At 68.1% G+C, this 57342-nt stretch carries 47 protein-coding genes, 1 tRNA gene and 1 riboswitch (2 of these 49 cut by a window edge); of the genes, 19 read left to right on the top strand and 29 right to left on the bottom strand.

The features are described from left to right. The 4 genes from CBR61_RS05120 to CBR61_RS05105 all read right to left on the bottom strand — a co-directional run. Nucleotides 1-433, bottom strand: partial view of a Dps family protein gene (locus CBR61_RS05120; RefSeq protein WP_088913387.1) — the 5' portion only. 29 nt of this gene lie to the left of the window's left edge; 433 of the gene's 462 nt are visible here — the first part of the coding sequence; it begins with the start codon at nt 431-433; its stop codon lies off the left edge, out of view. A gap of 124 nt (nt 434-557) precedes the next feature. Next, nucleotides 558-1121, bottom strand: a complete 564-nt coding sequence (locus CBR61_RS05115; RefSeq protein WP_088913386.1) for a hypothetical protein — start codon at nt 1119-1121, stop codon at nt 558-560. Nucleotides 1122-1131: 10 nt separating this feature from the next. Beyond that, nucleotides 1132-2490, bottom strand: coding sequence for an alkaline phosphatase PhoX (locus CBR61_RS05110; protein ID WP_088913385.1), 1359 nt, complete (start codon nt 2488-2490; stop codon nt 1132-1134). Between the two features lie 10 nt (nt 2491-2500). Next, entirely contained in the window at nt 2501-3541 is a 1041-nt protein-coding gene (locus CBR61_RS05105; protein ID WP_088913384.1) for a phytase, read from the bottom strand. Nucleotides 3542-3706: 165 nt separating this feature from the next. Here CBR61_RS05105 and CBR61_RS05100 point away from each other — a divergent pair, with 165 nt between their 5' ends. From CBR61_RS05100 to CBR61_RS05060, 9 genes are all read left to right on the top strand, one after another. Then, nucleotides 3707-4501: an SDR family oxidoreductase gene (locus CBR61_RS05100; protein ID WP_088915468.1), complete on the top strand. Its 795-nt coding sequence runs from the start codon at nt 3707-3709 to the stop codon at nt 4499-4501. Nucleotides 4502-4633: 132 nt separating this feature from the next. Beyond that, entirely contained in the window at nt 4634-5704 is a 1071-nt protein-coding gene (locus tag CBR61_RS05095; protein ID WP_088913383.1) for an NAD(P)-dependent alcohol dehydrogenase, read from the top strand. Between the two features lie 262 nt (nt 5705-5966). Further along, on the top strand, nt 5967-6959 hold the full coding sequence (locus CBR61_RS05090) for a DUF6733 family protein (RefSeq protein ID WP_088913382.1): 993 nt from the start codon (nt 5967-5969) through the stop codon (nt 6957-6959). 492 nt (nt 6960-7451) lie between these two features. Next, nucleotides 7452-8213, top strand: a complete 762-nt coding sequence (locus tag CBR61_RS05085; protein WP_233996936.1) for a TorF family putative porin — start codon at nt 7452-7454, stop codon at nt 8211-8213. Nucleotides 8214-8333: 120 nt separating this feature from the next. Continuing rightward, nucleotides 8334-10610 (top strand): penicillin acylase family protein, encoded by a 2277-nt coding sequence (locus tag CBR61_RS05080; RefSeq protein WP_088913380.1) that lies wholly within the window; start codon nt 8334-8336, stop codon nt 10608-10610. 200 nt (nt 10611-10810) lie between these two features. Continuing rightward, nucleotides 10811-11428, top strand: a complete 618-nt coding sequence (locus tag CBR61_RS17040; protein ID WP_088913379.1) for a hypothetical protein — start codon at nt 10811-10813, stop codon at nt 11426-11428. A 38-nt stretch (nt 11429-11466) separates the two neighbouring features. Continuing rightward, the gene (locus CBR61_RS05070; RefSeq protein ID WP_088913378.1) at nt 11467-11991 is read left to right on the top strand and encodes a hypothetical protein; all 525 of its coding nucleotides are present in this window, start codon (nt 11467-11469) and stop codon (nt 11989-11991) included. Nucleotides 11992-12102: 111 nt separating this feature from the next. Then, a complete protein-coding gene (gene gtdA / locus CBR61_RS05065) occupies nt 12103-13083 on the top strand; it encodes a gentisate 1,2-dioxygenase (protein WP_088913377.1) in 981 nt (326 codons plus the stop codon). Further along, nucleotides 13080-13775, top strand: coding sequence for a fumarylacetoacetate hydrolase family protein (locus CBR61_RS05060; RefSeq protein ID WP_088913376.1), 696 nt, complete (start codon nt 13080-13082; stop codon nt 13773-13775). Before gtdA ends, CBR61_RS05060 begins: the two co-directional genes overlap by 4 nt. Nucleotides 13776-14116: 341 nt before the next feature. On the opposite strand, the gene CBR61_RS05055 is transcribed toward CBR61_RS05060, so the two are convergent. The 3 genes from CBR61_RS05055 to CBR61_RS05045 form a co-directional block, all read right to left on the bottom strand. After that, a tRNA-Gly gene (locus tag CBR61_RS05055) sits at nt 14117-14190 on the bottom strand. Nucleotides 14191-14303: 113 nt separating this feature from the next. Further along, the gene (locus CBR61_RS05050; RefSeq protein ID WP_088913375.1) at nt 14304-14693 is read right to left on the bottom strand and encodes a response regulator; all 390 of its coding nucleotides are present in this window, start codon (nt 14691-14693) and stop codon (nt 14304-14306) included. Between the two features lie 37 nt (nt 14694-14730). Beyond that, nucleotides 14731-15885 (bottom strand): HWE histidine kinase domain-containing protein, encoded by a 1155-nt coding sequence (locus CBR61_RS05045; protein WP_088913374.1) that lies wholly within the window; start codon nt 15883-15885, stop codon nt 14731-14733. A 326-nt stretch (nt 15886-16211) separates the two neighbouring features. Between CBR61_RS05045 and CBR61_RS05040 the strand changes: the two genes are divergently transcribed. Next, entirely contained in the window at nt 16212-18428 is a 2217-nt protein-coding gene (locus CBR61_RS05040) for a PAS domain-containing protein (protein WP_157696504.1), read from the top strand. 21 nt (nt 18429-18449) lie between these two features. Here CBR61_RS05040 and CBR61_RS05035 read toward each other — a convergent pair whose 3' ends face one another. The 8 genes from CBR61_RS05035 to CBR61_RS05000 form a co-directional block, all read right to left on the bottom strand. Beyond that, on the bottom strand, nt 18450-19421 hold the full coding sequence (locus CBR61_RS05035; RefSeq protein WP_172835920.1) for a zinc transporter ZntB: 972 nt from the start codon (nt 19419-19421) through the stop codon (nt 18450-18452). 60 nt (nt 19422-19481) lie between these two features. Then, nucleotides 19482-20609: a cobalamin-independent methionine synthase II family protein gene (locus CBR61_RS05030; RefSeq protein ID WP_088913372.1), complete on the bottom strand. Its 1128-nt coding sequence runs from the start codon at nt 20607-20609 to the stop codon at nt 19482-19484. After that, complete coding sequence (locus CBR61_RS05025) at nt 20606-21421, bottom strand: alpha/beta fold hydrolase (RefSeq protein WP_088913371.1); 816 nt, start codon at nt 21419-21421, stop codon at nt 20606-20608. Before CBR61_RS05025 ends, CBR61_RS05030 begins: the two co-directional genes overlap by 4 nt. Nucleotides 21422-21445: 24 nt before the next feature. Next, on the bottom strand, nt 21446-21991 hold the full coding sequence (locus CBR61_RS05020; protein WP_088913370.1) for a VOC family protein: 546 nt from the start codon (nt 21989-21991) through the stop codon (nt 21446-21448). A gap of 21 nt (nt 21992-22012) precedes the next feature. Next, entirely contained in the window at nt 22013-22615 is a 603-nt protein-coding gene (wrbA, locus tag CBR61_RS05015) for an NAD(P)H:quinone oxidoreductase (RefSeq protein ID WP_088913369.1), read from the bottom strand. 17 nt (nt 22616-22632) lie between these two features. Next, complete coding sequence (locus CBR61_RS05010; RefSeq protein WP_233996867.1) at nt 22633-24828, bottom strand: TonB-dependent receptor; 2196 nt, start codon at nt 24826-24828, stop codon at nt 22633-22635. 248 nt (nt 24829-25076) lie between these two features. Next, on the bottom strand, nt 25077-25892 hold the full coding sequence (locus CBR61_RS05005; RefSeq protein ID WP_088913367.1) for an IclR family transcriptional regulator domain-containing protein: 816 nt from the start codon (nt 25890-25892) through the stop codon (nt 25077-25079). Continuing rightward, nucleotides 25873-27033, bottom strand: a complete 1161-nt coding sequence (locus CBR61_RS05000; protein ID WP_088913366.1) for a CaiB/BaiF CoA transferase family protein — start codon at nt 27031-27033, stop codon at nt 25873-25875. Before CBR61_RS05000 ends, CBR61_RS05005 begins: the two co-directional genes overlap by 20 nt. Before the next feature lie 92 nt (nt 27034-27125). On the opposite strand from CBR61_RS05000, the gene CBR61_RS04995 reads away from it, so the two are divergent. Continuing rightward, a complete protein-coding gene (locus tag CBR61_RS04995) occupies nt 27126-27899 on the top strand; it encodes a citryl-CoA lyase (RefSeq protein ID WP_088913365.1) in 774 nt (257 codons plus the stop codon). A gap of 55 nt (nt 27900-27954) precedes the next feature. Further along, nucleotides 27955-29307: a M24 family metallopeptidase gene (locus CBR61_RS04990; protein WP_088915466.1), complete on the top strand. Its 1353-nt coding sequence runs from the start codon at nt 27955-27957 to the stop codon at nt 29305-29307. Here CBR61_RS04990 and CBR61_RS04985 read toward each other — a convergent pair. Further along, entirely contained in the window at nt 29304-30209 is a 906-nt protein-coding gene (locus tag CBR61_RS04985) for an SMP-30/gluconolactonase/LRE family protein (RefSeq protein WP_157696503.1), read from the bottom strand. The genes CBR61_RS04990 and CBR61_RS04985 overlap by 4 nt on opposite strands. Nucleotides 30210-30365: 156 nt before the next feature. On the opposite strand from CBR61_RS04985, the gene CBR61_RS04980 reads away from it, so the two are divergent. The 3 genes from CBR61_RS04980 (at nt 30366) to CBR61_RS04970 (ending at nt 34146) form a co-directional block, all read left to right on the top strand. Beyond that, nucleotides 30366-31859 (top strand): CoA-acylating methylmalonate-semialdehyde dehydrogenase, encoded by a 1494-nt coding sequence (locus CBR61_RS04980; protein ID WP_088913363.1) that lies wholly within the window; start codon nt 30366-30368, stop codon nt 31857-31859. 117 nt (nt 31860-31976) lie between these two features. Further along, nucleotides 31977-32810 (top strand): NTP transferase domain-containing protein, encoded by an 834-nt coding sequence (locus CBR61_RS04975; protein WP_088913362.1) that lies wholly within the window; start codon nt 31977-31979, stop codon nt 32808-32810. Nucleotides 32811-32835: 25 nt separating this feature from the next. Then, nucleotides 32836-34146: a lipopolysaccharide biosynthesis protein gene (locus CBR61_RS04970; protein ID WP_088913361.1), complete on the top strand. Its 1311-nt coding sequence runs from the start codon at nt 32836-32838 to the stop codon at nt 34144-34146. Nucleotides 34147-34260: 114 nt separating this feature from the next. On the opposite strand, the gene gcvPB is transcribed toward CBR61_RS04970, so the two are convergent. From gcvPB to gcvT, 4 genes are read right to left on the bottom strand one after another with little or no spacing between them, the layout of a single operon-like run. After that, nucleotides 34261-35817 (bottom strand): aminomethyl-transferring glycine dehydrogenase subunit GcvPB, encoded by a 1557-nt coding sequence (gene gcvPB / locus CBR61_RS04965; protein WP_088913360.1) that lies wholly within the window; start codon nt 35815-35817, stop codon nt 34261-34263. After that, the gene (gcvPA, locus tag CBR61_RS04960; RefSeq protein WP_088913359.1) at nt 35817-37190 is read right to left on the bottom strand and encodes an aminomethyl-transferring glycine dehydrogenase subunit GcvPA; all 1374 of its coding nucleotides are present in this window, start codon (nt 37188-37190) and stop codon (nt 35817-35819) included. Before gcvPA ends, gcvPB begins: the two co-directional genes overlap by 1 nt. A gap of 38 nt (nt 37191-37228) precedes the next feature. Then, complete coding sequence (gene gcvH, locus CBR61_RS04955; protein ID WP_088913358.1) at nt 37229-37600, bottom strand: glycine cleavage system protein GcvH; 372 nt, start codon at nt 37598-37600, stop codon at nt 37229-37231. A 3-nt stretch (nt 37601-37603) separates the two neighbouring features. Further along, nucleotides 37604-38737: a glycine cleavage system aminomethyltransferase GcvT gene (gene gcvT, locus CBR61_RS04950; RefSeq protein ID WP_088913357.1), complete on the bottom strand. Its 1134-nt coding sequence runs from the start codon at nt 38735-38737 to the stop codon at nt 37604-37606. A 162-nt stretch (nt 38738-38899) separates the two neighbouring features. Further along, nucleotides 38900-39000, bottom strand: a riboswitch (glycine riboswitch). Between the two features lie 140 nt (nt 39001-39140). On the opposite strand from gcvT, the gene CBR61_RS04945 reads away from it, so the two are divergent. Then, the gene (locus tag CBR61_RS04945) at nt 39141-40340 is read left to right on the top strand and encodes a cation:proton antiporter (protein WP_088913356.1); all 1200 of its coding nucleotides are present in this window, start codon (nt 39141-39143) and stop codon (nt 40338-40340) included. 82 nt (nt 40341-40422) lie between these two features. On the opposite strand, the gene CBR61_RS04940 is transcribed toward CBR61_RS04945, so the two are convergent. From CBR61_RS04940 to CBR61_RS04905, 8 genes are all read right to left on the bottom strand, one after another. Continuing rightward, nucleotides 40423-41613, bottom strand: a complete 1191-nt coding sequence (locus CBR61_RS04940; protein ID WP_157696502.1) for a serine hydrolase domain-containing protein — start codon at nt 41611-41613, stop codon at nt 40423-40425. A 31-nt stretch (nt 41614-41644) separates the two neighbouring features. Beyond that, nucleotides 41645-44257, bottom strand: a complete 2613-nt coding sequence (metH, locus tag CBR61_RS04935) for a methionine synthase (protein ID WP_088913354.1) — start codon at nt 44255-44257, stop codon at nt 41645-41647. A 91-nt stretch (nt 44258-44348) separates the two neighbouring features. Then, nucleotides 44349-45392: a homocysteine S-methyltransferase family protein gene (locus tag CBR61_RS04930; protein WP_088913353.1), complete on the bottom strand. Its 1044-nt coding sequence runs from the start codon at nt 45390-45392 to the stop codon at nt 44349-44351. Next, a complete protein-coding gene (gene metF, locus CBR61_RS04925) occupies nt 45389-46318 on the bottom strand; it encodes a methylenetetrahydrofolate reductase [NAD(P)H] (protein ID WP_088913352.1) in 930 nt (309 codons plus the stop codon). The genes CBR61_RS04930 and metF overlap by 4 nt, the downstream gene beginning before the upstream one ends. Beyond that, the gene (locus tag CBR61_RS04920; RefSeq protein WP_088915465.1) at nt 46315-47295 is read right to left on the bottom strand and encodes an ArsR/SmtB family transcription factor; all 981 of its coding nucleotides are present in this window, start codon (nt 47293-47295) and stop codon (nt 46315-46317) included. The genes metF and CBR61_RS04920 overlap by 4 nt, the downstream gene beginning before the upstream one ends. Before the next feature lie 97 nt (nt 47296-47392). Continuing rightward, nucleotides 47393-48577: a galactokinase gene (gene galK, locus CBR61_RS04915; RefSeq protein WP_088913351.1), complete on the bottom strand. Its 1185-nt coding sequence runs from the start codon at nt 48575-48577 to the stop codon at nt 47393-47395. A 16-nt stretch (nt 48578-48593) separates the two neighbouring features. Beyond that, nucleotides 48594-49619 (bottom strand): UDP-glucose--hexose-1-phosphate uridylyltransferase, encoded by a 1026-nt coding sequence (locus CBR61_RS04910; protein ID WP_088913350.1) that lies wholly within the window; start codon nt 49617-49619, stop codon nt 48594-48596. Further along, nucleotides 49616-51100, bottom strand: a complete 1485-nt coding sequence (locus tag CBR61_RS04905; protein WP_233996865.1) for a sodium:solute symporter family transporter — start codon at nt 51098-51100, stop codon at nt 49616-49618. The genes CBR61_RS04910 and CBR61_RS04905 overlap by 4 nt, the downstream gene beginning before the upstream one ends. Nucleotides 51101-51209: 109 nt before the next feature. On the opposite strand from CBR61_RS04905, the gene CBR61_RS16735 reads away from it, so the two are divergent. Continuing rightward, nucleotides 51210-53309 (top strand): alpha-galactosidase, encoded by a 2100-nt coding sequence (locus CBR61_RS16735; protein ID WP_172835919.1) that lies wholly within the window; start codon nt 51210-51212, stop codon nt 53307-53309. Then, the gene (locus CBR61_RS04890; protein ID WP_088913349.1) at nt 53306-55219 is read left to right on the top strand and encodes a beta-galactosidase; all 1914 of its coding nucleotides are present in this window, start codon (nt 53306-53308) and stop codon (nt 55217-55219) included. Before CBR61_RS16735 ends, CBR61_RS04890 begins: the two co-directional genes overlap by 4 nt. Before the next feature lie 51 nt (nt 55220-55270). On the opposite strand, the gene CBR61_RS04885 is transcribed toward CBR61_RS04890, so the two are convergent. Further along, a complete protein-coding gene (locus tag CBR61_RS04885; RefSeq protein WP_088913348.1) occupies nt 55271-56158 on the bottom strand; it encodes an NAD(P)H-binding protein in 888 nt (295 codons plus the stop codon). Nucleotides 56159-56271: 113 nt separating this feature from the next. Between CBR61_RS04885 and CBR61_RS04880 the strand changes: the two genes are divergently transcribed. Next, a protein-coding gene (locus CBR61_RS04880) for an N-acyl-D-amino-acid deacylase family protein (protein WP_088913347.1) crosses the window boundary here: on the top strand, nt 56272-57342 show its 5' portion. Its footprint extends 654 nt past the window's final position; only the first 1071 of its 1725 coding nucleotides appear in the window; its start codon is at nt 56272-56274; the stop codon falls past the right edge of the window.

The following is a 57342-nucleotide window of genomic DNA, read 5'->3' as shown; positions in this document are numbered from 1 at the left end:
CGCGTTCCTCGGCCATGTCGGTCCAGTCGTCGAGCAGGCCGTCGGTCGCGTTGTCGCCCGCTTCCTCGGCGAGTTCCTTCATCCGCTTCAGGCGCTCGACGACCTTGCGGTTGTCGTCGCGCAGCTCGGCGATCATCTCCTCGGCGCTCAGGGTGGCGCTGTCCTGGTCCTTGATCTGGGTGTTCTTCGCGACCGAGCCGACCGAGGTCAGCGTGGTGGCTTCCTGCTTGCGCACCCGTTCGCCGATGACATCGATCTGGTCGCGGATCGCCAGCGCCTGTTCGTCGAACAAGAGGTGAAGGTCGCGGAAGCGCGGGCCGCGCACGTGCCAGTGAAAATTCTTGGTCTTGATGAAGAGGGCGAAGTGATCGGCCAGCAGGCCGTTGAGTTCATCGATGAGAGCGGCTTTCGAATTGGCTTTGGCGTCGGCCATTGCATTTTCTCCGTCTTGTGGTTCGCGGGTGACTTAGGGGTGTCGCCCATGTGGTCATTATCCCAATGCAGGAAAATGGATTGGGTTTCGGGAAAGTTGTCTTCTCGGTGATCGACAAAAGCGATCAGAATGCGGCGAAACGGGCGTCGAGACCGATGAAGAGCGCCGCGAGGGCGAGGGCCACGGCCAGCGCGATCCGCACCGCCCGCAAGGGAAGCCGCGCCAACGCCTCGGGCCCGGCCGTCCAGCCCAGCCCCACCGCCACGGCGCCGCCCAGTGCCCCGCCGAGGCCGGCGGTGAACGGCAAGGCGGTCCAGGCCGCGAGGGCGAAGACGGCGAAGCGGGCGGCATCGCCGATCTGGCGGGCGAGCAGCACCACGAGGATCGCGCCGAGCGAGCGGGTCGGCTCGTCCGGCACCTTCGGGCGGACCGGCAGGGCAAGTTCGGCGGCGGCCATGGCGAGCGCGAAAGCGACCAGCATCTGTCCCGCGCGGCGCGGGAGCAGGCTCGCGAACTCGGCCCCGATCCAGGCCATCGCGGCCGCGGCGAGGCAGGACGAGACCACCGCCACCGCCAGCAGCTGCCCGCTCTGCCCCAGCGCCCCGGCCCAGCGCGCCACCATCCACTGGTCGCGCCCACCCGCGGCGAGTGCGGCGACCAGCAGCAGCGACAGGAGAAAGCCGTCCACCGCGTCCCGGTCAGGCGGCCCAGGGGCCGGTGATCGCCAGCGTCGCTGCGGGGGAATAGACGTTGACGAACAGCCACTTGCCGTCGGGCGAGAAGCAGCCGCCGGCCAGCTCTGTCTGCGCCCGCAGCCGCGCGATCGAATAGGCCTCGCCGGCCGGGGTGATGCCGCGGATGTGGTTGTCGACCACGTCGGTGTACTGGTCCTCGCACACGATCAGGTGTCCGCTCGGAGCGACGGTGAGGTTGTCGCCGTAATCGAACTGGGCCTTGCTGCGGCTTTCGAAGAACAACTCGACCGTGTCCGGTGCGCCCGCGAGACCGGGGGTCAGCTTGAGGATCTGCCCGAGCTGCGCCGCCCCGCCGCTGGTGCAGCAGGCGAAAACGGCGTTCTCGCCCATGTGCAGCCCCTCGCCCCGCGCGACCAGCGCCGCGCCGCGCGCCGCCGCCCTCTGGCGCAGGTCGTCCTTCGGGGCTTCCACATCATCGAGATCGATCCACGAGACGCGGTAGGGCTTGCCCACCTCCATCGCCGTGCCGTTCCAGTTGCGCGTGTCGCGCAGCCCTTCGACGACCATCGCCTGGAGCCGCCCGCCTTCGGCGAGGCGGCCGGGGGTCTTGGGGAGGAAGCGGTAGAGCACCGAATCGTCGCGGTCCTCGGTCTGGTAGACGATGCCCGTCGCCGGATCGACGACGGCGGCCTCGTGGTTGAAGCGGCCCAGCGCCTTCAGCGGCACGGCATCGACAAGGCCGCGGGCCGAGGCGGGTACCTCGAACACCCAGCCGTGATCCTGCTCCAGCCCTTCGCCATAGGGCTGGCCGGGGCCGGTCGGGGCCTCCTCGCAGGTCAGCCAGCTGCCCCACGGGGTCACCCCGCCCGAACAGTTGCGGATCGTGCCGCCGAGGCTGCGGAACTGGCGCTTGACCGCGAGTGTCGCCGCATCGAGCACGATGGTGGTCGTCCCCCCGGGGACGAAGGCGCCATTGCGCTTGCCGTAGCCCTTGGCGATCGGCCCGCCCGCATCGTGACGCGGCTGGAGTTCGTGGTTGCGCACCAGCGCGATCTCGCCGTTGCCGAGGTCGAAGCACCCCATCCCGTCGGCGCGGTCGGGCACGGTGCCGCCGTCGTCCATCGCCATGCCGAGGCGGGAGATGACGCGGTAGGAGAAGCCTTCGGGCAGGTCGAGGAAGCCCTCGGGGTCGGGCGTCAGGGGACCGTAGGGCGCGGCGCTGCCGCCGGTGCCGGTCGCGCCCGCCGATCCTGCGTTGCCCCGCGCCATGCAGCCGCTGGCGACGAGCGCCGCGAAGGCGGTGGCGGTGGCGGCCGTGCCGAGGAAGCGGCGGCGATCGGGAGCGATGGGCGTGGTCGTCATGGTCGGGGGGTCACTGTCCTGTCTGGAGCGCGGCGAGAATATCGTCCCACCGCACGAATTTGAAGTTCTGGGCCTTGGGCGCGTTCATGCCGTCCTGTGCCATGAAGATGCCGCCGGGGAAATCGGGTCCGAAATCGCGGTTGTCCAGCTCGATCCCGTCGGTCTCCTGAACGCTGCCGAAAGCCCCCGCCGCGATGCGGAACCGGCCCACCGGCGTCACATCAGGCAGGCGGAAGACGGCATAGGCGTTGTCGCCCTGCGAGGAGGCGACGAGATAGCCCCCGTTCGCCCCTTCGGGCGCGATGGCGAGGCCCTCGACATCGGCGACCAGCATCCTGTTGTCGACGGCGGCGACCATGCGCTCGGCGCCGGTGGTCATGTCGATCGCCCAGATCCCGGCATCTTCCTCGCCGATGTAGAGCGTGTTCGTGCGCGGATCGGCGATGCAGCCCTCGGTCTGGGTCGGCACCTGCGCGAGCGTGGTGGTGGTGCCGCTGAAGGTGCCGTCCGGCCCTTGCGTGATGAGCGTGCGGTAGATCGTGCCCTGCTTGGGCGCGCTGAAGGCGATCACGCCCTCGCGTCCGGCGGGCTTGACCATGCAGATGCCGTAGCCCTCGCCCGGGCCGACCGCGATCCTGCCCGCCGGCGCGAGCTGGCCCGTCGCGGTGTCGAGCAGGGTGAGGAACAGCTGCACCGTGGCAAGGTCGCTGCGGTCGCTCGCCACCACCAGCACGCGGCCGGCGGACAGTTCTATCAGGTCGACATTGTTGAGGCCGGGGCCGGCGAGGAAGCTCTTCTGGGCACCCTTCAGGTCGTAGACGTAAAGGCCGCCCTTCTTGTCGGTGCCGACGATCAGGCTCGCGGCCGGATTGGCCGGGTTGCGCCAGATCGCGGCATCGTCGGCCGCATCCTCGCGCGCCGTGCCGACCGGCGGGGTCTCGGCCCGCGCGGTGACGGTGACCGCCGGATCGCCGGTGATCGCCGGAACCGTCGCGCAGGCGCCTGCGATGCCGAGCGCGAGCAGCGCAAAGCCGTGGAAAGGTCTGATCATGCCGAGCCACCCCGTTTTCGTCCCGAATGGCCCGCCCCTAGGCCGCAAGCATGACAGTTAGGCGACCGTTCGCGCATGGCGCCGCTCCCGCAATTTGAAGAGCTAGCGCCATCGCCGCGAAAGGCCTAGCCACGGGCAAAACAGATTGTGGGAGAAATGGAAGTCATGAAATTCGAAAGCGGCATGGCCGTGGTTGTCACCGGCGGGGCGAGCGGGCTGGGCAAGGCGAGCGCGCAGGCCTTTGCGGATGCGGGCTGCAGGGTCGCGATCTTCGACATCAACGAGGAGGCGGGTGAGGCCCACGCGAAGGCGATTGGCGGCACCTTCCACCATGTCGACATCATGGACGAGGCGAGCGTCGAGGCGGGCTTTGCCGCCGCCCGCGCGGCCCACGGGCAGGAGCGCGTGACGCTCCACTGCGCGATGGCGAGCAGGCGCGGCAAGACGCTCGGCTGGGACAAGGAGGCCGGGGCCTACAAGCGCCTGTCCACCGAGGATTACGCCTTCGGTGCCGAGGGCATCCTCGTCGCCAGCTACCGTGTTGCCAGCATCTCGGCGCTGGGCATGGCCAATGCCGAGCCGTTGAACGAGGACGGGGAGCGCGGCTGCATCATCCTCACCGCCAGCGTCGCCGCGCAGGACGGGCAGATCGGGCAGGTGATCTACGGGAGCTGCAAGGCCGGGGTGAACGGCCTCGTCCTGCCGATGGCGCGCGACCTGATGGACCTCGGCATCCGGGTCAATTCGGTCATGCCCGGGATCTTCGCCACGCCCCTCATGCTGGGGATGAAGGACCGGAACCCGCCGATGTGGGCGCAGCTCAATGCCAGCGTGCCCTTCCCCAAGCGCCTCGGCGAGCCGGAGGAATTCGCGTCGCTGGTGCTCGAGATCGCGCGCAACAGCTACATCAACGGGCACCAGTTCCGGCTCGATGGTGCCATCAGGATGCCGCCGAAGTAGAGGTTTCTCACCACCGTCGTCATTGCGAGGAGCCGCAGGCGACGTGGCAATCCATGGACAGCCGTGGCGGGGTGCAGAACTGCCAGTCCGTGGGTTGCTTCGCTCCGCTCGCAATGACGAGGTGAAACGAAGATGGCCACCGCCACCAACGAATATCCGACCAAGGCCTTTGGCGCGACCGCGCCCGACAGCGGGGTCGGACCGATGTCGATCACCCGCCGGGGCCTGCGCCACGACGACGTGCTGATCGAGATCACACATTGCGGCATCTGCCACTCCGATCTCCACACCGTCCGCAACGACTGGGGGCGCACGACCTATCCGGTGGTGCCGGGGCACGAGATCGTCGGCATCGTTGCCGCGGTCGGCGAGAGCGTCACCCGCCACAAGGTGGGCGACCGGGTGGCGATCGGGTGCATGGTCGATTCCTGCATGGAATGCGCCCATTGCGAGGCGGACCTCGAACAATACTGCCTCGATGGCGGGATGACCGGGACCTACAACGGCACCGACCGGCGCGACGGTTCGCCGACCCACGGCGGCTATTCCGAGCGGATCGTGGCGCGCGAGGAATTCGTGCTCAAGGTGCCCGACAGCCTGCCGATGGCCGAGGCCGCGCCGCTGCTGTGCGCGGGGATCACCTCCTACTCGCCGCTTCGCACCTGGAAAGTCGGGCCCGGCAGCAAGGTCGCGGTCGCCGGGCTTGGCGGGCTGGGGCACATGGGGGTGAAGCTGGCGGCGGCGATGGGGGCCGAGGTGACCGTGCTGTCGCGCAGCGAGGGCAAGCGCGCCGACGCCGAGAAGCTGGGCGCCCATGCCTTCCTCAACACTTCCGACAAGGCGGCGATGAAGGCCGCACGCGGGCGGTTCGACATGGTGCTGAACACCATTCCGGTGCGCCACGACGTCACGCCCTATCTCCACCTGCTGCGGATCGACGGGGTGCAGGTGCTGGTCGGGATGATCGACATGATGCCCGAGTTGCACACCGGCGTGCTCCTGGGGCGCAAGGTGCTGACCGGAAGCGGCATCGGCGGCCTCGCCGAAACGCAGGAGATGCTCGATTTCTGCGCCGCGCACGGCATCCTGCCCGATATCGAGGTGATCCGGATGCAGGACATCCAGAGCGCCTACGACCGGATGGAGGCAAGCGACATCAAGTACCGCTTCGTCATCGACATGGAGAGCCTGCGCACCGCCTGAACACACATCTGCATGTTCTGCTATCTTCGATGATAATTCTATTCGAATACTCTAATAAATATAGAATGAGTATTTGGAATTTGTTTCATCACAGCAACAGTACCCGGACAATATGACAAATCGCGGCACATAACGAATTGTGCGGCGCGAGGCGGGCGTTATTTGGCTTTCTTGCTGCGAACGGAACCCGTTCGAAACAAAAGAAGGTCAAGACGCAGCACGCAGGCGGAACGGTCCCACCTCTCTTTCAGGAGCGTTCCATATGAAACTTCGTTTTGCTTGTGCCGCCTCGGCGCTGACCCTGGGCTGCGCCCTGTCGGCCCCGGCCTTCGCGCAAGGGCCGGACGCCGCCGCGATCGATGCCGCGGCCGCCACCATCGTCGTCACCAACGCCGCCAAGCCCTCCGATGACGAGGCCGCGGGCTTCGACCTCGCCGTGGGCGCCGCCCCGGCCGGGAACGCGATTCCCGTGGGCCTCGGCACCGGCGAGACCGCCGTCTCGAGCGCGGTCATGGTCGCCGCCGCCGCTGCCGCGCAGGATGGCTCGGGCGGGCGCGGGGAACGTTTCTCCGTCGTGCTCAACCAGGATGCCTTCTTCGGCTTCTACCCCACCTTCAACGGCCTCATCCCGGTCGGCGAGAAGGTCGACCTGAGCTTCTACGGCATCCTGTGGACCACCTCGGACTTCTCGAGCGCCACCGGCCTCGGCTCCGACCTGTGGACCGAATTCGGCATCGGCGCCAACTTCATCGCCGCAGACGGCAAGCTGGCGATCAAGCCGCAGATCGGCATCACGAACGGCGCGCTGCTGTCGCGCGGCAACCTCGGGCGCGGACCCCGCAACACCACCACCACCCTCAATGGCGGCAACGTGTTCGACGGCATCGTGCCGAGCCTCACCATCAACTACAGCGACGACAAGTTCGAAGGCGAGTTCTACGGCGGCTACTACGCCGCGCTGCGCAACCGCAGCGACAATGTCGGCGCGCTCGACTTCCTGCACACCTGGATCAACGCCGGCTACAAGTTCAGCAGCAACTTCTCGGCTGGCGCCCATATCGAGTTCCTCGCCAACACCCGCGCCGATCTGCCCGGCGGCAGTGCCTCGAACGTCTATGAATGGTATGGCCCCTACGTGCAGTTCTCGCTGAGCAAGGGCTTCTTCGCCCGCTTCACCGGCGGCATCGAGGAAGGCGGCGGCGCGGGCGGCAACCGCGGCGACTTCTACAAGCTCGCGGTCGGTATGTCGTTCTGATCGCCCGACCCCGAGCCCGCCAGGGGCGCTGCTGCCGGCGACGGCGGCAGCGCCCTTCGTGCTTCCGGAGAAGGCGCTGCGCGATCTTCCGGTCTTCTAACCTTCAAACTGTTGCAGGAATGACACGCAAGAAGATAATAAGAATCCCGCCCTCCACATAAGCTTTGTGCGCAAACGGCCCTTGCAAGATGATGACCGTGACGTGACGGGGGCCCGATTCTTCGGAGAATAAACCCTGCACGCCGCGCAGGTGGAACGATCCAACCTCTTCATGGAGCGTTCCTTATGTCCATCCGTTTCGCAGCAGCCATCTCGGCTGTCGCACTCGCCGCCAGCCTTGCCACTCCCGCCTTCGCCGCGGAGTCGCAGGAAACCATCACCAGCCCCGCGGCCGGCACCGGAGCCGAAGCAGACACCGCCATCGTCATCACCGGAGCCGAGGGCGCGTCCCTCGCCCTGCCCGCGATCGCCCCGCTCGATCCGGCGCGGACCATGGGCCAGGAAGACGACACCCCGGCCATCACCATCTCGGGCGCCGCGACGCTGACCAGCGACTACCGCTTCCGCGGCGTATCGCAGAGCGACGAGGGAATGGCGGTGCAGGGCGGCATCACGATCAGCCACGAAAGCGGCTTCTATGTCGGCGCCTGGGGATCGAACCTTGCGGGCTGGGGCACCTTCGGCGGGGCCAACATGGAGCTCGACCTGATTGCCGGGTTCAAGTTCCCGGTCGGCGAAGGCACGCTCGATACCGGCGTGACGTGGTTCATGTATCCGAGCGGCGCCGACACCACCGATTTCGCCGAGCTCTACGCAAGGCTTTCGGGCGCGGTCGGCCCGGTCTCGCTGACCGGGACCGTCGCCTATGCGCCCTCGCAGGAGGCGCTCGGGAATGTCTTCCCGGTGGGCGGCGGCTTCAATCCCGGCGACAAGGAGGACAACCTCTACCTCGCGGGCGATGCGGCCTATGCCGTGGATGGCGCGCCGATCACGCTCAAGGCGCACCTCGGCTATTCCGACGGCAACCCCGGCCTCGGCCCCAACGGCACCAGCATCGCGCCCACGGGCACCTATTTCGACTGGCTGATCGGCGCGGACATCGTGCCGATCTCGGGCCTGACCTTGTCGGTCGCCTATGTCGACACCGACATCTCCGAAGCCGAAGCGAACCGCATCCGCCCGAACTTCGCCACGCTCGCGGGCAATTCGATCTCGGATGCGACCGTGGTGTTCTCGATCACCGCCTCGTTCTGAGCGGATCGTGACGCAGGAGGGGGCGCCCCGCCGGACAGACCGGCGGGGCGCCCTTTTCTTTTGCGCAGGCTGCCGATAGTTTCCGCCCCGCCCCTCTCATAGGGCGGCGGGAGAGAGACAATGATGCGCAATTTCGTCGGAGCAGCGGCTGCCGCCGCTGTGGTGTTCGTGGCCCAGGCTGGGGCGGCCGAGGCGGCCGGGCGTACGTCCGCGACCATCACCCGCACCACCTACGGCATCCCCCATATCGAGGCGCGCGACTGGCGCGGCGTGGGCTTCGGGGTCGCCTATGCCTACGCCGAGGACAATCTGTGCCTGCTGGCCGAGGAATTCGCCACCGTCGCGGGCGAACGCTCGAAGCATTTCGGCCCAGAGGCCAAGGCGGTGCTCGGTTTCGAGGAGGTCGACAACCTCTCCTCCGACGTGTTCTTCCGCGCGGTGATCGACCTGCCCGCCCTGCGCGAGGGCGCGAAGTCGCTCTCCCCCCGCGCCCGCGACCTGATGGCGGGCTATGTCGCGGGCTACAACCGCTTCCTCAAGAACGCGGGCGCCGACGGCATCCCCGCCGCATGCCGCGGCAAGGCCTGGGTGCGGCCCATCACCGACGACGACATGCTGCGCCTCAACGAGAAGCAGATGCTGCTCGCCAGCTCGCTGAACCTCGCGCCCGCGATCGCCAATGCCGTCCCGCCGGGCAGCCCCGCGCCGAAGGTCGCGATCCATATGCCCGACCCGAAGGAGCTCGGCATGGGCAGCAACGGCTGGGCCTTCGGCGGCGATGTCACCGCCAACGGGCGCGGCATGGTGATCGGCAACCCGCACTTCCCGTGGAAGGGCCCCAACCGCTTCTGGCAGATGCACGTCAAGGGCCCCAAGGGCTACGAGGTGATGGGCGTGGGCCTCGCGGGCACGCCGATGCCGACGCTCGGCTTCAACAGGGATGTCGCCTGGACGCATACCGTCACCGAGGCGCGGCACTTCACGCTCTACCAGCTGGCGCTCGATCCCGCCGATCCGACCCGCTACATGGTCGACGGCAAGAGCGAGGCGATGACGGCGCAAACCGTCACCGTGCCCATGCCCGAAGGCACGCCCGCCGTGACCCGCACCTTGTATTCGACCCGCTTCGGCCCGGTCTTCGTCATCCCCGCGCGCGGCATTGGCTGGACCGCGCAGAGCGCCTTCGCACTCAAGGATGCCAACCGCGGCAACCAGCGCGGGATCGAGACCTGGCTGCGCATCGGCGAGGCGAAGAACGTGGGCGAGGTGCGCGCCGCGGTCAGCGAGACGCTCGGCATTCCGTGGGTCAACACCATCGCGGCCGACCGCCACGGCGACGCGCTCCATGCCGATGTCACCGCCGTGCCCAACGTCTCCGCCGCCAAGGCCAAGGCCTGCGCGACGCCGATCTCGGGCCTTTTCGCGGAACTCGCGATCCTGCTCGACGGCAGCAAGTCGTCCTGCGACTGGGACGCCGCCCCCGGCACCCCCGCCCCCGGCCTGATGCCCGCAGGCGATCAGGCCGCGACGACCGTGAAGACCTGGCTCACCAATTCCAACGACAGCTACTGGATCAGCAACCCCGCGATCCCGCACCGCGAGCTGTCGCCGATCCTCGGCCAATACGCGACCGCGCGCAGCCTGCGGACGCGGTCGAACTTCATCGAGACCGCAGCGATTCTGGACTCGGGCAAGGTCGATCACGCCCGCGCGCAGGCGCTCGCCTTCGGCAATGCCAGCCTTGCGGCCGATCTGGTCGTCCCCGAACTGCTGACGCTCTGCCCCGCCGCCGAGGGTGCCGCCGCGCGCGGCTGCGCGGCGCTCGCCAAGTGGGACCGCCGCTTCGATGCCGACAGCCGCGGCGCGCGCCTGTTCCGCACACTCTGGCCGAAGATCGGCTCGATCAAGGGCCTGTGGGCGGTGCCCTTCGATCCGGCCGATCCGGTCAATACGCCGCGCGACCTTGCGACCGAAGGCGAAAGCGGCGCCAACCTGCTTGCCGCCCTCGCCTCGGTCGTCACGACGATGGAGGAACAGGGCCTGGCGCTGGATTCGCGCTGGGGTGACGAACAGCTGGTGATGGCGGGCAATGATGCGATCCCGATCCACGGCGGATCGGGTTGGCTCGGCGTCCTCAACATGCAGGAAGCCGACCGCGCCGCGAACGGCAAACTGATCCCGCGCCACGGGACGAGCTACATCCAGATCGTCGGTTTCGACGCCAAGGGCCCGGTGGCGGACGCGATCCTCAGCTATTCGCAATCGACCGACCCGGCCTCGCCCCACGCTTACGACCAGACCCGCGCCTATGCGGAGAAGCGCTGGCACCGCCTGCCCTTCCACCGCGCCGACATCCGCGCCGCCGCGATAGGCAAGCCGCGCCGCATAAGCGAGTGACATCCGCAAGCTCCGGCGCAAGATTATGACTGGCAGAATAGCCAACATTTGTTAATCTTGCGCCGGGGCAGGGGATTGGGGATCTCGCACCGGAACGGGCCGCGCATTGCGGCCGGCGCTCTATCCGCGTGCATCGTCTGACATCGCTGGCCCTGCGTCCCGGTTGCGGGGCGTTGTCATCCATTGCGCAAGGACGGATCATGAAACGGACCGCAATCACCGCCGGCACGCTCGCACTGCTCGCCAGCGCCCTCACGCCGCTGCCCGCCATCGCCCAGGACGAGAAGCGCAACGACGAGGACAAGAAGGACAACACCGCCGCGATCGTCGCCGGGATCGCCGCGCTCGGGATCGGCATCGCAATCGCGACCTCGGGCAAGGACAAGGACAAGAACCAGTGGGACGGCGACCGCTACGGCGATCCCTTCAGCCCCGCGCGTTATGTCGAATGCTTCCCGCGCCAGCGCACCTGCTACGAACGCGGGCACTATTCCTACAGCTGGACGCAGCGGATCTTCGGTTCGGGTTCGGGCTGGGGCGGTTCGGGCGGCAGTTGGGGCGGCTCTGGCGGCGGCGGCTGGGGCGGCTCTGGCGGTAGCTGGGGCAACGGCGATCTCGACCGTGCGCGCCGGGTCTGCGTCGACCGCGCCGAGGATCGCGGCCTCAGGAACATCAACGTGGAATCGAGCCAGCCACACGATTCCAAGCGCGCGCGGGTCTATCTCCAGGCGCGCCGCAGCCCGGCCACGGTGAACTACGAGCGCTGGCGCTGCGAATACACCTACAGCTCCGGCCGGACCGACTTCAAGAAAGTGTGACCGCCCGCCACGAAACGCCATTTCAAGGATCGCTCATCATGCATCGCAAGCTTACCCTGATCCCGGCGCTGGTGGCGCTGGGGCTCGCCTGTCCCGCCATCGCCCAGCCGGCCGATGCCCCCGCACCCGCCGGCAAGAAGATCAGCCGCGCCGAGACCACGCTCTCGACCCGCATCGCTGTCGCCGTCAACGGGCACGTGCTCGAGGACCTCAAGCCGGTCATCACCGACGAGGCTAAGCTCGGCCCACTGTTCCTGCGCATGGTGCTGGTCGCCAAGCAGGAGGCGGTCGGCGCGAGCTGTGTCGACTATTCGGTCGACAAGAAGCGGCAGGTGGCGGTCATGCTCGGCAGCCTCGCCCCCGCTCTCGAAGGTCTCGAGAAGGACAAGGCCCAGCCTGTGGTCAACCAGATCCTGCGGCACTACCACACGATGCTTGCCGGGGCGCTGGCGCAACACGCCGCCGACCCGGACGGCTTCTGCGCGGCGGGCAAGGACCTCTACGAGAGACTCTCCGCCGATGCCGACGGCGACAAGGTCCTGATCCTCACCCCGGCGACCTGACCGGCCCGCCCCCTGCCGGCCGGGCCGCGTGCCCGGCCGCATCGCCGGCTTCAAGGGGCGTGCAATTCGCCGCGTGGGGCAAGCGAATGAGATAGATGAACGCCCCACAGTCTGCTGACGCTGTGGGAACAGCCGCATGCTCTGGTCCTGCCTGAGCCTTGTTCGCCGGCCCGGCCGTGGCGCTGGAGCTATGGCCCGGCGCGCGAATACCTGATGCGTGCCGGCGACCTGATCTCCGCCGAACAGGCAGAGCGGCGGGTGCTGATCATGGAAAACCCCGGGCTGCCGGGCCAGGCGGCGATCACGCCGAGCCTCTATGCCGGCCTGCAACTGGTCCTGCCGGGCGAGGTGGCGCCGTGCCATCGCCATACGCAGAACGCCCTGCGCTTCGTGATGGAGGGGAGCGGCGCCTACACCGCTCTCGACGGCGAGAAGGCGGTGATGGAGCCCTTCGATCTGGTGCTCACGCCGGCCGGGCAATGGCACGACCATGGCAACGAGACCGCCCAGCCGATGATCTGGCTCGACGGGCTCGACATTCCGACCGTGCGGCTGTTCGATGCTCAGTTCTCGGAGAGGCTCGACCAGCCGACCCATCCGGTGACCGCTCCGCCCGGCGACACGCTGGCGCGCTACGGCCGCAACCTGCGCCCGATGCGCGGCCATGTTGCCGACCGAAGGCCGACCGGGCGTCCGCTGTTCCATTACCGCTTTGCCGACTGGCGCCCTGCCCTCGCCGCCATGGCCCGTTCCGCGGAGATCGACCCGCACCTCGGCCATGCGCTGGAGTTCCTGAACCCGGCCGACGGCGGGCAGGTGCTCGCGACGATGTCCGCCCATGTCAGGCTGTTGCCCGCGGGCTTCGAGACCCGCCCGCGCCAGAGCACGGACGGAACGGTTTTCGTTGTCGTCGAGGGCGAAGGTGAGGCAGAACTGAACGGCGAGGTCGTGCCGCTGCACGAGCGTGACGTGGTGGTCGTTCCCTCGTGGACACGGCTGGTCCTGCGCTCGTCGCGCGAGCTCGTCCTGTTCGCCTATTCCGACAAGGCTTCGCAGGAGAAGCTGGAACTCTACCGGGAGCGCAATCTTTGACCCTGTTGTTCGACCCCCAGCCGCCCGTGCTGGCCCCCACAAGCGATGGCCGTTTCTTCCCGGTGCGGCGCATCTTCTGCATCGGCCGCAACTACGAGGAACATGCCCGCGAGATGGGCGACAAGGCGGATCCCGAAGCGCCGTTCTTCTTCACCAAGTGGGCCGAAACCGTGGTCGGCGACGGTGCGACGATTGCCTATCCGCAGGGCACATCGAACTTCCACTACGAGGCCGAGTTGGTCGTCGCGATCCACCGGCCCGGGCGCAACATCCCGCGCGAACGGGCGCTCGATCACGTCTGGGGCTATGCCGCCGGACTGGACATGACGCGCCGCGACCTTCAGTCGGAAGCGCGCGCCAAGCAGCGGCCATGGGACGCCGGCAAGAACGTCGAGCAGTCCTCGCCCCTCGGCCTGATCCACCCCGCATCCGCACTGGGCGATGCCACCAAGGGGGCGCTCACGCTGACGGTGAACGGCGTCGAGAGACAGCGCGGCGACCTGTCGCAGATGATCACCCCTGTCGATCGCCTGATCGCGTTTCTCTCCGGCCTCTACCGGCTGGAAGCGGGGGACCTGATCTACACCGGCACACCCGCCGGCGTCGGTGCCGTCGTGCCTGGTGACGTGATTGTCGTTGCTGTCCAGGGACTGACATCGCTGACCATTACGGTGGGGCAGCATGATCAATGATTTTCTTGCCGCTGGTCGCTTGCGGGAACGGCACCTTCATAAGCGAAATCAGGTACCCGCTGCAGGCAGCGGTGCTGGCGGCCCAAGCATTCCGGCCATCACGCTTCCGCTTATCGGTGCGAAGCCTTTCTCGCGGCCGTCCAACCGGTACGCGAAACGCCGGAGCCTTCCGCCGGAAGGCTAACAGACCGAAGGCGTCACCCATCCTGTAAGGCTCGCCCGTGGCTTGGCAGTTCTGATCGCCACGCCTGCAAAAGGCGTCGTTCACGGACGACCGAGGGATCAAATCCCTCGACTCGAAAGATTTATCGACCTTCTGGGGCTGTTCGGGAAGCGAGGGCTGGAGCGGGTGAAGGGAATCGAACCCTCGTCGTAAGCTTGGGAAGCTTCTGCTCTACCATTGAGCTACACCCGCATCGCGATGGCGGGGCCTGTGGCCCGGCTGCCTGATGCGCGAGCCCCTTGCCACGAGGGGGCGGCGCTGGTCAACACCCCTTCGCGGGGACCGGCAAGCGGGGCGGCGCGGGGCTATGTGCCGCGGGGCCCGTCCCCGGCGTCCAGCCGCCGCGCGAGAGTGTCGACCAGGGCTGCGGTGTCGGCGGGCTTGGCGATCAGGGGAATATCGGCCAGATCGGCTGGCACGACGCCCGCGTCGTAGCCGGTCAGGAAGATGACCGGGATCGCGCGCGCCCGCAGCGCCCGCGCGAGATCGAACGAGCGCACCGGCCCGAGGTGGATGTCCAGCAGCGCGATATCGACCTGCGTTTCGGCCAGCAGCGCGTCGAGATCGGGCGGCGTGCCCCGGCAGGCGGCGATCACCGCCCCGGCCCGGGCAAGGCTGTCGCGGCTGTCCTCGGCCTGGTAGAAATTGTCCTCGACGATGAGGATGTGGCGGCCCGAAAGCCTGCTCTCCGACATGCAAAAGTTCCCTCGTTCGTCGCCCTTGCGGTCGAACCTATTCGTTGCTGAAGCTGGCCGCGATGATCCGGCTGGCGAGGTCCGCCTCCTCGTCGGGGGACAGCCGGTCGCGGATCGCGGCCAGCGGCGCGACCAGCCTGTAGGTCATCCCGTCCGCGTCGAAGCTGCGCTCGGCTCTGCCCCGCAGCGTTGCCGGGACGATGCTCATGAGCAACGTGCTGCCGAAGCCTTCGACCGGCTGCTCCGCCGCCGCGGCAGGCGATGCCGCCGCGCCGCCTTGCTCGCGCCAGAGCAGCGTGAAATCCTCGCCGGCGGTCGACCATGTGACACTCACCCGCAGCCCGTCCGAGACGCCGAGCCCGTACTTGTGGGTGTTGGTGGCGAGCTCGTGCAGCGCAAGGCTCAATTGCTGGGCGGCGATCTGGCCGATCTCGATCGGCGGTCCGGAATAGGCGATGCGGTCGCCATAGGTTGCACGCGGCACCGCCAGCGCCGCCTCCACCACCGCCGAAAGCCGCGCCCGCGCGTCTCCGTCCGCGCCCATCGATCGCGTCGCATCGGCGAGCGCCCGCACCCGGCCGAGGAAGGGATCGAGAAAATCGGCAAGGCTCCGGCTGCCCTTGGCCGATTGCATCGCCAGTGTGTGCACCACCGACAGCAGGTTGCTGCTGCGATGCACGGCCTCGCGCGCCTGCACCGCGAGCGCGGTCGTCGCGCGTTCGAGATCGGCGGTGCGCTCGCGCACCTGCAGGTCGAGCGAGGCAAGCGTCGCCTTGTGCGCGGCGATCTCCTCGTGGAGGCCGCGATTGACCGTCTCGAGCGCCGCCGGCGAGGGCAGCCGGACGATGTCGGGGATCAGCCGGAACAGCATCACCGCAGTGGCGATGGAGACGAGACCCGTGGCCAGCTTGAGCCAGCCCACGAAGGGATAGATCGGCACCCACAGCGTCACGATCATGAAAAGATGGGTGATGCCGCACAGCAGGATGAAGGCGGCGAACAGCACCACCAGCGCGGGCTGCGGCACCTCTGCGCGCCGGCGCAGCACCATGAACAGCGCGACCGGAATGGCGGTGTAGGACAGGAAGATCAGCAGGTCGGAACCGGCCCACAGCAGGACCAGCCAGGGCTGCCACAACAGGCACATGCCGTGCGGCATGTATTCGCCATAGTCGATGACATGGTGTTCCATGCGGTGATCCTCGCGTCCATCTCGGGGCCGGCACCTGCGTGTCGCGCCGGCTCCGTCGACGGGATGCAGGGAGCCTGAAACTGTCCACACCAGACAGATTTCACCCCGTCAAGCGGCAATCGCTGTCCTGAAAAGGAACGTAGGTCAATAAACCCAAAAACCAACCGGAGGCGGTGCGATAAAGATCATGGTTGATTAGTCATCAAACCTAACATGGATTAAAGAACACCCGGGCTTTATCTCAAAGGACATGGTCCGCCGGAAGCGTCATTACATTTGATACGCGGCGATTCGCAAAGAATGCGGGATCCGGCCGAGGGCGAAAATTGGTTGAGAGTGCAAAGAGCGTCGGCGTCCAAACGCCAGCGGACGACACCCGGCATTACACCGGGGTGGCCGAAAGGCCCGGTTTCCTGAGCCGAAGGCCGTGGTGGTTCATCTATGGCTTCGCTCTGGCACTGACGGTCATGGCCGTGGTGCTGCGACGCTCGCTCGACGTGCTGGGCGAAGGCATCGTGCCCTTTGCCCTGTTCTACCCGGTGGTGCTGGCCTGCACGCTGGTGGGCGGGCTCGGACCGGGGCTCTTGTCGCTGGCCATTTCCGCGGTTGCGGTCACGCTGTTCTGGCTGGAGCCGACGGGGCCCCTCTCGCTGTCGCCGACCGGCCTCGTGAACATGATCCTGTTCGCGCTTTCCAACGGCGCCCTGATCGCGGTCGCGCATCTCCTGCGCACCTCCTACCGCAACCTGCGCCAGAGCGAGGCGCGGCTCAGCCTGTCGCAGGAGGTCGGCAAGATCGGCATCTGGGATCTCGATCTCAAGACCGGCGGTCTGTGGTGGTCGCCCTCCTTCTACCAGCTGGCCGGCTTCGACCGCGACGAGACGCCGAGCGTGAAGGCCGTGCTCGACCGCATCCACCCGGACGATCGCCCGCGTGCCATCGCTGCCTTCGAAGCCGCAAGGGACGGGCGCGACCGGCTCGATCTCGAGTTCCGCTACAACCGCGACGACGGTGCGACCGTCTGGATGGCGGGCCGTGCGGAGCTGTTCCGCGACGCGAAAGGCCGGCCAGCACGCCTGCTCGGCATCAACTTCGATGCCACCCCGATGCGCACCATCGAGAGCGAGCGGGACCGGGCCGACACCCTGCTGCGGACCCTGTTCGACAGCCTCCCGGGCGCGGCCTATGTCAAGGACACCGAAGGCCGCATCCTGCTCGGCAACCGGGGCATGGCCGAAGCGGTCGGCTGCCCGCCGGAGGAATTCATCGGCCGGACCGACGTCGAGATCATGGGCAACGAGGAGTCGGCCCGCGCGATCATGGCGCATGACCGGATGGTGCTCGACGAAGGCGTCTCGAGACAGCTCGAGGAGGACCTCGTCCTGCCCGACGGGCGGATGAGCCACTGGCTTTCGGTCAAGACCCCGTTCCGCGATGCCGACGGGCAGGTGAAGGGGATCGTCGGCATCTCCCTCGACATGACCGAACGGCACCGGGCCGAGCGGCGCCTGCGCTTCCTGGCCGACGAGGTCGATCACCGGGCCAAGAACCTGCTGGGCGTCGTGCAGTCGATCGTGCGCCTGACGCGGGTCGAGGACGTGACGGGGTTCAAGGCGGTGCTGGCCGGGCGGATCCAGGCTCTTGGCCGTGCCCACAGCCTGCTGGCTAGCAACCGCTGGGATGGCGTCGAGATCTCCGCACTGGTGCGCGAGGAACTGGCGCCGTTCGGACGCGGGACGGAGCAGATCCGGATCGCGGGGCCATCGCTGCTGATCGCCCCCAATGCCTCGCAGGCGCTCGCGATGGTGCTGCACGAGCTTGCCATCAATGCTGCGCGTTATGGGGCGCTGTCGGTCGAGGGCGGGCAGTTGAGCGTCGTGTGGCGGCTGACGGATCGCGATGGCGAGGCACGTCTTGAACTGGGCTGGCAGGAAGCCTGCGGCCCCGCGGTGGTGATGCCGGCCAACCCGGGCTTCGGCTTCACCGCGGTGCGCGGCGCGATCGAGCACCAGCTCGGCGGGCAGGTCGCGATCGAATGGGCGCCGGAGGGGGTGCGGTGCCGCATCACCTTCCCCGCAGCCGGCAACGTGGTCGAGGATCGCTCCGGCCGCGCCCCGGCGGGAAGGGCACGCGAGGAAGACCGGCCAGGCGCGCCGGGCGAGACCGACCTCGCCGGGCTGCGCGTGCTGGTGCTCGAGGACGAAGCGCTGATCGCGCTCACGCTCAGGGATCTGGTCGAGGACCTCGGCTGCATCGTCGTCGGCCCGGCACATTCGGTGGAGGCCGGCATGGCGCTGATCCGCGAGCAGGCGCCCGATCTGGCGATCCTCGACATCAATCTCGCGTCGCGGAGCAATGCGCCGGTCGCGCGGGCGCTGCAGGCGCTGGATGTGCCCTTCGTCTACTGCACCGGCTATGCCGAACCCGAAGGGCAGATCGCGCCCGATCTGGCGGCGGAGACGATCACCAAGCCGGTCGATCCGCACCTGCTTGCCGCGGCGCTGAAGCGGGCGGCGGGTCGGCGCGTGGCGGGGGTCCGCTAGAGCCGCGCGGCGCGGCGTGGATCAGTCTTCGAACCAGTGGCGCCAGGCGAACCACGCCATCACCGCCGCCGCAATGACGAGGCAGAAGACCACAACCCCCCAGAACGCCCAGGGCTCGGCGGCATAGGGGATGCCCTCGACATTCATGCCCAGGAGGCCGGTGACGAAGGTCAGCGGCAGGAAGATGAAAGCCGTCACCGCGATGGCGAGGCTGCGCTGGTCGATCTTCTCGGCGCGCAGATCGGTGAGCTGTTCATGGAGCAGCGCCGCGCGCTCGCGCACCGCCTCCAGTTCCTCGGCCATGCGGGCGAAGCGGTCGGCCGCCTCGCGCAGGTGCATCCGGTCGTCCTTGCTGATCCAGTCGAATTCGAGCTGCGCCATCGCCGCCAGCGCATCGCGGTCCGGCGCGACGAAGCGCCGCAGCACGATCGCCTGCGAGCGGATATGGGCGATCTTGCGCCTGAGCGCATAGATGTCCCCGCCGTCGAGCATCCCCTCGCAATCGTCGAGACTGTCGCCGAGGTCGGCGACCTGCGGATCGAGCTCGGTCGAGATCGCCTGCGCCAGCGCGGCGACGAAATCGCCCCCGTCGGTCAGCCGCCCGGCGCGCATCGCCGCCTCGACCTTTGCGAGCGCGGCGAGGCGGTGACGGCTGACCGAGGTGACGCGGGCACCTTCCACCCAGACGCGGATCGACACAAGGCCGTCCGAATCCTGCATCGTGTCGAGGCCCGTGCCGCGCAGGTTGATCAGCGCGCCGTCATCCACATCGTCGCAGCGCGGGCGGGTTTCGTGGGCGACGAGGGCATTGGCGGCCATCGGCGGGACGTAGCCCGGCAGGTCCATGCTCTCCCCGTGCCCGATGTTCTCGACATGGAGCCAGACGAAGCCCGAGCCGTCGAAGGTGGCGACATCGAGCGGGCCGATTTCGCTCACGGTGCCGCCCTGCACCTTCAGGGCCTGCACGTGGATCGGGCGGGTTGTGGCGTCCATCGCCCGCGACGTTAGCCCTGCCGCCCCGCCTCCGGCAAGCCGGGGGCGGAGCGCGGCTTGTCAGAAATACTTCTCGCTCGCGATCGCAGCCCCTTCCGCGAGTGCGGCGAGCTTGGCCCAGACGATCTCCGGATCGAGCGCATTGCTGCCCGCATGGACCGAAAAGCCGCAATCGACGCCCGCCATCACGCGCTCGGCCCCCAGCAGATCGGCATAGCGGCCGATGCGCTGGGCGATGAGTTCGGGGTGCTCGATATAGGGCGACTGCGGCTCGACCATGCCGGGGCACAGGATCTTGCCTTCGGGCAGGGGGTGCTTCTCGAAGAAGGCGAATTCGTGCGCATGGCGCGGGTTCGCGCCTTCCAGAAGAACGGTCTGCGGCTTGGCGCTCCAGACGATGTCGGCGATCTCGTCGAGCGCGACATCGCAGTGGTGCGGCCCCGGATAGTTGCCCCAGCACAGGTGCATCCGCAGCTGCTCGGCGGGGATGTTCTGCACCGCATGATTGAGCGCGGCGATGTTCATGCCGATCCGCTTGCGGAATTCCTCGGTGGAAAGATGGGTGAACTGCACGTGGCGGCCCATCGCAAGGTCGGGGCAATCGACCTGCAGGGTGATGCCGGCAGCCGCGATGGTCTCGTATTCGTGGCGCAGGCCCTCGGCGAGGGCGAAGACATATTCCTCGTCGCTGGCATAATACTGGTTGGGGAAGAACAGCGCGGTCACACCCGGCGAGGCGGCGGACATGAAGGTGGCGTGGCCGTTCGCCAGCCGCTTGAGGCGCTCGGCGTCGATGCGCGGGGCCTCCATGTCGATGACGGTGATGGGCGCGGTGCAGGCGGGCGCGGAACGCTTGGCGCGGCCCTTGTTGCCGAACACCTGCGCCTTGGCGCCCGGGAACGCTTCGAGATCGGCGAATTCATACTGCCCCGCCTCGCCGCCAAAGCCCGACAGGCGGTGCTTGATATAGGTGGCGTAGGAGGGCTTGGACTGCTCGCCGTCGTTGACGATGCTCACCCCAGCCTCGATCTGGCGCTTGATGACGTAGGCGGTCGCTTCCTCGACCGCGGCGTCGAAGGCTTCCTCCGACACGACCTCGCCGCCCTCGCGGGCGAAGACGAGGTCGAGCAGCGCCTCGGGACGCGGCAGGCTGCCGACATGGGTGGTGAGGAAACGCTTCTGGGTCATTTCGGGGCCTTTGGCTTGAGGAAGGCGGCGATGGCGGCGTTGAAGGCGGCCGGATTATCGGCATTGGCGAGGTGGCCGGCGGCAGGAATCTCCAGATGCCGTCCGCGCGGTGCCAGCGTCGCGAGCACGCGCGCGCATTCGCGCCGCCACAGGGTATCATGTGCACCGGTCATCGCCAGCACCGGCATCGCCAGCAGCGCCGCCGCCTCGCGCGGGAAGCCGGGGGCGTGGCTGTTCGAGAGCAGATCGCGGCCGTCATAATCGGCGAGGATGTCCAGCATCAGCGCCCGGGCCTCGCTGGTGTGGGTCTCCATCAGCGGATGACGCGACCATTCGGCGCGCAGGCGCTCCAGATCACCTGCGGCAGCGAGTGCGCGGAACCGGTCGAGGTCGATCACCTCCTGCCGTTCCACCAGCGCCGGCAGCGGCGCGCCCGAGACCACCAGACCGGTCAGACGCGAGGCGAACTTGCGTGCCACGTCGAGCGCCACCACCGCCCCCTGCGACAGGCCGGCCAGCGCAAAGCGTTCGAACCCGAGGAAGTCGGCGATGGCGATGATGTCATCGGCCTCGCGCGCCAGATCGCTCGGCGCGGTGGAGGCACCGCAGCCGCGCCGGTCAGGCATGACGAGGAAGAAGTCTGTGGCGAGGCCCGCAACCTGCGGCGCCCACATGCGGTGATCGAGGGTCCAGCCGTGGAGCAGGATCAGCGGTGCGCCGTCCCCTGCCATGCAGATGGGCAGATGGCCGCCTGCCACGGCCACCTGCCCATGCCACGGGCCGTCAGGCTGCGGGGTGCGCGCGGCAAGCATGTCGCTTCTGCACCCCGCTTGCGCTCAGGCCGCTTCGGCGGCGCGGAAAGGGTTGTTGTTGTGGTGATCGCCCGCCAGCCAGCGCTTGAGTTCGGCATGGGCGGAGGCGCGGCGCTCGGCATCGAGCGGCGCGGCGCGCGGGTCGTCATGGGTGAATTCGAGGATCATCCCGTTGGGGTCGGTGACATAGACCGACTTGCAGTAGCCATGCTCGAGCACATAGGTCTGCGGCTCGACGATCCCGGCGGCGGCGATGCGGCGCACCAGTTCCTCCTGCGCATCGGCATCGACCTGCAGCGCGATGTGGATGAAGGGGCTGGAAGGGATGTCGGGCCCGAATTCGGCCTGGTCCTCCGCATCGGCGAACTGGAAGAAGGCGAGCGCGCTGCCGTCGGCCAGCTCGAAGAAGCAGTGGCAATAGGTGCGCTCCTTGCCGAACAGCTCGTCCTTCTCGCAATAGGTCGCCATCAGCGGGAAGCCGAGCACGTCCTCGTAGAAGGCGCGGGTCGCCTCGAGGTCCTTGGTGACATAGGCGGTGTGGTGGAGGCGGTTGGCCAAGATCTTCGTCATCGTGCTTTCTCCCCGTTCAATTCACGCGGCCAGCTTCGCCGCGATCCGCGCGACATGTGCCCCCTGGAAGCGGGCACCCGCAAGCTCGTTTTCGGAGGGCATCCGGCTGCCGTCGTTGCCCGCCAGCGTCGAGGCGCCATAGGGCGTGCCGCCGCTGATCTCGCCCATCTCGGCATTGCCTTCGAAGGTGTAGGGCAGGCCGACGATCACCATGCCGTGATGCAGCAGCGTGGTGTGGAAGGAGGTGATGGTCGTCTCCTGCCCGCCGTGCTGGCTGGCGGTCGAGACGAACACGCTCCCGACCTTGCCCACCAGCGCCTTGGTGAACCACAGCCCGCCGGTCTGGTCGAGGAAGTTCCTCATCTGCGCGGCCATGTTGCCGAAGCGGGTGGGTGTGCCGAAGACGATGGCGTCGTAATCCGCCAGCTCGTCCGGGGTCGCAATCGGAGCGCTCTGTTCGGTCTTCATTCCTGAAGCCGCCGCCACTGCCTCCGGCACCAGTTCGGGAACGCGCTTGACGACGACCTCGGTGCCGGGGACGCTGGCCGCCCCTTCGGCGACGGCAGCCGCCATCGCCTCGATATGGCCATAGCTCGAATAGTAGAGCACCAGCACCTTGGTCATGTCAGTCGTTCCTCAAGTCAGAATTTGAAGCCCACTTCGACCCCGTAGCGTCGCGGGCGGGCACGGAACACGAAGCCGCCGGGGGAGAATTCGGCGTTGTAGATCTCGTTGAAGAGGTTCTGGGCGAAGGCGGTGATCGACACCCCGTTGGCCAGCGTCACCCCGGCGCGCGCGTCGACGATGTCGACCGGATCGCGCACGGTGGTGTTGAACGGCTCCCACCAGGTCTTGCCGATGCGGCGGTAATCGACGCGCAGAAGGCCATCGACGCTGTCGCTGATTGCGCCGGCATACTGCGCCCCGAGGTTGAGCGTGTAGCGGCTGATCTGCGGCGCCTCGTTGCCGATCACGGATGCGTCGGGGAACTCCTTGATCTCGCTGTCGGTCACGCCGATCGCGGCGTTGATGTCGAAATCGGGCAGGACCTCCGCGGTCGCTTCCAGCTCGAAGCCATTGATCCGGGTCTCGGGAATGTTGCCGAGGTTCTGGGTCGAGCTGTCGGCGAGGAACACGAAGAAATAGCCGTTCTTCGACTTGGTGGTGTAGGCCGCGCCCGCCAGCCGCACCGGGCCGAGCTGCGCCTTGGCGCCCAGCTCGAAGGTGTCGGCGGTTTCGGCCTGGAAGATGTCGCCCACCCCGACGATCCCGGCGCGCCGCGCCTCGGCGCCCACCCCCGTCTGGTTGAACCCGCCCGAGCGGAAGCCGCGCGAATAGCCGCCGTAGAGCGTGAGGTCGGTGCTCGGCTCCCAGGTCAGGGTGATCTTCGGCTGCCAGTCGTCGAACACGACATTGCGCACCTCGCCGCTGCGCGCGGTCGGCACGCCCGGCACCACCGGCAGGAAGTTCTGCGGGGTCAGCGTCGTCTGCTCGCGCCGGTCGCGGTCGTAGCGCAGGCTCGCGTCGACCCGGAACTCCGGCGAGAACTCGTAGCCCGCATTGGCGAACAGCGCCCAGGCGAAGTTCTCCTGCCCGTCGGCGAGGAAGGTCAGCTGCGGGTTCAGCGGATTGGTCGAGGGGCTGCGGAACACCGCAGTCACCCCGTTGCCGGTGTCGATCAGGTTGCCGGTCGAGATGTAGCGGGTGGTGTCGATCAGGTAGCCGCCGACCATCCAGTTGAAGGCGCGCCCGTCCTCGGGCGAGGCGAGGCGGACTTCCTGGCTGAACGCCTTCACGTTCAGATACTGGCTCTGGTTGATGTCGAAGCCGAAGAACTGGAACAGCAGCGATTCCCGGATCGGCAGGAAGTTGAACGCGTCGCCGGTGACGATTTCCGAAAGCGTGTCATAGGACGAGATCGAGGTCAGGACCGCGTTGTCGCCGGCATATTCGACCTTCAGCGCGACGTTGTAGATGTCGCGGTCGTTGCGCCCCGGGTTGTTCACCCGGACCGGGGCGATGGTGTTCACGTCATTGACGATGTTGTAGTAGAAGCCCTGCGTGCGCAGCTGGTTGACGCTGGCGCGCAGGTCGAAGGTCAGCCGGTCGGTCGCCTCGACGATGAGGTTGCCGCGCAGCGAGAAATCCTCGACCGGATCGGCATCCTCCCCGAGGAAGGTGTTGGGGATGAAGCCCTCGGTGTCGTACCACGAACCGGCGATGCGGAACTTGACGTTCTCGGCGAGCGGCCCGCTGATCCCGCCGCGCAGGAAGTAGCCGAAGCCGTTGTCCACGCCCGCGGTGATGTTGCCGGAGAACTCGTCGGTCGGCTTCTTGGTCTGGATGATGATCGCCCCGCCGATGGCGTTGCGCCCGTAGAGGCCGCCCTGCGGGCCCTTCAGCACTTCGATCTGCTCGATGTCGAACAGGTCCTGGTTGAACTGCGCCGGGTTCACCTGCTGGACCCCGTCGACGATCACGGCGACGCTGGGCTCGGAATTGCGGTTCTGGGTGATGCCGCGGATGATGACGAAGGCGTTGCCCGCGTTCTGGGTCTCGACGAGGTTCACGTTGGGGGTGAGCGCGATGAAGTCCGCCGGGCGCTCGATCCCGGCGTTCTGGATCGCCTGCGAATCGAAGGCGGTGACGGCGGCGGGGGTATCCTGCAGGGTTTCCGAGCGACGCAGGCCGGTGACGACGATGCCCTGGTTGTCCACGGTGTCCGTGGCCGGTGCCGCGTCCTGCGCGGCCAGCGGCACGGCGACTAGGGTGGCGGCGGCGATGGCGGTGCTGCCGAGGAGGCTGCGGGTGACGCGGCCCATGCCCGAAATCTTCATGTCTCTCTCCCCTGTGCGCGCGCTCGCGCGCCGCTCTTTGTGGCGACCCCTCCCTGATCGGCTGGTTATGGAATTCGCAATGCGAAGTCAACTTCGATATGCGAAACTTTGAGGCTGTGGCGCATTGGCCACGGGAGAGCACGCCGGATGCGCCCGCCCCTGCCGCTTCATGCCGGCGCGGTGGCGATGTCGTTGTCAGGTCGTCGCATGGTCATCGCGCACCGGTCGCGGGGCGCTTGGCCTGCCCCTCAGGGCCGCAGACTGGCCTCGAGCGCCGGCCAGCGTTTCAGTGCCGCCTCGATCTCGCCCGCCGCGCGGCGCAGCAGCGGAAGGCGGGTGCGGACCAGCTCGTCCTGCGAGATGCGGGTGGTCGAGGTCGAGCAATTGATGCTCGCGATAACCCGCTTGTCACGCCCGAAGATCGGCACCGCGACCGAGACGATGCCGTAATCTAGCTCGTCGAGCGCCGAATCGTACCCCCGCTCGGCGATCAGGGCGAGCCGGTCGACCAATGCGGCGCGGTCGGTTACGGTGCGCTCGGTGAAACGCTGATAGGGCGCGCGGGCATAGAGCGCGGCGCGCTCGTCCTCGGGCAGATGCGCGGCGATCGCCTTGCCGAGCGAGGTCGCATGGAACGGAAAGCGCGTCCCCACCCCCGCCGCGACGCGGAACCGGCGGTCGGTCGAGACATGGGCGACATAGAGAATGTCGGCGCCCGAGAGCACCGCCAGGCTGGCGCTGTCACCGGTCTGGTCGCGCAGGGCCTGCAAGGGCGGCAGCACCACCTGCTCGATCTGCATCGAGGCGAGGAAGGCCGAACCGATGGTCAGCACCGCCGGGCGCAGCAGGAACTTGCGCTCGTGCTGGCCGACATAGCCCAGCTCCACCAGCGTGATCAGGCAGCGGCGGGCGACAGCGGGCGGCAGCGCGGTCTTGGCGGCGACCTCGGAGAGGGTCATCTCCGGATGATCCTCGTCGAACGCTTTCAGCACGCGCAATCCGCGTTCGAGCGTCGAGAGGAACTCCGGGTCTTTCCCTGCCGCTTCAGCCCCTGCGGATCCCATGCACCGGCCTTTCGATGGAGCGGCGGATCGCCGCATCGTCTGCCCCCAATAGGGGCGGCGCGGTGACGCTGTCCATCCGCTCGCCATCGAAGGACAGGGGGAAACGGATGGTGCGGAAGGTCCCCTTGGGCCCGTCCGGATCGGCGACCTCGAGCCCGAGCACCTTGGCCTGCTCGGTCGCGAGCACCTCGGCGCTGTCATAGACCGGCGAATTGGGGACTTCGAGGCGGGTCAGCTCGGCGGTCCAATCGGCGCGGGTGCGGGTGGCGAAGATCGGGGCGAGGAAGGCGACGACATCCTCGTAATGGGCGATGCGCGCCTCGCGGGTGGCGAATTCGGGCCGTTCCAGCATGTCGGGCTGGCCGATCGCGGCGGCGAGGTTCTCCCAGAACTTGGGCGGCGATGACATGTGGAGCGCGAGCCACTTGCCGTCCGAACACTGGAAGACATAGCTCTGCGAGACGTGGGGGCGGCTGTAAGGCCCCATCACCTGGTCGGCCGAGAGCAGGTGGGTGAAATCGTCGAGGTTGAAGTGGCACATCGCCTCGAACATCGAGGTCTCGACCACCCGGCCGCGCCCCGTCCAGTGCCGCTCGTTGAGCGCGGCGAGGATGCCCAGCGCGGTGTAGAAGCCGGTCATGGCATCGGCGATGGCCGGGCCGACGACGCGAGGGTGCTCGGGGTTGACCAGCAGCCGCAGGAACCCGCTCGCGGCCTGGGCGACGGTGTCGAAAGCGGGGCGGTCACGCTCCGGCCCCTCGCTGCCGAAGCCCGAGATCGCGGCATAGACGAGGCGCGGGTTGATGGCCTGGAGCCGCTTCGCACCGACCTTCAGCCGGTCTGCCACGCCGGGGCGGAAGTTCTGGATGAACACGTCGGCGCGCTCCACCAGCGCGTCGAGCACCGAAAGATCGCTTTCCTTCTTGGGGTCGATCGTGATCGAACGCTTGTTGCGGTTATAGGTCTGGAAGTGGGGCGAGTAGAGCTCGCCCTTGAAGCTGCGGAAGGGATCACCCGTGCCGGGCTGCTCGACCTTGATGACATCCGCGCCGAGGTCGGCCAGCAGCATCCCCGCGGCAGGCCCGGTGATGAAGGTACCCATTTCGAGCACCGTAACGCCTGCGAGGGGCCGAGCGGTCATCCTGCATTTCCCATCTGCTTGCCTGTTGGAGAATGTGATACTATATTCTTCGCATACCGAAATCAACTTCGATTAGCGAAAAAGGACCCGGGATGCGCATCGGCAAGCAGGATAACGCCGTCACCTCGATCTGCACCTCCGATGCGACCAGCATCACAGTGCGCGGGCTCGACCTGTGTTCGGAAGTGATCGGCCATGTCGATTTCACGAGCTATTTCTGGCTGCTGGTCACGGGCGCCATGCCCTCTCCGCCCCAGAAGGCGCTGGCCGATGCGGTGCTCTGCGCCATCGCCGAACACGGGCTGGTGCCGAGCGTCGTCGCCACCCGCATGACCTACGCCGCCGCGCCCGAGGCCTTCCACGGCGCAGTCGCCGCGGGGCTGCTCGGCTGCGGGAGCGTGGTGCTCGGGAGCGCCGAGGTGGCAGGGCGGTTCTATGCGCAGGTCGTGGCCGAAGGCGGTGATCCCGCCGCGGCCGCCACGGCTGCGGTCAAGGCGCTACGGGCCGAGAAGAAGGCCATCCCCGGCTTCGGCCACCCCCAGCATTCGAGCGGCGATCCGCGCGCGCACCGGCTGCTGGCACTGGCGAAGGAACAAGGGATGGAAGGCCCGCACATCGCCATGCTGCGCACCATCGAGGCCGTGCTGCCCGAGGCTATCGGCCGCAGCCTGCCGATCAACGTCAACGGCGCGATCCCGGCCGTGATGCTAGACGCGGGCTTTCCGCTCGCCGCGCTCAAAGGCATCTCGCTCCTTGCCCGCACCGCGAGCCTCATCGCCCATCTCCAGGAGGAGACCGAGCGCCCGATCGGCTTCATCATGTCGGGCGCGGCGGCCGAGCGGATCGGGTTCGACGACGGCGAATAGCTTGATCCCGCGCGTGCCCCGCGCCACTGTCCCGGCAAGAACAAGGAGCATGGGCATGATCGGACGGCAACTCATCGCACTGGCAGCGGCTCTCGCGGCAACACCCGCGCTTGCCGACGCGACTCTGCCGCTCGCCGAGACCGAGCAGGCCGCCCCCGCGCTGCCCCCGATCCTCGCCCCCCGCGAGCGCGCCGCGCTTGAGAACCGCATCCTCGCCGAAAGGCTCGATACCATCGTCCCGCAGATCATGCGCGAGGAAGGGATCGACCTGTGGCTGCTGGTGGCGCGCGAATATTTCGAGGAACCGGTGGTCGCCACCATGCTCGACGCCGAGAACATGCATGCACGGCGGCGGACGATCCTGATCTTCCACGATCCCGGCGAGGGCAAGCCGGTCGAGCGCCTCACCGTCAGCCGCTACGGCCTCGGCGGGCTGTTCGCGCCCGCGTGGGACCCGGACAAGCAGCCCGACCAGTGGCAGGCGGTCGCCGATCTGATCGCCGCGCGCGATCCGGCCAAGATCGCGGTCAACTCCTCCGATCTCTACCAGTTCGCAGACGGCATGACCCTGAGCCAGTACGACCGCTTCATGGCCGCCCTCCCCGCCGGCCTCAAGGGCCGCGTCGTCTCGGGCGAGACGCTCGCGATCCGCTGGCTCGAGACCCGCCTGCCCTCAGAGATGGCGCTCTATCCCACCGTGGTGCGCATCGCCCATGCGGTGATCGGCGAGGCCTTTTCGAGGAAGGTCATCACCCCCGGCGTCACCACCGCCGAGGAGGTGCAGTGGTGGTATCGCGACCGGCTGATGCAGCTCGGCCTGACGCCGTGGTTCCACCCCTCGGTCGCGATCCAGCGGCAGGGCGCGAAGGGGATGCTGGAGGGCGCGGAGGTGATCCGGCCGGGCGACCTGCTGTGGACCGATTTCGGCATCACCTACCTCAGGCTCAACACCGACACGCAGCACCTCGCCTATGTGCTGAAGCCCGGCGAGACCGAGGCGCCGGCGGGCCTGAGGGCGGGGCTGGCGAACAGCAACAGGGTGCAGGATCTCCTCACCCGCGCCTTCAAGGTCGGCCGCTCGGGCAACGAGGCGCTGGCCATCGCCCGGGCCGATGCGATCGCGGCGGGGCTCGATCCCTCGATCTACACCCACCCCATCGGCCACCACGGCCACGGCGCGGGACCGTCCATCGGCTTCTGGGACAACCAGAAGGCCGACCCGCGCGGGAGCGGCCCGATCCGGGCGAACACCGCCTGGTCGATCGAGCTCACGTCCTACGCAAACGTGCCCGAATGGGGCGGCCAGCGGGTCGATTTCCGGACGGAGGAGGACGCCTTCTTCGACGGCAAGAGTGTGCGCTACATCGACGGACGCCAGACCGAGATCACGCTGATCCCCTCGGACTAGCGGCTCGACGAGCCCGTTCCGCGCGCACGGGTCCTGACCCGGTAAACGTCGGTCAGCGCGGTGATGTAGAGTTCCGAGAGGTCCGCACCGCCCCATGCGAGGTTGGTGGCGCGTTTGGGCGTGGCGAGGCGCTCGATCACTTCGCCCCGCGCAGGATCGACTACGCAGATGCCGCCGGGGCAGGTGAACCAAACCCGCCCTGCGGTATCGACCCTGACCCCGTCGACGCGGCCCGGCTTGCTCTCGTCGGTCACATCCGCGACCAGCCGCTTGCCCGAGGCGGTGCCATCGGCGGCGAGATCATAGGCCCAGAGCGTCTGCGTCGCGGTGTCGCCGACATAGAGCACCCGCTCGTCGGGCGAGAGCGCGAGGCCGTTGGGACGCGAGAGTGCATCGTCGATCAGCACCATCCGCCCGCTCGCCTCGTCGAGCGCGAAGACGCCCGAAAAGGCCAACTCCGCCGCGCGCTGGCCGAGGCCATAGGGCGGATCGGTAAACAGGATCAGCCCGTCGCTGCGCACCACCACGTCGTTGGGGCTGTTGAGGCGCTTGCCCTCATAGCGCGCGGCGACGGTCTGGCGTCCGCCCTCGCTGGTCCGGCGGGTAATCTCGCCGCTGCCATGTTCGGCGTTGAGCAACCTGCCCTCGCGGTCGAAGGTGTGGCCGTTGGCGTTGGCGCTGGGGGTGTAAAGCACCTCGGGCGCGCCCTCTCCGGGGGTCAGGACATAGACTGTGTCGCCGGGAATGTCGCTGAAGATCAGCCGCGCCCCGTCCCATGCCGGGCCTTCGGTGAAGGTGTAGCCGGTAGCGGCAAGCTCGAGGCTGCCCTCGACGATCAGCGGCGCGGTCTCCTCGGCGGCGAGAGCGCCTGCCGTCCATGCCGCCGCCAGCCCCGCGATCATTGTCCAAGCCCTGCCCATCGCCTGCTCCTCCTCGTTCCGTCCTGCGAGCAGAGTGCCCTGCCGCGCCGCGCCATGCCAGCACTTTTGAGGGGACCCGCAAGGGTTGCATGAGGCCCGCGCGGGGGGCATGGGGAGCGCCAGACAGGAGACCCCCACATGCGTCAGATCGACCACTTCATCGTCGGCGAGACCCCCGCCCCCACCCGCAAGCACATGGTCTGGAATCCCTCGACCGGCGAAGTGCAGGCCGAAGTCGCGCTCGGCGATGCCGCCCTGCTCGCCCGCGCGGTGGAGACCGCGAAGCGCGTCCAGCCCGCCTGGGCCGCCACCAACCCCCAGCGCCGCGCGCGGGTGATGTTCGCCTTCAAGGAGCTGGTCGAGGCGAACATGCAGTCGCTCGCCGAAATGCTCTCCTCCGAGCACGGCAAGACCGTCCCCGACGCGCGCGGCGACGTGCAGCGCGGGCTGGAGGTGATCGAATATGCCTGCGGTCTGCCGCAGATCATGAAGGGCGAATATACCCATGGCGCCGGGCCGGGGATCGACGTTTATTCGGTGCGCCAGCCGCTCGGGATCGGGGCGGGCATCACCCCGTTCAACTTCCCGGCGATGATCCCGATGTGGATGTTCGGCATGGCCTGCGCGGCGGGCAATGCCTTCATCCTCAAGCCCTCCGAGCGCGACCCGAGCGTGCCGGTGCGGCTTGCCGAACTGTTCCTCGAGGCCGGCGCACCCGAGGGGCTGCTCCAGGTCGTCCATGGCGACAAGGAGATGGTCGACGCGATCATCGACCATCCCGATATCGCCGCGATCAGCTTCGTCGGAAGCTCCGACATTGCGCAGTACATCTACGCGCGCGGAAGCGCGAACAACAAGCGCGTGCAGGCCTTCGGCGGGGCGAAAAACCACGGGATCGTGCTGCCCGATGCCGACCTCGACCAGGTCGTCACCGATCTGACCGGCGCAGCCTTCGGCTCGGCGGGCGAACGCTGCATGGCGCTGCCCGTGGTGGTGCCGGTGGGCGAGGAAACCGCCGAACGCCTGAAGGAAAAGCTGCTGAAGTCCATTGCGGGTCTTCGCATCGGGGTCTCCAACGATCCGGACGCGGACTACGGCCCGGTCGTCACGCCCGAGCACAAGGCGCGGATCGAACAGTGGATCACCACCGCCGAGGAAGAGGGCGCCGAGATCGTCGTCGACGGGCGCGGCTTCACGCTTCAGGGCCACGAGAAGGGCTTCTTCGTCGGCCCGACCCTGATCGACCGCGTGACGCCGCAGATGCGCTCCTATCAGGAGGAGATCTTCGGCCCCGTACTCCAGATCGTGCGCGCGCATGATTTCGAGGAGGCGGTGCGCCTGCCCTCCGAGCACCAGTATGGCAACGGCGTCGCGATCTTCACCCGCAACGGCCATGCCGCGCGCGAATTCGCGGCGCGGGTGAACGTCGGCATGGTCGGGATCAACGTGCCGATCCCGGTGCCGGTCGCCTACCACTCCTTCGGCGGGTGGAAGCGTTCGGGCTTCGGCGACATCGACCAGTACGGCGTTGAAGGCCTCAGGTTCTGGACCAAGAACAAGAAGATCACCCAGCGCTGGCCCGACGGCGGCGGCGACGGCTCCAACGCCTTCGTCATCCCGACGATGGGGTGAACGTCCCGCTTCGCTGCGCAAGATAAGGCAAAAACTGCAACACATTCCGCTCGTCTTGCGGAGAGAACAGTCTAACGCCTTGGAACTGTCACATGCTTCGGGTTATGTCTCGAAGCTATGGAGAGTTGCAGGAAAGTCACCGCCCTCGTCCTGGCTGGCAAGCGCGCCGGCGCGCTTGACCCTCTCGCGGCGCGGGCGGGTGTGGCGCAGAAGGCGGTCGTGCCCGTGGGCGGCGTGCCGATGATCGAGCGCGTGGTGCAGCAGGTCGCCGCCTGCCCCGATGTCGGCGCGATCCGGATCGTCGCCCACGAGCAGGGAGAGATCGCCGCCCTGCCCACCATCGCCGCGCTCATGCGGGCGGGCCGGCTGTCCTTCGTCGCGGGCCATCACAATCTGGTCGACTCCGTCGTGGCGGGAGCCGAGGGGGCGGCCTTTCCGGTCATGATCACCACCGCAGACAACTGCCTCGTGACGCCCGAGGGCTACGGCGAATTCATTGCCGGATGCCGCGCCGCACAGGCCGATGGCGCGGCAGGGCTCGCGCGGGAGGAGGACGTCAAGGCCGCCGATCCGCAGGGCCAGCAGCGTTTCTACAAGTTCCGCGACGGGGGCTATTCCAACTGCAACCTCTACTGGCTGGGCAGCGAGCGCGCGGTCAAGGCGGCGGAAATCTGGCGCGAGGGCGGGCAGTTCGTGAAGTTCCCGCGCCGCATCATCAAGGCCTTCGGGCTTCTCAACCTCGTCCGCTTCATGCTCGGCAACGGCACCAAGGAGAAGCTCTTCACGCAGATTTCCCGCCGCTTCGGGCTCCAGCTCGTCCCGGTGGTGCTATCGGACGGCCACTATGCCATCGACGTCGACAACGAAACGACCTTTGCGGTGACGGAAAAAATCCTTATCTGCCGCGAACGCAAAGAGGCTGTCGCACCTCGCGTATCTGCTGCTCACTGATTTTCCGCGAGGCACAAGGGTCACCATGAAGCGGGTCTTCGCCAACATGGGCTGGCTGCTGGGCGGACGCGGATTCAACGCGGTGCTGAGCCTCATCTACCTCGCGATCGCCGCCCGCACGCTCGGGACCGAGGGCTTCGGCCATTTCGCCCTCATCATCGCGCTGGCGCAGGCGATGGTCGGCTTCTCGAGCTTCCAGACCTGGCAGTTCATCGTGCGCTGGGGGGCGGACCCGGACGCGCCCGGCGTCGATCTCGCCCGCGCGCGCGAGGCGACGGGCTTTGCCGTCGGGCTCGATCTGATCTCGGTGGTCGGCGGATCGCTGGTGTCGGTGCTGGTGGTGATGACCGCGCCGCTGTGGCTCGACGTGCCGCGCGAGCTGTTATGGCTGGCCCTGTTCTTCTGCGTCGTCTCACTGGCGACGATCCGCACCACGCCTACGGGCATCCTGCGCCTCCATTCGGCCTATGGCAAGGCGACCGGGGCAGAGGCGGTGCAGCCGGTGGTGCGCACGCTCGGCTCGGTGCTGGCATGGTGGCTGATGCCGGACGTGACCGGCTTCATCCTCGCCTATGCGGCCTCGGAGATCCTGACCTTCCTCGCGCTGTGGGTGGTGGCCGCCCGGGTGCAGCCGGTGAGCCTCGCCTCGGTGAGCCTGCGGACCATCCCCGCGCGGCACCGCGACGCGTGGCGCTTCGTGTGGTCGACCAATATGTCGGGCAGCCTCGCGGTGGCGGGCAAGCAGGTGATGATCCTGCTGGTCGGCACCTTCGGCGGGGCCTATCTCGCGGGCGGCTTCCGCATCGCCAACCAGCTGGGCGTGGCCCTGATCGCGCTCGCGCAGACGATCTCCAAGGCGATCCTGCCCGAGCTCGTCCAGTCGCGCGACGGGGCGGTCGAGATCGCGCGGCGCATGGCCAACATCGCCGCGATGGCCGGGGTGACGGCGGTGGTGACCGCGATCCTGTTCGGCCGCCAGGGCATCGCGCTGGTCGCGGGCGAGCAGTTCACCGGCTTCTACTGGGCGATGATCATCCTCTCGATCGCCGGCGCGGTCGAACTGGTCGGAGCGAGCCTCGAGAGCCTGCTGGTCTCGGCCGGCAAGGCGCATGTCGCCTTCCTCGTACGGCTGTTCCCGACGATCCTCGCGCTGCTGATGCTGGAAATGGCGATCGACTGGAAAGGTGCGCAGGGGGCGGGCTTTGCGGTGCTCGGCTCGAGCATCCTTGCGGTGGTCGGCTTCTACGTGGCGATCGTGAACCTCAGGCAGTTCCGGCTGGTGGTGGAGCCGGACGAGGAAGGGGCGGACCAGCGGCCCGCCCCTCCAAAAATCTGAACCCCGTTCGGGCTGAGCCTGTCGAAGCCCTGCACTTTCCTTCTGGCGCTTGCGCGGGCCGGAAGAACAGGACGGTCTTCCGACAAGCTCAGGACGAACGGAACCTGTGCTCAATCACCCCTCATACGCCAGCTTCGGCTTCCGCGCCGCAGCCGTCTCGTCGAGGCGGCGGCGGGGGGAGTAGTAGGGCGCCTGCTTCAGCGCCTCGTCCCCTTCCAGCGCGCGTTCCACCACACCGCGGAAGGCGGCGATGAACTGGTCGATCGCGGCCTTGCTCTCGGTCTCGGTCGGCTCGACCAGCATCGCGCCGTGGACCACCAGCGGGAAATAGACCGTCATCGGGTGGTAGCCCTCGTCGATCAGGCCCTTGGCGACATCGAGCGTCGAGAGGCCATTGGTGAAGTCCTTATCGCCGAACAGCGCCTCGTGCATGCACGGCCCGCTCGCGCCGAAGGGGGCGTGGAGGATGTCCTCCATGCTGCGCAGGATGTAGTTGGCGTTGAGCACCGCATCCTCGGCGACCTGCTTGAGGCCGTCGGCCCCGTGGCTGAGCATGTAGGTGAGCGCGCGGGTGAACATGCCCATCTGGCCGTGGAAGGCGGTCATGCGGCCGAAGCTGGGGCCGCGCTCCTCGCGGTTTTCCTCCTCGACGAGGTAGAAGCCACCGGCATCGTCCTTGCGCACGAAAGGCAGCGGCGCGAAGGGCGCGAGCGCCTCGGACAGCACCACCGGCCCCGAACCCGGCCCGCCGCCGCCATGCGGGGTAGAGAAGGTCTTGTGGAGGTTGATGTGCATGGCATCCACGCCAAGGTCGCCCGGGCGCACCTTGCCGACGATGGCGTTGAAGTTGGCCCCGTCGCAATAGACGTATCCGCCCGCCGCGTGGACCGCGTCGGCGATCTCGCGGAAGTCCTTCTCGAAGAGGCCGCAGGTGTTGGGGTTGGTGATCATCACCCCGGCCACGTCCGGACCGAGGCGGGCCTTGAGCGCGGCCACATCGACGCGGCCTTCGGGGGTCGCGGGGATGTCCTCGACGCGGTAACCGGCAAAGGCGGCGGTGGCGGGGTTGGTGCCGTGGGCGCTCTCGGGCACCAGCACCACCTCGCGCGCGTCACCGCGCGCCTCGTGGGCGGCGCGGATCGCGAGAATGCCGCACAGCTCGCCATGGGCGCCCGCCTTGGGGCTCATGGCCACGGCGGGCATCCCGGTGAGGGTGCAGAGCCACTGGCCGAGCTGGTGGATCACCTCCAGCGCCCCCTGCACCGCGTTCTGCGGCGCGAGCGGGTGGATATCCGCAAAGCCCGGCAGGCGCGCCATCTTCTCGTTGAGGCGCGGGTTGTGCTTCATGGTGCACGAACCCAGCGGGAAGAAGCCGAGGTCGATCCCGTAGTTCTGGCGCGACAGGCGGGTGTAGTGGCGCACGGTCTCGGGCTCGGTCAGGCCGACAAGGCCGATCGCCTCCGAGCGGGCAAGCCCGCCAAGGCGCACGGGCGCAGCCGGATCGACCGGCGGCAGATCGACGCCGGTCACGTCGGCACGGCCGATTTCGAACAGCAGCGGTTCTTCCAGCATCAGCCCGCGATTGCCGGTGACGGTGGCCGGGCCGCCGTGGAAACAGTCGTCGGACACCTGCATCTCGGGCTTCCAGCCGCTCTTGTTGGGGGCGTTCATCACACGGTCTCCTTGATGCTGGCTTCCAGCTCCTGCGCGAGGCGCTCGATGTCCTCCTCGGTGGTGGTCTCGGTGACGGCGACCAGCAGCGCGTGCTCTAACGCCTCGACCCCCGGGTAGAGCCGCCCGAGCGACACCCCGCCGAGCACGCCGCGATCCGCTAGGTCGCGGATGATGGCGCGCGCGGGCTTGCCGCCCAGCATCAGCGTGAATTCGTTGAAGAAGGCATTGTTGAGCACTTCCACGCCCGGCACCCTGGCGAGGCGGTCGGCGGCGAGGCAGGCTAGGCGGTGGTTCTCCGCCGCCAGCTCGCGCAGGCCGCGCTCGCCCAGCAGCGTCATGTGCACGGTGAAGGCGAGCGCACACAGCCCCGAGTTGGTGCAGATGTTGCTGGTCGCCTTCTCGCGGCGGATGTGCTGCTCGCGGGTCGAGAGGGTGAGCACGAAGCCGCGCTTGCCCTCGGCATCCACGGTCTCGCCGCACAGGCGGCCCGGCATCTGGCGCACGTGCTTGGGATCGCGCACCGCGAAGAGGCCGAGGTAGGGCCCGCCGAATTGCAGGCCGACGCCCAGCGACTGTCCCTCGCCCACCACGATGTCGGCGCCCATCTCGCCCGGGGATCTGATCGCGCCGAGTGCCACGGGTTCGGTGTTGACGACGATCAGAAGCGCGCCCTTGGCGTGGGCGGCCTCGGCGACCGGCGTCAGGTCGGAGATGCGGCCGAGAATGTCGGGATACTGCACCACGACGCAGGCGGTTTCCTCGTCGATGCGGGCAATCAGGCCATCGAGATCCGGTTCGGCGGTGATCGCGGGGAGCGCATCGGCGATCTCGTCACCCGTGAAGTGCGCCATCGTCTTCACCACTTGCGCATAGTGCGGATGCAGCGCGCCCGAGAGCACCGCGCGCTTCCTTTTGGTCACGCGGGTCGCCATCGCCACCGCCTCCCAGCAGGCGGTCGACCCGTCATAGAGCGAGGCGTTCGCCACCGCGCAGCCATAGAGGCGGGCGACCTGCGTCTGGAACTCGAACAGCATCTGCAGCGTGCCCTGCGCGATTTCGGGCTGGTAGGGCGTGTAGGCGGTCAGGAACTCGCCGCGCTGGATGATGGTGTCGACGCTCGCCGGAACATGGTGCCGGTACGCCCCCGCGCCGAGGAAGAAGGGCACCTCGCCTGCCACCAGGTTCTTCGCCGCCAACGCCTTCATGTGGCGTTCGACCGCCATCTCGCTCGCGTGCATCGGCAGCCCGTGGATCGGCCCGTCGAGACGGGCGACCTCCGGCACATCGACGAACAGATCATCGATGCTCGCGGCGCCGATTTTCGCCAGCATCGCCTGCCGGTCGGTGTCGGTCAAAGGAAGGTAGCGCATGGGTGTTCAACCTCGGCTTGGAGAGGTGGTGGGAGGTGTCAGAGGCTCTCGACGAAGGCCTTGTAGCCGTCTTCGTCCATCAGCTTGTCGAGCTCGCCCGCATCGGCGATGGTCATCTTGAAGAACCAGCCGCCGTCCTCGGGCGCGGAATTGACAAGCGAGGGGTCGTCTTCAAGCGCTGAATTGGTCTCGGTGACCTCGCCGGTGATCGGGGCGTAGACGTCGGAGGCGGCCTTGACGGACTCGACCACGGCCGCGTCCTTGCCCTGCTCGATCATCGCGCCGACTTCGGGCAGTTCGACGAAGACGATGTCGCCGAGCTGGCCCTGCGCATAGTCGGTGATGCCGACGGTCGCGATGTCATCCTCGACGTCGATCCATTCGTGTTCGTCAGTGTAGTAACGCGGCATGGTTCAGTTCCCCCTGTGATAGCGGTGCGGGACAAAAGGTGTGGGCGAGACGGTGGCGGCGAGGCGCTTGCCCCGGACCTCCACCTCGAGAGCGGTGCCAGTGGCAGCATGGGCGGCGGCGACATAGGCCATGGCGATGGGCGCGCCGAGCGTGGGCGAAAAGCCGCCGCTGGTGACGATGCCGACTTTATCGCTGCCGACGAAGACCTCGGCGCCTTCGCGGGCGGGCAGACGGCCTTCGATCCTGAGGCCGACCCACTTGCGGCCAGTGCCCTCGGCGATCTCGCGGTTGATGCGATCCGCGCCGGGGAAGCCGCCTTCCGTGCGGCGGCGCTTGTTGATGCCGAAGATCAGCCCGGCCTCGATGGGCGAGGTTTCCGGTGAGAGATCGTGGCCGTAGAGCGGCAACCCCGCCTCGAGCCGAAGCGAATCCCGCGCGCCCAATCCGATGGGCTTCACCTCGGGCTCGCCGCAAAGCAGGTCGGCGATTTCGGCCGCCGCTTCGGCGGGGAGCGAGATCTCGAACCCGTCCTCGCCGGTGTAGCCCGCCCGCGCGATCTGCACCGGGTGGCCCGCAAGGGTGAACTGGCCGAACTTCATGAAGGTGAGCGCCGCCGCATTCGGCACGTGGCGGGCGAGCGCCTCCACCGCCTTCGGCCCCTGGAGCGCCAGCAGCGCGTGCTCGTCCAGATGGTTGAGGGTGATGTCGTCCGACAGGGCCTCGCGCAGGGTGCCGATGTCGTCCCACTTGGTCGCGCCGTTGACCACGAGGTAGAGCGATCCATCCGCCAGCCGCGAGACCATCAGGTCGTCGAGCACGCCGCCCTCGTCGTCCAGCAGCAGCGAATAGCGCTGCGCGCCGGGCTTGAGCGTCGTCAGGTCGATCGGCAGCACGGCTTCGACAGCGGCATCGAGCCCTTCGCCCGAAAGCACCAGCTGGCCCATGTGCGAGACATCGAACAGGCCCGCGCTCTCGCGCGTCCAGGTATGCTCGGCGACGATGCCCTCGTACTGGATCGGCATCTCGTAGCCTGCGAAAGGCACCATCCGCGCACCGCGCGCGCGATGCCAGGGATCGAGCGGCAGCGCCTCGAGCGGCAGGTTTTCGAGAGTGTCGTCGGTATCGTGGTCGCTCATCAGGGGCCTTCCCGGGCAGAATACGGCAGTCCGGCAGCGCAGGCGCGCTACCCGATAACTGCCCCCTCTGTCGGGTGACCTGAGAGCTTCGGCGGGCCGCGCGGGCGGCCAGCCTCCCCTTCGGTGGTCCCGGACGGGTCCGGGACGCTTTCCAGAGTGTCATGCAGCCGAGCGGTCCGGTGGCCTGAGAGTTTCCGGGGCGGTTGCTCCTTCGGCGCCTCTGCCCTTTCGCGAAGGGCATCGGGCTCTCCCGCTCGCCTGCCCGCACGAGAATCGCTCCTCGGGCGGAAGACGCCCCTGCCCTGTCCGAATTGCTGCACCGCGTCAATCGGGCGATCGCCGGTTTGCCGTGTGAAAAACGCATTTGCGCGGGGCGGGCCGGCTGAATAGACATCGGCGCGGGATGAACCTCACCGAAATCTACCTGATCGCCCTGACGATCATCTTTGCCGTGCCGTGGCTCGTGTGGCGGCTGCTGCGCACCGACCATTGGGCGCCGCTGGTGGTGGTGCAGATCGTGGGCGGCATCCTGCTGGGGCCGGGCGTGCTCGGCGCGGTGTTTCCCGACTACTACGCCTTCGTCTTCCGGCCGGACGTGATCGTGGCGCTGAACGGCGTGGCGTGGTGGGCGGTGATGCTGTTCGTGTGGATCGCCGGGATCGAGCTCGACCTCTCCCAGGCGTGGAAGCACCGCGGCGAGACGGGGCTGACCGCGGGCCTCGCGCTGGGGATGCCGCTGCTGGCGGGAACGGCGGCGGCGGCGGTGATCCTGCAATTCCCCGGCTGGCGCGGGCCGAACGGGCAATACTGGCAGGCGCTGCTCGGCATCGGCATGGCCTGCGCGGTGACGGCGCTTCCGATCCTCGTGCTGCTGATGGAGAAGCTCGGCATCCTGCGCGAACAGATGGGCCAGCGCATCCTTCGCTACGCCAGCCTCGACGACATCGCGATCTGGGGCGTGCTGGCGATCATCCTGCTCGATTGGGAGCGGATCGGGCGGCAGGCGGTGTTCCTCGTGGGCTTCGCGCTGGCCGCGCTCGCCGTGCGCTGGCTGATGGCGCGTCTGTCCGAGGCGGACCGCTGGCCGGTGGGCCTGATCTGGCTGGCGGTATGCGGGCTGGCGGGCGACTGGTCGGGCCTGCACTACATGGTCGGCGCCTTCCTTGCGGGCGTGGTGCTCGACGCCAGGTGGTTCGGCCACGAGGCGATGGACCGCTTCCGCAACATCGTGCTGCTCACGATCATGCCGGTGTTCTTCCTCTCGACGGGCCTCAGGACCCAGTGGGAGGGCGGCGGGCTCGCCGTCTTCGGCGTCGCCGCGCTGCTGCTTGTGGCGGCGGTGGGCGGCAAGCTGCTGGGTGTCCACATCGCCGGGCGGCTGCTCGGCTGGAGCCGCACCGAGGCGAGCCTGATCGGCTGGCTGCTCCAGACCAAGGCGCTGATCATGATCATCTTCGCCAACATCCTGCTCGACAAACAGGTGATCACGCCCACCACCTTCACCGCACTGCTGCTGATGGCGGTGGGCAGCACGATGCTGACCAAGCCTTTCGCGACGCCGCTCATCGCGAAGCTGGGCGAGCGGGTGAAGGCGGAGGCTTAGGCCCGCCCCAAATTCCGTTCGGCTCGAGCGTAGTCGAGAGGCCCCTTTCCGGGTGTCTCGACTACGCTCGACACGAACGGGATTATGGCTCCCCCACCATCTCCAGCGCGCGCGCCATCAGCGCCTTTTCGGCTTGGGTAAAATTGCCGGTGTCCTCTCCCCCCGGTGGCGGCGGGGCCTCGGTAGTGAAATAGACGACACCTCCATAACTCCCGGCTTCGATCCATAGGCCCGAGAGGAGCCCGTAGGCTTCCCCCGAGTGACCTACGAATGGTCCGCCGTTCGCAAACAGACCGTCGTCGCAGTCAGAGGAGACGCCCACTCTCTGGAGGAGTTGGAAGCCAAGCCCATAGTGACAGAACATTCGGGTCGCGCCGGTTCTGCCCTCGAAGGCGGACGTGGCGAGCCGCTCGAAGCCCGCGTCGCTGAGCAAGCCTGATCTGGGTCCGCGCGCCAACGCCTGCCCGATCTTCGCCAAGTCCATCATCCCGATCCGCACGCCCCCTTGCGGCGAGAAGATCGAGGCATTGGTGCCGGGGACATAGGCATCGAGATCGCACGCCTGCCCCTCGGCCAACGGAATCGTGCAGGCGGGTGGCAGACGGTCGGTACCATCTGCCGCGACTTCGCCAGTGTGGCGGTAGAGGGTGACGGCACGGACCTCCATGTCCGGGCCGCAGCCGATCCAGTTTAAGCAAGCCTTCACGCCCAGTGGCTTGAACACCAGCCGCTCGACCAGCCGGTCGTAGCGCTCGCCCGAGGCCGCCTCCAGCACGGTCGCAACGACGGGCGAGCCGAGGTTCGCATATTCGAACGCCGCCGCGCCCGGAGGCCCGACATCGCGCCACGCGGCAGGGTCGGCGAGCTTCGCCTCTAGGCTTGCGCCGAGCGGGATCGAGTAGCCAGCCGCATCCGACAGCCCGGCGCGGTGCATCAGTAGGTGGGCGAGGGTGACGGGCGCGTCGGGGTGATGGGGCGAGCGCAGCCTCCAACCGAGATAGTCCGAGACATCGCGGTCCAAATCGACCTTGCCCTCGTCCATCAGCCTGAGCGCGGTGAGCGCCATGATCAGCTTCGAGATCGAGGCGATCCGCACCGGATCATTCGCCTCCACGGCGCGGCCCCTCTCCTTGTTCGCCAACCCCTCGACGATCAGCGGGCGGACCGTCTGCTGGTCGAAATAGACGACCACGGTGGCGGGTGGAGGCGCGTCCTGCGCGGCAAGCGGCGCGGCGGTGAGGCAAGCGAGGGCGGCGAGGAGGCGGCGGATCATGCCGCGCATCATCGCCGGTCCGCGCGCAAGGTCAATCGAGATTGGGGCGAAGCCAGCGTTCCGCCTGCTCGACGCTCACGCCCCTGCGGCGGGCATAATCCTCGAGCTGGTCGCGCCCCACGCGGGCGACGCCGAAATACTCGGCCTCCGGATGCCCGAAATAGAACCCGCTCACCGCCGCGGTCGGCCACATGGCGAAGCTTTCGGTGAGGGTCAGGCCGGCATTCGTGGGCGCATCCAGAAGGTCGAAGAGGATCGGCTTCAGCGAGTGATCGGGGCAGGCCGGATAGCCCGGCGCCGGACGGATGCCGCGATATTCCTCCTTGATCAGCGCCGCGTTGGTGAGCTGCTCGTTGGGCGCATAGCCCCACAGCGTCGTACGCACGTGCTGGTGGAGGGCTTCGGCGAAGGCTTCGGCGAAACGGTCGGCGAGGGCCTTCAGCAGGATGTCCGAATAATCGTCCTTGTCGGCCTGGAAGCGGGCCGAGTGGCTGTCGATCCCGTGGATGCCGACCGCAAAGCCGCCGATCCAGTCACCCGCCGGGTCGATGAAGTCGGCAAGGCACATGTTCGCCCGGTCGCGGCTCTTCTTGACCTGCTGGCGCAGGAAGGGGAGGCGAACGTGCTCCTCGGTCTCGACGAGGTGGATGGTCACGTCATCCCCGTCGCGCGCGCAGGGCCACAGCCCCGCAACACCGCGCGCGGTCAGCCACTTCTCGGCGATGATCTTGTCGAGCATCGCGGTGGCATCGGCGAAGAGCTGGGTCGCGGTCTCGCCCACCACCTCGTCGGTGAGGATCGCAGGGTAGTTGCCGTGGAGTTCCCAGGCGCGGAAGAAGGGGGTCCAGTCGATGAAGTCGCGCAGGTGCGCGAGGTCCCAGTCGGGGAAGACATGGAGGCCCGGTTTCTCCGGCGGAGCGGGCTTGTCGGACAGGAAGGCGTCGTAGAAGTTCGCCCGCGCCTCTTCCAGCGGCAGCAGCACCGAGGCGCTCTTGCCCGCCCGCGCATCGCGCACATGGGTGTACTCGTCCGCCACCTCGGCGACGTAATCGTCGCGCTGCGTGTCCGAGAGCAGCTTGGAAGCGACGCCGACCGCGCGGCTCGCGTCGAGCACGTGGATCACCGGGCCGTCATAGGCGGGGTCGATCTTCAAGGCAGTGTGGACCTTGGAGGTGGTCGCCCCGCCGATCAGCAGCGGCATGGTCATCCCGGCGCGCTGCATTTCCTCGGCGACGGTCACCATCTCGTCGAGCGAAGGCGTGATGAGGCCGGACAGCCCGATCATGTCCGCCTTGTTGTCGTTCGCCGCGGCGAGGATCGTCGGCCAGGGCACCATCACCCCGAGGTCGATCACCTCGTAGCCGTTGCACTGGAGCACGACCCCGACGATGTTCTTGCCGATGTCGTGGACGTCGCCCTTCACCGTCGCCATGATGATCTTGCCCTTGGCCTTGCGGTCCTCCTCGGGCAGCAGGTCCTTCTCGGCCTCGATGAAGGGGATGAGGTGGGCGACCGCCTTCTTCATCACGCGCGCGGACTTCACCACCTGGGGCAGGAACATCTTGCCGCTGCCGAACAGGTCGCCGACGACGTTCATGCCGTCCATCAGCGGGCCCTCGATCACCTCGATCGGGCGATTGGCCGACTGGCGGGCTTCTTCGGTGTCCTCGACGATGTAGGCGTCGATGCCCTTCACCAGCGCGTGTTCCAGCCGCTTCGTGACGGGCCAGCCGCGCCATTCCTCGGCCTCCTTCTCGGCCTTGGCGTCCTTGCCCTTGAAGCTTTCGGCGAGCGTGATGAGGCGCTCGGTCGCGTCGGGGTCGCGGTTGAGGATCACGTCCTCGCAGGCCTCGCGCAGAGCCGGGTCGATCTGGTCGTAGACGTCGAGTTGCCCCGCGTTGACGATCGCCATGTCGAGCCCGGCGGGGATCGCGTGGTAGAGGAACACCGAGTGCATCGCCCGGCGCACCGGCTCGTTGCCGCGGAAGGAGAAGGAGAGGTTGGAGAGGCCGCCCGAGTAATGCGCATGGGGGCAAAGCTGGCGCAGTTCCTTCACCGCCTCGATGAAATCGACGCCGTAGTTGTTGTGTTCCTCGATGCCGGTGGCGACGGCGAAAATGTTGGGGTCGAAGATGATGTCCTCAGGCGGGAAACCCTCGCGCACGAGCAGGTCGTAAGCGCGCTTGCAGATCTCGACCTTGCGCTGCTTCGTATCGGCTTGCCCGGTCTCGTCGAACGCCATGACGACCACCGCCGCGCCGTAATCCATGCATTTGCGGGCGTGTTCGAGGAAGGCCTCCTCGCCCTCCTTCATGCTGATAGAATTGACGATCGGCTTGCCGCTGACGCACTTGAGCCCCGCCTCGATCACCTCCCACTTGGAGCTGTCGATCATCACCGGCACGCGGGCGATATCCGGCTCGGCGGCGATCAGCTTGAGGAAGGTCGTCATCGCGTGGACCGCATCGAGCAGGCCCTCGTCCATGTTGACGTCGATCACCTGCGCGCCGTTCTCGACCTGCTGGCGCGCGACCTCCACGGCGGCGGCATAGTCGCCAGCCATGATGAGCTTCTTGAACGCCGCCGAGCCGGTGACGTTGGTGCGCTCGCCGATATTGATGAAGCGGGAGGAGGATTGGGTCATTGTCTCAGGTTCTCAATTCCGTTCGCCTCGAGCGTAGTCGAGAGGCCCCGTGTATGTGTCTCGACTTCGCTCGACACGAACGGGGGTGAGGTCAGGCCGCGATAAACGCCTCGAGCCCCGCCAGCTTCATCGCCGGTTCGGGCTGCGGGATGGCGCGCGGCGCGCTGTTCTCGACCGCCTTGGCGATCGCGGCGATGTGGGCGGGCGAGGAGCCGCAGCATCCGCCGAGGATGTTGACCTGCCCGTGATCGGCCCAGTCCTTGACGAGGCCCGCGGTCGTCTCGGGCTCCTCGTCATAGGCGCCGAGCTCGTTGGGCAGACCCGCGTTGGGGTAGATCAGCAGCAGCGTGTCGGCGATCTGCGAGAGCACCTTGACGTGGGGCCGCAGCTGTTCGGCGCCGAAGCTGCAATTGAGGCCGATGGTGAGCGGCTTGGCGTGGCGGACCGCATACCAGAAGGCCTCGACCGTGTGGCCCGAAAGGTTGCGGCCCGACAGGTCGGTGAGCGTCATCGAGATCATCACCGGCACCTCGCGGCCCAGCTCGCGCTCGAGCTTCTTCACCGCCATGATCCCGGCCTTGGCGTTGAGGGTGTCGAACACGGTCTCGATCAGGATGAAGTCCACCCCGCCCTCGACCAGCGCGGCGGCCTGTTCGTGGTAGACGTCCACCAGATAATCGAAGTCGATCTCGCGGAAGCCCGGGTCCTCGACATCGGGGCTGAGGGACAGCGTCTTGTTGGTCGGGCCGATCGCGCCGGCGACGAAGCGGGGCTTGCCGTCCCTCGCCGCGTATTCATCAGCGAGCGCGCGCGCGATCCGGCCGCTTGCGAGGTTGATCTCGCGCACCAGACCTTCGGCCGCATAATCGGCCTGGCTGATGCGGTTGGCGGAGAAGGTGTTGGTCGAGACCACGTCCGAGCCCGCGTCGAGATAGGCGCGGGTGATGTCGGCGATCACGTCGGGGCGGGTCAGGGCGAGGATGTCGTTGTTGCCCTTCTGGTCGGCGGGCAGGCCGAGGTCGCCCGCATAATCCGCCTCGGTCAGCTTCCTTTCCTGGATCTGCGTGCCGAAGGCGCCGTCGAAGATCAGGACGCGCTCAGCGGCGGCGGCGAGAAGGCGGTCACGGGCGCTCATTGTCCGGTCTCCTGCGGGCGCTTCCCGAGCAGGTGGCAGATCGCATAGGCCAGCTCGGGGCGGTTCAAGGTGTAGAAGTGGAAGTCGCGCACCCCGCCCGCATAGAGGCGGCGGCACAGTTCCGCGGCGACCGTCGCGGCGACCAGCTGGCGCGCGGCGGGCTTTTCGTCGAGACCTTCGAACAGTCCGTCCATCCACGCCGGGATCGCCGCCCCGCAGGCGCCCGCGAACTTCCGCGCCTGGGCGACGTTGGTGACGGGGAGAATGCCCGGCAGGATCGGCGCGTCGATCCCCGCTGCGGCGCATTGATCGCGGAAGCGGAAGAAGGTTTCGGCCGAGAAGAAGAACTGGCTGATCGCGCGGGTCGCGCCCGCATCGAGCTTGCGCTTGAGGTTGTCGATGTCGTCCTGGGGCGAGGTGGCGTCGGGGTGGCACTCGGGATAGGCCGCGACCGAGATTTCGAAAGGCGCGATAGCCTTGAGGCCCGCGACCAGTTCCGCCGCGCTGGCATAGCCCTCGGGATGCGGGGTGAAGGGCGCGCCGGGCTCGCCCGCATCGCCTCGCAGCGCAACGATGTGGCGCACGCCCGCCTCCCAGTATTGCTCCGCGACATCGCGGATCTCGGCCTTCGAGGCCGCGACGCAGGTGAGGTGCGCTGCGGCGGGCAGCTTCGCCTCGGCGATGATCCGCGCGACCGTCGCATGGGTGCGCTCGCGGGTCGAACCGCCCGCGCCGTAGGTGACCGAGACGAAGCTCGGCCCGAGCGGCTTCAATTGCGTCACCGCGTCCCACAGCTGCTCTTCCATCTTCGCGCTCTTGGGCGGGAAGAACTCGAAGCTCACTGCGACATCGCCGGGCAGCCCCGAGAACAGCGGGGTGTCGGTCGCGGTGCGGTATTCCTGAAGCTGGTCGAGGGTCGGGGTCATTTCGCGGTTTCCAGGGCAGCGTTCTTGGGGGTGGCGGCGGCGCGGCGCTTGGCGGTCCAGATCTTGACGACCAGCGCCCCGCCCTCGAGCGCGAGCGGTGTGCCGACCGCGAAGCCGGCGGCGCGCAGCAGTTCGGCCATCTGGCGGTCGGAAAAGCCGAGGCGGGCGTGCTGGTGGCGGGTGCGCAGCTCCTCGTGATCGTGGCTGGCAAAATCGACGATCGCGATCCGCCCGCCACCGCGGAGCACCCGCGCCGCCTCGGCCAGCGCGGGGGCCGGATCGGGGGCGAAGTGCAGCACCTGGTGCAGGATCACCGTGTCGAAGCTGGCATCGGCAAATGGCAGGTCGGCGAAATCGCCCTGCACCAGTTCCACGAGGGATGTCGGGAGGTGCTGGAGCTTCGCGCGGGCGACGCGCAGCATCTCCAAGTTCTTGTCGAGCGCCACCACCCGCTCGGCCTTCTCGGCGAAGAGCTCGGCGATGCGGCCCGTGCCGGTGCCGATGTCGAGCAGGTGCCCGAGCGGCGCGTCGGCCAGCGCGTCGGCGAGGCGGCGCTCGACTTCGGCATCGGCGCTGTGGAGCGCGCGCAATTCGTCCCACTCGCCGGCGTGGCGGGCGAAATAGGTCTCGGCTGCTGCCTCGCGCGCCTCGCGGATCGCGGCGAGCTTGCGGCGGTCGGCATCGCACAGGGCTGCGAAGGCGGGTTCCTGCTCCTCCGCGATGGCGAGCAGGCGCTGCACCGCCTCGATCACCGGGCCGGCCGATTCGCTCTGGCGCAGGAACACCCACGAGCCCTCGCGGCGGCGCTCGGCGAGGCCGGTGTCGCACAGGATGCCGACGTGTCGCGAGACGCGCGGCTGGCTCTGCCCCAGCACCTGCGCAAGCTCGCCCACGGCAAGTTCCATCGTCCCGAGCAGCCGGGCGATGCGCAGCCGGGTCGGATCGCCCAGCGCCTTGAAGATGTCCTCGATCACCATTGCGGTGATCATATAAAGACATTTTTATATGTGTAAATCACCCTCTGCGGGCGAGCGCGCCGAAAACCGGTCGGGGGCGCCTGAGCGAAGCGGTCGATCAGCCCAGCACGATCGGCGCCGCGCCGTCGCTCGGCCGGAAGATCTCCGCGCGCGCCGGCAGGTCGGCATCGGCATTGTAGCGCGCAATCGCATCGTCGATCGCGCCGGTCGCATCCTTGTGGGTCACTGCGACCAGGCACCCGCCGAAGCCCGCGCCGGTCAGCCGCACCCCGCCCGCCTCGCCCAGAGCCTCGGCGACCAGCGCCGCGAGCCGGTCGATCGGCGGCAGCGAGACGTCGAAATCGGCCGAGAGCGAGAGATGCGCCTCGCGCATAAGCGCGGCCAGCGCGGCGGTGTCGCCGGTCGCCAGCGCGACCGCCACCGGCTCGACCCGCCCCATCTCGCTCACCACGTGGCGGGCGCGGCGGTAGAGCACCGGGCCGAGCGCGGCATGGGCAGCCTCGAGCCGGCCAAGCTCCAGATCGCGCAACGCCGTCAACCCGAAATGCGCCGCCGCCGCCTCGCATTCGGCGCGGCGCTCGTTGAAGGCGCTCTCGGTCAGGCTGCGCCTGAGGCCGGTGTCGATCACGGTGATCGCGAGCCGGCGGTGGATCGGGATCGGCATGTGTTCGAGCGAGCGGCAGTCGAGCAGCAGGGCATGGCCCGCCACGCTTGCCGCCGAGGCCATCTGGTCCATGATCCCGCAGGCGCAGCCGACGAAATCGTTCTCGGCGATCTGGGCCATCTTGGCGATCTTCTCGGGCGCGAGGCCCAACCCCGAATACTCCGACGCCGCCAGCGCCACCGCCACCCCGAAGGCGGCCGAGGAGGACAGGCCCGCCCCGATCGGCACGTCACCCGCGATCGCCATGCGCATCGGCCTGATCCGGTGCCCGTAGCGCCCGAGCGCCTGGATCACTCCGCGCACGTGGTTCTGCCAGTTATTGTCCCCGCGATGGATCAATCCGGCGAGGTCGAAGCCGTCGCGCGCGCTCGCCATGTCGCCCATGTCGAGCGCCACCGCCTCCAGGCGCGGCACCTTGGCGTCCTTGGCCCCCGGGCCGAAGGCGATCACCGTCTCGCGGTCGATCGCGCAGGGCAGGACGAAGCCCTCGTTGTAATCGACATGCTCCCCGATCAGGTTGACCCGGCCCGGCGCCGCCACGAAGCGCGTCGGCTCGACCCCGAAGGCGAGCCGGTAGCCCTGCCGGGCGCGGGCGATCAGTCTTTCGCGGCGATCCATGAATGCGTGCCCCCTGTCAGCCGGCGTAATGCACCAGCCCGCTTACCGAACGCAACATTTCTGCGGCGCGCTCGGGCGTGAGATCGCGCTGGGGTTCGGCCAGCATCTCGTAGCCGACCATGAACTTGCGCACGCTCGCAGAGCGCAGCAGCGGCGGGTAGAAATGGGCGTGGAGCTGCCAGTGATCGGTATCCCCCGTCACGAAGGGCGCACCATGCAAGCCCATCGAATAGGGGAAGCTGGTGGCAAAGAGGTTGTCGTAGCGGGTGGTGAGCGCCTTGAGGATCGTCGCAAGGCTGTCGCGCTGGCTGTCGGTCAGATCGGGCATCCGCTGCACGGCAAAGCGCGGCAGCAGCAGGGTCTCGAAGGGCCAGGCCGCCCAGAAGGGGACGACGGCGAGCCAGTCGTCATTGATCTCGACCACGCGCTCGCCTGCGGCTTCGCGCGCGGCGAGGTCGAGCAGCATCGGTCTGCCGTGCGCGGCGAGGTAGTCCCTCTGGCGCGCGTCCTCGGCGGCGATCTCCTGCGGCAGGTGGGCGCTCGCCCAGACCTGTCCGTGCGGATGCGGGTTGGAGCAGCCCATCATCGCGCCCTTGTTCTCGAACACCTGCACGTGGGCAAAGCGTGCGCCGAGTTCCGCGGTCTGCTCGGCCCAGCAATCGACCACGGCGCGCAATTGGTCGGGCGCGAGCCGGGGGAGCGACTTGCCGTGATCGGGCGAGAAGCAGATCACCCGGCACACCCCGCGCGAAGCCTCGGCCCGGAACAGCGGATCATCGCTCCCGCCCGGCGGCGCATCCTCGGCGAGCGCTGGGAAATCATTGTCGAACACGTGGACGCCCGCGTAATCGGGGTTCACCTCGCCGCCGACGCGGGTGTTGCCCGGGCACAGGTAGCAGTCCGGATCGTAAGCCGGCGGCAGCGGTTCGGGGGGGGCGGTCTCGCCCTGCCAGGGCCGCCCCATGCGCTGCGGCGAGACCTGCACCCAGCCGCCGGTGAGCGGATTGAAGCGCCGATGCGGCGAGGCCGGGTCGAGGCTCACCCCGCCACTCCCCCTGCCCGCCCCGCGAAAGCCGAGCGCGGCGCGAAGGTCGCCCGTCCGCCCAGCACGAAGCGGTTGAAGGCGAGCGCGGCGATCACGCTCGTCACCAGGGTCACGACCATGAAGTGGATGTAGTGCAGGGTGACGATCCCGGCGGGCTCGAGGTGGAAGGTGAACAGCCCGTAGAGCGCCACGCCCCACACCACCCCGGCAATCGCCGCGGGCGCCCTGACGCCGCGGAACAGCAGCCCGGCGATGAAGGCGCTGAGGATCGGCATCGAGGTGAGGCCGTTCAGTTGCTGGAGCAGGTTGATGATGCTCGTGGCGCTCGCATACATCGGCACCAGCAGGATCGCGGTGACTGTCAGCAGCGTGCAGACCACGGCGGACAGGCTCCAGTGGTTCTTCACCTCGCCCACGAACTGCTCGTGGAAATCGACCGCGTAGAGCGCGACCGAGGAATTGAGCACCGCGCTGAAGGTGGTGATCACCGCCGCCGCGACCATCGCCGCGAAGGCGCCCGAGAGCCACGGGGGCAGGATCTCGGCGACGAGCATCCCGTAGGCCTTGTCGCCGACCACACCGAACAGCTTGAAGGCGACCACACCGGGGATCACCACGATCGGCGGGACGATCAGGATGCGGATGATCGCGGCGACCATGACCCCCTTCTGCGCCTCGCGGATGGTGGGCGCGGCCATCGCCTTCTGGGTGAGGTTCTGGTTGGTGGACCAGTAGAAGATCTGGATGAAGATCATCCCCGTCAGCAGGGTCGGCCAGGGGATCGGGCTGTCGGGCCCGCCGAGCATGGTGATGCGCTCTGCCGGAACGCCCGAGACGATGTCCCAGTCGACCGCCGCCAGCCCCAGCACCACGATCAGCATGGCAAGGCCGAGGATGCCGATGCCCGACCAGGTGTCCATCACCGCCACCGCGCGCAGCCCTCCGAAGATCGCGTAGGCGGCCGAGATCACCGCGAGGATCGTGGCGAAGGCGAGCAGCGGCACACCCTCGCCGAACAGCGCGCGCATGAACAGGCTGCCCGAATAGAGCGCGGCCGGCAGGTAGATCAGCACGTTGCCGGCCAGGAACAGCCCCGCGATCAGCGTGCGGATGCTGCGCCCGCCGTAGCGTTGCTCGAGCAGCTCGGTCACGGTGGTGCAGTTGTTGCGGTAGTAGATCGGCACGAAGACGAAGGCGAGGATCATCAGCCCGACGAACCCCGCGATCTCCCACCAGGCGAGCAGCAGCATCTGGTTGCCGTTCATCCCCACCAGCTGGTCGGTCGACAGGTTGGTGAGCGTTATCGAGCCCGCCACGAACAGCCACGAGAGCTTGCCTCCGGCGAGATAGACGTCCTTCCTCGACCCGTCGTGGCGGTCGCGGCGGATGGTCGCCCAGGTGACCAGCGCGACCAGCGCGGTCAGGCCGACGCAGACGGCGATCTGGATCAGGCTTGCCGCCGGCATGGCATCGAACATCTGCGCGCTTTCCCCTCCCGTTTTGCGCGGTTACAGCGCAATGGCGGGCCGCGGACAAGCCCGCACGCGCCGCTCATCACCGGCGCTCGGAGAGGGGAGAGGGGATCGCGTGGAATTCGTGAGGCTCGACGGCGAGAGGCTGACGCTGGTCTTCGCGCTGGAGACGGGCGGCGAAGCGGACTGCATCTACCTCGGCGCGCGCCTGCCCGGGGGCGAGGACCTCGCCATGCTCGCCGCCACCACCGCGCGCGGGCGCCACGAAAGCCAGCCCGATGTGCCCCCGGTGCCGGGCCTGCTCCCCGAGGGCAAGGCTGGGTGGAGCGGGACGCCGGCGGTGCGGCTCAGCGAAAGACGCGAGGATACCTGCGTCCAATGCGCCACCGATTTCCGCCTCGTCGCTTGGGAGCAATATCCGGACGAGCTGGTCCTCACCTTCTACGACGAACTGCTCGGGGTCGATATCGAGCAGAGCTGGCGGATCGGCGCATCGGGCATGGTCTGCACCGAAGCGTCGATCACCAACGGCGGCGGGCGCAGGCTGGTGCTCGACCGGCTGAGCGCGCTCGCCCTGCCCATCCCCCACCGCTTCACCCGCCTCACCAGTTTCACCGGACGCTGGGCGGGGGAGATGCAGGAGCATAGTCGCCCCATCGCGCCCGAGGGCTTCGCGCGCACTTCGGTGGCGGGCAAACCGGGCTTCGCGGGGGGCAACTGGCTGATCCTCGAAGACCCGTCATCGGGCGAAGTGCTCGGCGCGCACCTCGCGTGGAGCGGCGATCACGACACCCGGATCGATCCCGACATGGTTGGCAGCGCCGACGGGCGCGCGGTGCTCCAGATGGGCGCGAGCTGGGACGGAGGCGAGGTCGATCTAGGGCATGAGGCCGGCTACCGCACGCCGGTGGCGATGTTGGCGCTGGCCGCCGACCGCTCCGCCCTAGCGCAAGTGTTCCACGCCCGCGCGATTCTCCCGGACCGCAAGGACTGGCGCCCGCGCAAGGTCCACCTCAATTCGTGGGAGGCGCTGGGTTTCAACCTCGCTGAATCCGCGCTGATGCGCCTCGCCGAGGACGCGGCCAGCCTCGGCATCGAGCGTTTCGTGCTCGACGATGGATGGTTCGGCGGGCGGCGCGACGATCGCAGCAGCCTCGGCGACTGGTTCGTCTCGCCCGATGTCTTCCCGAACGGCCTTGGCCCGCTGATCGCCCGCGTCCACGACCTCGGCATGGATTTCGGCCTCTGGGTGGAGCCGGAGATGGTCTCGCCCGACAGCGATCTCTACCGCCGGCACCCCGACTGGTGCCTCCACACCCCGGGCCGCGAGCGCCCCGCCATGCGCGGCCAACTGGCGCTCGACATGGCGCGCGAGGATGTGCGGGAATATCTGTTCGGCCGCCTCGACGCCCTGCTGCGCGAGAACGCGGTCGCCTACCTCAAGTGGGACCACAACCGCGACCTCTTCCCCTCGGCCCCGCGCCAGACCGAGGGCTTCTACGCCCTCCTCGATGCCCTGCGCGCCGCGCACCCACAGGTCGAGATCGAGAGCTGTTCGAGCGGAGGGGGGCGGATCGATTTCGGGGTTCTTGCCCGCACCCACCGCGTCTGGCCCTCCGACAACAACGACGCCATCGAGCGCCTGCGGATCATTCCGGCATGGAGCCAGTTCCTCCCGCTCGAGGTGCTCGGCAGCCATGTCGGCCCCTCGCCCAATCCGATCACCGGGCGGCGCCTGTCGATGGACTTCCGCGCCAAGGTGGCGGTGTTCGGGCACATGGGGGTCGAGGCCGATCCGGCGCGCATGAGCGAGAAGGAACGCGAATGCCTCGCCGCCCATATCGCGCTCTACAAGCAATGGCGGGGCGTGCTGCACGAAGGCCAGCTTCACCGCCTCGCCCATCCCGACCCGAACGTCACCGGAATGATGGTGACGCATGAAGGCAGGGCGCTGGCCCTCGCCGCGCAGACCGCCTTTTCCCCGGTGTTCGATGCCGCGCCGCTGCGCCTTGCGGGCCTCGACCCTGATGCGCGCTACCGCGTCGCCCTGCCCGACCCTTGGCCCGCCAAGGCCCGCCACTACCTCGCCACCCCCGACCGGTGGCGCGAGGGCCTGACCCTCTCGGGCACCGCGCTGATGACGCAGGGCCTCGCCCTCCCCCTCACCCACCCCGAAACCGCGTGGCTGATCGCATTGGAAAGACTGCCCGGATGAAACTCGGCTGCTGCTACTACCCCGAACACTGGCCCGAGGAGTGGTGGGCCGAGGACGCCCGCCGGATGCGCGAAATGGGCCTGTCGCTGGTCAGGATCGGCGAGTTCGCGTGGAGCCGCATAGAACCGGAGCCGGGCCACTACGACTGGGGCTGGCTCGACCGCGCCATCGACACGCTCCACGCGGCGGGGCTGAAGGTCATCCTCGGCACCCCCACCGCCACCCCGCCCAAGTGGCTGGTCGATCGGATGCCCGACATGGTCGCCATCGACGAGAAGGGCCGCCCGCGCGGCTTCGGCTCGCGGCGGCATTACTGCTTCAGCCACGAGGGCTATCGCACCGAGTGCCGCCGGATCGTCACCGCACTTGCCGAGCGGTACGGCCGGAACCGAGCCATCGCCATGTGGCAGACCGACAACGAATACGGCTGCCACGACACCGTGCTGAGCTTCTCCGCCGCCGCCGCCAGCGCCTTCCGGGGCTGGCTGGCGGCGCGCTACGACACCGTCGACGCGCTCAACGCCGCCTGGGGCAACGTCTTCTGGAGCATGGAATACCGCAGCTTCGCCGAGGTCGATCCCCCGCACCTCACCGTCACCGAGGCCAACCCCGCGCACTGGCTCGACTATCGCCGCTTCGCTTCCGATCAGGTCGCGAGCTTCAACCGCGAGCAGGTGGACATCATCCGCAGGCTCTCGCCGGGCGTCGATATCACCCACAACTTCATGGGCTTCTTCACCGAGTTCGATCACCACGCCGTGGGCCGTGACATCGACGTGGCGACGTGGGATTCCTATCCGCTGGGGTTCCTCGAACAGTTCTGGTTCTCGTCGGAGGAAAAGCGCGCCTATCTCAGGCAGGGCCACCCCGATATCGCGGCCTTCCACCACGATCTCTATCGCGGCTGTTCGAACGGTCGCTGTGGCGTGATGGAGCAGCAGCCCGGGCCGGTGAACTGGGCGCGCTTCAACCCCGCGCCGCTGCCGGGGATGGTCGCGCTCTGGACGCTCGAGGCCTGCGCCCACGGGGCGGAGTTGACGAGCTATTTCCGCTGGCGGCAGGCGCCGTTCGCGCAGGAGCAGATGCACGCCGGCCTCCTGCGCCCCGACAGCAGCGAGGCCGAAGCGGCAGACGAGGTGCGGCAGGCGGCGGCGGTGCTGGGCGGGATCGGGCCTCAGGCCTGCGCCACGGCGCCGGTCGCGCTGGTGTTCTCCTATGAAGCGGCATGGGTGATCGGCATCCAGCCGCAGGGGCAGAGCTTCCGCTATCTCGAACTGGTGTTCGAAACCTATTCGGCCCTGCGCGCGCGGGGCCTCGATGTCGACATTGTCCCGCCCGAGGCGGACCTCACGGGCTACCGCATGGTGCTGGTCCCCACCCTGCCGATCGTGCCGGAGGGGTTTGCCGAAAGGCTCGCGGCGCTGGAATGCCCGGTGCTGCTGGGCCCGCGTTCGGGGAGCAAGACCGCGAGCTTCGCGATCCCCGATTGTCTCGCTCCGGGGGCGCTGCGGTCGCTGACCGGCGTGACCGTCACTCGGGTCGAATCCCTGCGCGACGGGGTGGCGGAGAGCGCAGAAGGCTTCGCCGTGACCCGCTGGCGCGAGGATCTTGTCGGCGACTTCGCCCCCGAGCTGGTCGACGACGCGGGCCGGGCGGTCGTTTCCTACAAGGACGGCGTGCGCTATTGCGCGGCCTGGCCCGACCGCGCCCTGCTGGCGGTGCTGGTCGAACGGATGGCGGGCGAGGCGGGTGTGGCCCTGCTCGACTGTCCGGAAGGCATCCGGGTCCGCCGCACGCAGGCGCATATCTTCACGTTCAATTATGCGGCGAAAGGCGTTTTCGTCCCGCATCTGGGCCGGACGCTCAGCCCGGCAGCATGGGATATCGCCCCCCGTCCGGCCCCGGTCTGAGCGCCTTTTCGCGCGCGGTCATCCCGCAGTCGTTGCGCGGTCATCCCGCTGTCATTGCCCGCGCATCAGGGTGCGGTAGTGCGATTCCAGCGTCTCGGAACCGAATTCCGGGGTGAGCTCGGCGGAATAGGCGCCGGTTTCGGGATCGAGAACCAGCATTGATTCGGTCGCGTAGTAGCGGGCGATGCGGGCATATTCGGCCTTCTCGGCGAACCACCCCGAAAAGGGCGCGCCAAGGGCCAGCAGGCGCTCGGCGAAGGTGAAGATCTTCGGCGAGACCGACTTGAATTTCGGCGGCTTGCCCGCGACGTGGAACAGCAGTTCTCCCTGCTCTTTCAGGGAGATGGCGGGTCCGGGGCCGCCGATGGGGAGGATCCGGTCCCGCATTGCAGGGTTGTCGATGGCCGAGGCGATGAAGCGGGCGAGATCATCGTCACTGATCGGCTTGCAACGGGTGAGGTTGCCATCGCCGAAGATCAGGAAGGGCTTGTCCGCCTTCACCCTTTTCACCTGCCCGGACAAGGACTTGAAGAAGGCGGTGGGGCGGATGATGGTGTATCCGATGCCGCTCGCGACAAGCTCCGCCTCGAAGGCGAGTTTGGCGTGCTGGAAGGCCAGCAGGGGTTTCTGCACGCAGATCGCCGAGAGCAGGACGAAGTGCCCTGTCCCCGCCGCGAGGGCAGCCCGGAGGAGATCGGAATTCGCGTGATAATCAACGGCCTGTGCATCCCGCGGCGCGCCCGAGCGCGAGGCGATGCAGGAGATCACCACCTCCGGACGGGCCGTCGCCATCAGCCCTTGGGGATCGGCCAGCGCGGCGCGGTCCGGGGCGGTCACCGCGTGCCCCTCGGCCTGCAACCGCCGCAGCACTGCCGCCCCGATGGTGCCGCTCGCCCCGGCGAGCAGGATGCGGCGCGGCGTAGGAGTGCCCTCGGTCATTCCCCCTCCTAACCCGCCCTGCGGCCGAGCGCAAAATTGGCAGTTGCCCCGCCGGTCTTGCCTCCCCCAGCATTCAGCTTCATCCTCGGCAAGGGGACAGGGAGAGCGAGCCGATGCAGGCCGAACATGACTGGGTGATCCGCGCTGCTACAATCGCCGACGGGACGGGCGGCGACCTCTTCGAGGGCGATATCGCCATCCGCCAAGGCCGCATCGCCGCCATCGGAAAGGTGGCCGGGCGGGGCGCGGAAGAGATTGACGCAAAAGGGAAAATCGTCACCCCCGGGTTCATCGACGTGCACACCCACTACGACGGGCAGTGCATCTGGGCGGAGGAGCTCTCCCCCTCCTCCAGCCACGGGGTGACGAGTGCGGTGATGGGCAATTGCGGGGTCGGCTTCGCGCCCTGCCGCAGGGCCGATCACGAGATGCTCATCAACGTCATGGAGGGGGTGGAGGACATCCCCGGGGTGGTGATGACCGAGGGGCTGGACTGGGACTGGGAGACCTTCCCCGAATATCTCGACAAGGTCGCCGCCGGGAAGCGCGATATCGATGTCGCAGCCTACCTCCCGCACTCGCCTCTGCGGGTCTATGCTATGGGCGCGCGCGGCGCGGCGCGCGAGGCCGCGACCGGAGACGACCTTGCCCTGATGCGCCGCCTCACCGCCGAGGCGATGCAGGCGGGTGCGCTGGGCTTTGCGACCTCGCGCCTGTCGATCCACAAGACCGCAGACGGCGCGGCGATCCCGACCTTCGACACCGACATCGCCGAACTGGAAGCCATCGGCCGCGGCATGGCGGATGCGGGCGCGGGGACATTCCAGGTGGTGCTCGACGCCTTCGTGGGATGGGACAAGGAATACCCGGTGATCGACCGGATGATCGCGGCGAGCGGTCGTCCGGCGACCTTCACGCTCGCCTCTGGCAACGACGGGCCGCCGCGCTGGCGGCGGGTGCTGGAGATGCTCGAGCGCACCAATGCCGCAGGCGGGGTTGCCCATGCGCAGGTCATGCCGCGCCCGATCGGGCTGATCGCGGGCCTCGAGCTGACGGTGCATCCCTTCGTGCTCTGCCCGTCATGGGCGAAGATCGCGCACCTTCCGATCCCCGAACAGGTCGCCGCCATGCGCGATCCCACCCTGCGTGCGGCGCTGCTATCGGAGGATTTCACCCCGGGGCAT

Source organism: Porphyrobacter sp. CACIAM 03H1 (assembly GCF_002215495.1).
In the GTDB taxonomy this organism is placed as follows: domain Bacteria; phylum Pseudomonadota; class Alphaproteobacteria; order Sphingomonadales; family Sphingomonadaceae; genus Erythrobacter.
Note: the sequence above shows the minus strand (reverse complement) of the source record. Positions and strands in the feature narration are given on the sequence as shown.

Bases quoted from the DNA above. Each gene is read 5' to 3' on its own strand.
- CBR61_RS05045 (WP_088913374.1), bottom strand. From the start codon at position 15,885: ATGGAACACCATGTCATCGACTATGGCGAATACATGCCGCACGGCATG.
- CBR61_RS05080 (WP_088913380.1), top strand. From the start codon at position 8,334: ATGATGCGCAATTTCGTCGGAGCAGCGGCTGCCGCCGCTGTGGTGTTC.
- CBR61_RS04905 (WP_233996865.1), bottom strand. From the start codon at position 51,100: ATGTTCGATGCCATGCCGGCGGCAAGCCTGATCCAGATCGCCGTCTGC.
- wrbA (WP_088913369.1), bottom strand. From the start codon at position 22,615: ATGACCAAGGTGCTGGTGCTCTACTATTCGAGCTATGGCCATATCGAG.
- metH (WP_088913354.1), bottom strand. From the start codon at position 44,257: ATGACCCAATCCTCCTCCCGCTTCATCAATATCGGCGAGCGCACCAAC.
- CBR61_RS05090 (WP_088913382.1), top strand. From the start codon at position 5,967: ATGAAACTTCGTTTTGCTTGTGCCGCCTCGGCGCTGACCCTGGGCTGC.
- CBR61_RS17040 (WP_088913379.1), top strand. From the start codon at position 10,811: ATGAAACGGACCGCAATCACCGCCGGCACGCTCGCACTGCTCGCCAGC.
- CBR61_RS05035 (WP_172835920.1), bottom strand. From the start codon at position 19,421: ATGGACGCCACAACCCGCCCGATCCACGTGCAGGCCCTGAAGGTGCAG.
- CBR61_RS05105 (WP_088913384.1), bottom strand. From the start codon at position 3,541: ATGATCAGACCTTTCCACGGCTTTGCGCTGCTCGCGCTCGGCATCGCA.
- CBR61_RS05025 (WP_088913371.1), bottom strand. From the start codon at position 21,421: ATGCTTGCCGCGCGCACCCCGCAGCCTGACGGCCCGTGGCATGGGCAG.
- CBR61_RS05000 (WP_088913366.1), bottom strand. From the start codon at position 27,033: ATGACCGCTCGGCCCCTCGCAGGCGTTACGGTGCTCGAAATGGGTACC.
- CBR61_RS05110 (WP_088913385.1), bottom strand. From the start codon at position 2,490: ATGACGACCACGCCCATCGCTCCCGATCGCCGCCGCTTCCTCGGCACG.
- CBR61_RS04930 (WP_088913353.1), bottom strand. From the start codon at position 45,392: ATGAGCGCCCGTGACCGCCTTCTCGCCGCCGCCGCTGAGCGCGTCCTG.
- CBR61_RS05070 (WP_088913378.1), top strand. From the start codon at position 11,467: ATGCATCGCAAGCTTACCCTGATCCCGGCGCTGGTGGCGCTGGGGCTC.
- CBR61_RS04945 (WP_088913356.1), top strand. From the start codon at position 39,141: ATGAACCTCACCGAAATCTACCTGATCGCCCTGACGATCATCTTTGCC.
- gcvPA (WP_088913359.1), bottom strand. From the start codon at position 37,190: ATGCGCTACCTTCCTTTGACCGACACCGACCGGCAGGCGATGCTGGCG.
- CBR61_RS05095 (WP_088913383.1), top strand. From the start codon at position 4,634: ATGGCCACCGCCACCAACGAATATCCGACCAAGGCCTTTGGCGCGACC.
- CBR61_RS05020 (WP_088913370.1), bottom strand. From the start codon at position 21,991: ATGACGAAGATCTTGGCCAACCGCCTCCACCACACCGCCTATGTCACC.
- CBR61_RS05030 (WP_088913372.1), bottom strand. From the start codon at position 20,609: ATGACCCAGAAGCGTTTCCTCACCACCCATGTCGGCAGCCTGCCGCGT.
- CBR61_RS05085 (WP_233996936.1), top strand. From the start codon at position 7,452: ATGGGCCAGGAAGACGACACCCCGGCCATCACCATCTCGGGCGCCGCG.
- metF (WP_088913352.1), bottom strand. From the start codon at position 46,318: ATGACCCCGACCCTCGACCAGCTTCAGGAATACCGCACCGCGACCGAC.
- CBR61_RS05010 (WP_233996867.1), bottom strand. From the start codon at position 24,828: ATGAAGATTTCGGGCATGGGCCGCGTCACCCGCAGCCTCCTCGGCAGC.
- gcvPB (WP_088913360.1), bottom strand. From the start codon at position 35,817: ATGAACGCCCCCAACAAGAGCGGCTGGAAGCCCGAGATGCAGGTGTCC.
- CBR61_RS04885 (WP_088913348.1), bottom strand. From the start codon at position 56,158: ATGACCGAGGGCACTCCTACGCCGCGCCGCATCCTGCTCGCCGGGGCG.
- galK (WP_088913351.1), bottom strand. From the start codon at position 48,577: ATGGATCGCCGCGAAAGACTGATCGCCCGCGCCCGGCAGGGCTACCGG.
- CBR61_RS04995 (WP_088913365.1), top strand. From the start codon at position 27,126: ATGCGCATCGGCAAGCAGGATAACGCCGTCACCTCGATCTGCACCTCC.
- CBR61_RS04940 (WP_157696502.1), bottom strand. From the start codon at position 41,613: ATGATCCGCCGCCTCCTCGCCGCCCTCGCTTGCCTCACCGCCGCGCCG.
- CBR61_RS05005 (WP_088913367.1), bottom strand. From the start codon at position 25,892: ATGGGATCCGCAGGGGCTGAAGCGGCAGGGAAAGACCCGGAGTTCCTC.
- gcvH (WP_088913358.1), bottom strand. From the start codon at position 37,600: ATGCCGCGTTACTACACTGACGAACACGAATGGATCGACGTCGAGGAT.
- CBR61_RS04970 (WP_088913361.1), top strand. From the start codon at position 32,836: ATGAAGCGGGTCTTCGCCAACATGGGCTGGCTGCTGGGCGGACGCGGA.
- CBR61_RS04980 (WP_088913363.1), top strand. From the start codon at position 30,366: ATGCGTCAGATCGACCACTTCATCGTCGGCGAGACCCCCGCCCCCACC.
- gcvT (WP_088913357.1), bottom strand. From the start codon at position 38,737: ATGAGCGACCACGATACCGACGACACTCTCGAAAACCTGCCGCTCGAG.
- CBR61_RS04975 (WP_088913362.1), top strand. From the start codon at position 31,977: ATGGAGAGTTGCAGGAAAGTCACCGCCCTCGTCCTGGCTGGCAAGCGC.
- CBR61_RS05050 (WP_088913375.1), bottom strand. From the start codon at position 14,693: ATGTCGGAGAGCAGGCTTTCGGGCCGCCACATCCTCATCGTCGAGGAC.
- CBR61_RS04890 (WP_088913349.1), top strand. From the start codon at position 53,306: ATGAAACTCGGCTGCTGCTACTACCCCGAACACTGGCCCGAGGAGTGG.
- CBR61_RS04990 (WP_088915466.1), top strand. From the start codon at position 27,955: ATGATCGGACGGCAACTCATCGCACTGGCAGCGGCTCTCGCGGCAACA.
- CBR61_RS05100 (WP_088915468.1), top strand. From the start codon at position 3,707: ATGAAATTCGAAAGCGGCATGGCCGTGGTTGTCACCGGCGGGGCGAGC.
- CBR61_RS04920 (WP_088915465.1), bottom strand. From the start codon at position 47,295: ATGGTGATCGAGGACATCTTCAAGGCGCTGGGCGATCCGACCCGGCTG.
- CBR61_RS04985 (WP_157696503.1), bottom strand. From the start codon at position 30,209: ATGATCGCGGGGCTGGCGGCGGCATGGACGGCAGGCGCTCTCGCCGCC.